53 protein-coding genes (1 of these 53 running past the window's edge) are annotated in these 57671 nt (G+C 66.5%); 21 read left to right on the top strand and 32 right to left on the bottom strand.

The features are described from left to right. The 5 genes from G3N64_RS02235 to G3N64_RS02255 form a co-directional block, all read right to left on the bottom strand. The coding region (locus G3N64_RS02235) for a DUF4118 domain-containing protein (RefSeq protein WP_205782135.1) at positions 1–591 on the bottom strand (591 nt) is incomplete at its 3' end. Positions 592–629: 38 nt separating this feature from the next. Continuing rightward, complete coding sequence (locus tag G3N64_RS02240) at positions 630–1997, bottom strand: sigma-54 dependent transcriptional regulator (protein WP_205782136.1); 1368 nt, start codon at positions 1995–1997, stop codon at positions 630–632. Positions 1998–2177: 180 nt separating this feature from the next. Beyond that, positions 2178–2351 carry a hypothetical protein gene (locus G3N64_RS02245; RefSeq protein WP_205782137.1) on the bottom strand — a complete coding sequence of 58 codons (174 nt, stop codon included), beginning with the start codon at positions 2349–2351 and terminating at the stop codon, positions 2178–2180. A 105-nt stretch (positions 2352–2456) separates the two neighbouring features. Next, a complete protein-coding gene (locus G3N64_RS02250) occupies positions 2457–2921 on the bottom strand; it encodes a DUF1269 domain-containing protein (protein ID WP_205782138.1) in 465 nt (154 codons plus the stop codon). Positions 2922–2966: 45 nt separating this feature from the next. After that, the gene (locus tag G3N64_RS02255) at positions 2967–3605 is read right to left on the bottom strand and encodes an NAAT family transporter (RefSeq protein ID WP_205782139.1); all 639 of its coding nucleotides are present in this window, start codon (positions 3603–3605) and stop codon (positions 2967–2969) included. A 134-nt stretch (positions 3606–3739) separates the two neighbouring features. On the opposite strand from G3N64_RS02255, the gene G3N64_RS02260 reads away from it, so the two are divergent. Beyond that, complete coding sequence (locus G3N64_RS02260; RefSeq protein ID WP_205782140.1) at positions 3740–3958, top strand: DUF6566 family protein; 219 nt, start codon at positions 3740–3742, stop codon at positions 3956–3958. Between the two features lie 38 nt (positions 3959–3996). Here the strand turns inward: G3N64_RS02260 and G3N64_RS02265 are convergent, their stop codons facing one another. Further along, entirely contained in the window at positions 3997–4374 is a 378-nt protein-coding gene (locus G3N64_RS02265) for a DUF5594 family protein (protein ID WP_205782141.1), read from the bottom strand. A 37-nt stretch (positions 4375–4411) separates the two neighbouring features. After that, on the bottom strand, positions 4412–5944 hold the full coding sequence (locus G3N64_RS02270) for an FAD-dependent oxidoreductase (RefSeq protein WP_205782142.1): 1533 nt from the start codon (positions 5942–5944) through the stop codon (positions 4412–4414). Positions 5945–6186: 242 nt separating this feature from the next. Here G3N64_RS02270 and G3N64_RS02275 point away from each other — a divergent pair, with 242 nt between their 5' ends. Continuing rightward, a complete protein-coding gene (locus G3N64_RS02275; RefSeq protein WP_205782143.1) occupies positions 6187–7347 on the top strand; it encodes an NAD-dependent formate dehydrogenase in 1161 nt (386 codons plus the stop codon). Between the two features lie 34 nt (positions 7348–7381). Here the strand turns inward: G3N64_RS02275 and G3N64_RS02280 are convergent, their stop codons facing one another. From G3N64_RS02280 to G3N64_RS02305, 6 genes are all read right to left on the bottom strand, one after another. Continuing rightward, positions 7382–8806 carry a PLP-dependent aminotransferase family protein gene (locus G3N64_RS02280; protein WP_205782144.1) on the bottom strand — a complete coding sequence of 475 codons (1425 nt, stop codon included), beginning with the start codon at positions 8804–8806 and terminating at the stop codon, positions 7382–7384. Positions 8807–9158: 352 nt separating this feature from the next. Then, positions 9159–9413 carry a hypothetical protein gene (locus tag G3N64_RS02285; protein WP_205782145.1) on the bottom strand — a complete coding sequence of 85 codons (255 nt, stop codon included), beginning with the start codon at positions 9411–9413 and terminating at the stop codon, positions 9159–9161. A 34-nt stretch (positions 9414–9447) separates the two neighbouring features. Continuing rightward, a complete protein-coding gene (locus tag G3N64_RS02290; RefSeq protein WP_205782146.1) occupies positions 9448–9903 on the bottom strand; it encodes a DUF1269 domain-containing protein in 456 nt (151 codons plus the stop codon). A 68-nt stretch (positions 9904–9971) separates the two neighbouring features. Continuing rightward, positions 9972–10169, bottom strand: coding sequence for a hypothetical protein (locus G3N64_RS02295; protein WP_205782147.1), 198 nt, complete (start codon positions 10167–10169; stop codon positions 9972–9974). A gap of 54 nt (positions 10170–10223) precedes the next feature. Then, positions 10224–10676 (bottom strand): phosphate-starvation-inducible PsiE family protein, encoded by a 453-nt coding sequence (locus tag G3N64_RS02300; RefSeq protein WP_205782148.1) that lies wholly within the window; start codon positions 10674–10676, stop codon positions 10224–10226. Next, on the bottom strand, positions 10673–11041 hold the full coding sequence (locus tag G3N64_RS02305) for a LysR family transcriptional regulator (protein WP_205782149.1): 369 nt from the start codon (positions 11039–11041) through the stop codon (positions 10673–10675). Before G3N64_RS02305 ends, G3N64_RS02300 begins: the two co-directional genes overlap by 4 nt. A gap of 368 nt (positions 11042–11409) precedes the next feature. Between G3N64_RS02305 and G3N64_RS02310 the strand changes: the two genes are divergently transcribed. Next, positions 11410–12471 (top strand): Dyp-type peroxidase, encoded by a 1062-nt coding sequence (locus G3N64_RS02310; RefSeq protein ID WP_205782150.1) that lies wholly within the window; start codon positions 11410–11412, stop codon positions 12469–12471. A 175-nt stretch (positions 12472–12646) separates the two neighbouring features. On the opposite strand, the gene G3N64_RS02315 is transcribed toward G3N64_RS02310, so the two are convergent. Next, the gene (locus tag G3N64_RS02315; protein ID WP_205782151.1) at positions 12647–13036 is read right to left on the bottom strand and encodes a GIY-YIG nuclease family protein; all 390 of its coding nucleotides are present in this window, start codon (positions 13034–13036) and stop codon (positions 12647–12649) included. Positions 13037–13473: 437 nt separating this feature from the next. Between G3N64_RS02315 and G3N64_RS02320 the strand changes: the two genes are divergently transcribed. From G3N64_RS02320 to G3N64_RS02335, 4 genes are all read left to right on the top strand, one after another. Then, entirely contained in the window at positions 13474–14289 is an 816-nt protein-coding gene (locus tag G3N64_RS02320) for a family 1 encapsulin nanocompartment shell protein (protein WP_205782152.1), read from the top strand. A 104-nt stretch (positions 14290–14393) separates the two neighbouring features. Beyond that, positions 14394–14663, top strand: a complete 270-nt coding sequence (locus G3N64_RS02325; RefSeq protein WP_205782153.1) for a hypothetical protein — start codon at positions 14394–14396, stop codon at positions 14661–14663. Between the two features lie 610 nt (positions 14664–15273). Continuing rightward, positions 15274–18105, top strand: a complete 2832-nt coding sequence (locus G3N64_RS02330; protein ID WP_205782154.1) for an AAA family ATPase — start codon at positions 15274–15276, stop codon at positions 18103–18105. Between the two features lie 125 nt (positions 18106–18230). Then, on the top strand, positions 18231–20510 hold the full coding sequence (locus tag G3N64_RS02335) for an FdhF/YdeP family oxidoreductase (protein ID WP_205782155.1): 2280 nt from the start codon (positions 18231–18233) through the stop codon (positions 20508–20510). Positions 20511–20781: 271 nt separating this feature from the next. On the opposite strand, the gene G3N64_RS02340 is transcribed toward G3N64_RS02335, so the two are convergent. From G3N64_RS02340 to G3N64_RS02355, 4 genes are all read right to left on the bottom strand, one after another. After that, positions 20782–21228 carry a hypothetical protein gene (locus G3N64_RS02340; protein WP_205782156.1) on the bottom strand — a complete coding sequence of 149 codons (447 nt, stop codon included), beginning with the start codon at positions 21226–21228 and terminating at the stop codon, positions 20782–20784. Between the two features lie 240 nt (positions 21229–21468). Next, entirely contained in the window at positions 21469–22080 is a 612-nt protein-coding gene (locus G3N64_RS02345) for a hypothetical protein (protein WP_205782157.1), read from the bottom strand. A 28-nt stretch (positions 22081–22108) separates the two neighbouring features. Next, positions 22109–22402, bottom strand: a complete 294-nt coding sequence (locus tag G3N64_RS02350) for a RebB family R body protein (RefSeq protein WP_205782158.1) — start codon at positions 22400–22402, stop codon at positions 22109–22111. Between the two features lie 114 nt (positions 22403–22516). Continuing rightward, positions 22517–23074 carry a sigma-70 family RNA polymerase sigma factor gene (locus G3N64_RS02355; RefSeq protein ID WP_205782159.1) on the bottom strand — a complete coding sequence of 186 codons (558 nt, stop codon included), beginning with the start codon at positions 23072–23074 and terminating at the stop codon, positions 22517–22519. A gap of 406 nt (positions 23075–23480) precedes the next feature. Here G3N64_RS02355 and G3N64_RS02360 point away from each other — a divergent pair, with 406 nt between their 5' ends. After that, the gene (locus G3N64_RS02360; RefSeq protein ID WP_205782160.1) at positions 23481–24155 is read left to right on the top strand and encodes a Crp/Fnr family transcriptional regulator; all 675 of its coding nucleotides are present in this window, start codon (positions 23481–23483) and stop codon (positions 24153–24155) included. Between the two features lie 81 nt (positions 24156–24236). Here G3N64_RS02360 and G3N64_RS02365 read toward each other — a convergent pair whose 3' ends face one another. The 4 genes from G3N64_RS02365 to G3N64_RS02380 form a co-directional block, all read right to left on the bottom strand. Next, a complete protein-coding gene (locus G3N64_RS02365) occupies positions 24237–24560 on the bottom strand; it encodes a RebB family R body protein (protein WP_205782161.1) in 324 nt (107 codons plus the stop codon). Positions 24561–24755: 195 nt separating this feature from the next. Then, entirely contained in the window at positions 24756–25112 is a 357-nt protein-coding gene (locus G3N64_RS02370) for a RebB family R body protein (protein ID WP_205782162.1), read from the bottom strand. 191 nt (positions 25113–25303) lie between these two features. Beyond that, positions 25304–25636 carry a RebB family R body protein gene (locus G3N64_RS02375; RefSeq protein WP_205782163.1) on the bottom strand — a complete coding sequence of 111 codons (333 nt, stop codon included), beginning with the start codon at positions 25634–25636 and terminating at the stop codon, positions 25304–25306. An 80-nt stretch (positions 25637–25716) separates the two neighbouring features. Beyond that, positions 25717–26358 (bottom strand): hypothetical protein, encoded by a 642-nt coding sequence (locus G3N64_RS02380; RefSeq protein ID WP_205782164.1) that lies wholly within the window; start codon positions 26356–26358, stop codon positions 25717–25719. A 1069-nt stretch (positions 26359–27427) separates the two neighbouring features. Between G3N64_RS02380 and trpS the strand changes: the two genes are divergently transcribed. The 3 genes from trpS (at position 27428) to G3N64_RS02395 (ending at position 29567) form a co-directional block, all read left to right on the top strand. Beyond that, positions 27428–28441, top strand: coding sequence for a tryptophan--tRNA ligase (gene trpS / locus G3N64_RS02385; RefSeq protein WP_205782165.1), 1014 nt, complete (start codon positions 27428–27430; stop codon positions 28439–28441). 347 nt (positions 28442–28788) lie between these two features. Beyond that, positions 28789–29217: an STM2901 family protein gene (locus G3N64_RS02390; protein ID WP_039342407.1), complete on the top strand. Its 429-nt coding sequence runs from the start codon at positions 28789–28791 to the stop codon at positions 29215–29217. Beyond that, on the top strand, positions 29217–29567 hold the full coding sequence (locus tag G3N64_RS02395) for a DUF1493 family protein (RefSeq protein WP_205782166.1): 351 nt from the start codon (positions 29217–29219) through the stop codon (positions 29565–29567). The genes G3N64_RS02390 and G3N64_RS02395 overlap by 1 nt, the downstream gene beginning before the upstream one ends. 22 nt (positions 29568–29589) lie before the next feature. Here the strand turns inward: G3N64_RS02395 and G3N64_RS02400 are convergent, their stop codons facing one another. The 4 genes from G3N64_RS02400 to G3N64_RS02415 form a co-directional block, all read right to left on the bottom strand. Beyond that, positions 29590–30003, bottom strand: a complete 414-nt coding sequence (locus tag G3N64_RS02400) for a VOC family protein (RefSeq protein ID WP_205782167.1) — start codon at positions 30001–30003, stop codon at positions 29590–29592. Between the two features lie 95 nt (positions 30004–30098). Continuing rightward, on the bottom strand, positions 30099–31019 hold the full coding sequence (locus tag G3N64_RS02405; protein ID WP_205782168.1) for a bestrophin family ion channel: 921 nt from the start codon (positions 31017–31019) through the stop codon (positions 30099–30101). 185 nt (positions 31020–31204) lie between these two features. Beyond that, positions 31205–32212: a cytochrome d ubiquinol oxidase subunit II gene (gene cydB, locus G3N64_RS02410; RefSeq protein ID WP_205782169.1), complete on the bottom strand. Its 1008-nt coding sequence runs from the start codon at positions 32210–32212 to the stop codon at positions 31205–31207. Between the two features lie 3 nt (positions 32213–32215). Then, positions 32216–33616: a cytochrome ubiquinol oxidase subunit I gene (locus G3N64_RS02415; protein ID WP_205782170.1), complete on the bottom strand. Its 1401-nt coding sequence runs from the start codon at positions 33614–33616 to the stop codon at positions 32216–32218. 427 nt (positions 33617–34043) lie between these two features. Here G3N64_RS02415 and fdhD point away from each other — a divergent pair, with 427 nt between their 5' ends. The 5 genes from fdhD (at position 34044) to moaD (ending at position 38400) form a co-directional block, all read left to right on the top strand. Further along, positions 34044–34922 (top strand): formate dehydrogenase accessory sulfurtransferase FdhD, encoded by an 879-nt coding sequence (fdhD, locus tag G3N64_RS02420; RefSeq protein ID WP_205782171.1) that lies wholly within the window; start codon positions 34044–34046, stop codon positions 34920–34922. After that, a complete protein-coding gene (gene glp / locus G3N64_RS02425) occupies positions 34922–36136 on the top strand; it encodes a gephyrin-like molybdotransferase Glp (RefSeq protein ID WP_205782172.1) in 1215 nt (404 codons plus the stop codon). The genes fdhD and glp overlap by 1 nt, the downstream gene beginning before the upstream one ends. A 208-nt stretch (positions 36137–36344) precedes the next feature. Next, a complete protein-coding gene (gene moaA, locus G3N64_RS02430; protein ID WP_205782173.1) occupies positions 36345–37469 on the top strand; it encodes a GTP 3',8-cyclase MoaA in 1125 nt (374 codons plus the stop codon). A 46-nt stretch (positions 37470–37515) separates the two neighbouring features. After that, positions 37516–38085 (top strand): molybdenum cofactor biosynthesis protein MoaE, encoded by a 570-nt coding sequence (locus G3N64_RS02435; protein ID WP_205782174.1) that lies wholly within the window; start codon positions 37516–37518, stop codon positions 38083–38085. Between the two features lie 57 nt (positions 38086–38142). Then, positions 38143–38400 (top strand): molybdopterin converting factor subunit 1, encoded by a 258-nt coding sequence (gene moaD, locus G3N64_RS02440; protein ID WP_205782175.1) that lies wholly within the window; start codon positions 38143–38145, stop codon positions 38398–38400. Positions 38401–38592: 192 nt separating this feature from the next. Here moaD and G3N64_RS02445 read toward each other — a convergent pair whose 3' ends face one another. Next, on the bottom strand, positions 38593–40017 hold the full coding sequence (locus tag G3N64_RS02445; RefSeq protein ID WP_205782176.1) for a PLP-dependent aminotransferase family protein: 1425 nt from the start codon (positions 40015–40017) through the stop codon (positions 38593–38595). A 551-nt stretch (positions 40018–40568) separates the two neighbouring features. On the opposite strand from G3N64_RS02445, the gene G3N64_RS02450 reads away from it, so the two are divergent. The 5 genes from G3N64_RS02450 to G3N64_RS02470 all read left to right on the top strand — a co-directional run bounded on the left by G3N64_RS02450 (position 40569) and on the right by G3N64_RS02470 (position 53025). Further along, positions 40569–42752 carry a DUF4132 domain-containing protein gene (locus G3N64_RS02450; RefSeq protein ID WP_205782177.1) on the top strand — a complete coding sequence of 728 codons (2184 nt, stop codon included), beginning with the start codon at positions 40569–40571 and terminating at the stop codon, positions 42750–42752. A 132-nt stretch (positions 42753–42884) separates the two neighbouring features. Beyond that, positions 42885–44708, top strand: coding sequence for an AAA family ATPase (locus G3N64_RS02455; RefSeq protein ID WP_205782178.1), 1824 nt, complete (start codon positions 42885–42887; stop codon positions 44706–44708). A 3-nt stretch (positions 44709–44711) separates the two neighbouring features. After that, entirely contained in the window at positions 44712–45356 is a 645-nt protein-coding gene (locus G3N64_RS02460; protein ID WP_205782179.1) for a 4Fe-4S single cluster domain-containing protein, read from the top strand. Positions 45357–45373: 17 nt separating this feature from the next. Then, positions 45374–51682 (top strand): AAA domain-containing protein, encoded by a 6309-nt coding sequence (locus G3N64_RS02465; RefSeq protein ID WP_205782180.1) that lies wholly within the window; start codon positions 45374–45376, stop codon positions 51680–51682. Beyond that, the gene (locus G3N64_RS02470; RefSeq protein WP_205782181.1) at positions 51679–53025 is read left to right on the top strand and encodes a hypothetical protein; all 1347 of its coding nucleotides are present in this window, start codon (positions 51679–51681) and stop codon (positions 53023–53025) included. Before G3N64_RS02465 ends, G3N64_RS02470 begins: the two co-directional genes overlap by 4 nt. A gap of 54 nt (positions 53026–53079) precedes the next feature. Here G3N64_RS02470 and G3N64_RS02475 read toward each other — a convergent pair whose 3' ends face one another. From G3N64_RS02475 to tssJ, 5 genes are all read right to left on the bottom strand, one after another. Continuing rightward, a complete protein-coding gene (locus G3N64_RS02475; protein ID WP_346778796.1) occupies positions 53080–53778 on the bottom strand; it encodes a lysozyme inhibitor LprI family protein in 699 nt (232 codons plus the stop codon). A 455-nt stretch (positions 53779–54233) separates the two neighbouring features. Next, complete coding sequence (locus tag G3N64_RS02480) at positions 54234–55145, bottom strand: hypothetical protein (protein ID WP_205782183.1); 912 nt, start codon at positions 55143–55145, stop codon at positions 54234–54236. Further along, a complete protein-coding gene (locus G3N64_RS02485; protein ID WP_205782184.1) occupies positions 55142–55282 on the bottom strand; it encodes a hypothetical protein in 141 nt (46 codons plus the stop codon). Before G3N64_RS02485 ends, G3N64_RS02480 begins: the two co-directional genes overlap by 4 nt. Positions 55283–55482: 200 nt before the next feature. After that, positions 55483–57219: a site-specific integrase gene (locus G3N64_RS02490; protein ID WP_205782185.1), complete on the bottom strand. Its 1737-nt coding sequence runs from the start codon at positions 57217–57219 to the stop codon at positions 55483–55485. 132 nt (positions 57220–57351) lie between these two features. Further along, a protein-coding gene (gene tssJ / locus G3N64_RS02495; protein WP_241020734.1) for a type VI secretion system lipoprotein TssJ crosses the window boundary here: on the bottom strand, positions 57352–57671 show its 3' portion. It continues 259 nt past the right edge of the window; 320 of the gene's 579 nt are visible here — the last part of the coding sequence; the start codon falls outside the window, past its right edge — the gene reads right to left on this strand; its stop codon occupies positions 57352–57354.

The raw sequence follows: 57671 nt of genomic DNA on the forward strand, positions 1-57671 counted from the left end.
CCCGCCGAGCGCAAGATCGAGCGGCGTCGACTGAACGCGCCGGCCGTCGCGATCGACGACCCGCAGCACGTCGCGCGCGGCACGGCCCGTCGCGTCGTCCGGCCGGCACCCGACGAGCGCGGCCGCGGCTGCGTTGATGTAGGTGAGCCGCCCATTCGTATCGGTAGCGATCACGCCGTGCGGCAATGCCTGCAGCACGGCCTCGAGCCGCCGCCGCGCGGCCGCTTCGCGCCGGAGCGCGGCATCGTTCGTGACGCGCGCGTAACGCAGCATCGATGCGATCGCGCAGACGAGCGCGCCGACCAGCACGAAGGTGCCGAGCCGTACGAGCCGCTCGGGCAACGGCTGCGTATAGGCCGCGGGATCCGACAGGAACAGCGTCCAGACGAGCAAGCCGCTCACCACCGTCGCGGCCATCCCGAACAGGAGCGACGTCGCCCACGCGGCGCCGGCAAGCAGCGGGTAGTACAGCACGAGCGGCAGGTTCACGCCGCCGAAGCGGATCGCGAGCGCCTGCAGGACGGTCGCGATCGCGACCAGCATCACGGCGGTGACGTAATTGCCGGCGCGCATCCGCGATATGTCGAACATCGCTCGGACTCCTGGCAGCTTGTGCGGGCGGTGCGGCATCAGGATTCCGGCTTGTCCGCTTCGTCTTCGAGCTGCGCGAGCCGGTTGTAGATCGTCTTCAGGCTGACGTCGAGCACCTCGGCCGCCTGCGCCTTCACGCCGCCGCATTGCGCGATCGTGCCGAGGATCAGCCGCCGGTCGACTTCCTCGAGCGGCGTGCCGAACGGCACGGTCACGCGATCCTCGTGCGAATCGGCCAGGTTCGACAGTTCGTCCATGATCGGCGGCGGCAGCGTATCGATCACGTCCGCGTCGCTGAAGATGCTCGCGCGCTGCACGAAGTTGCGCAGCTCGCGCACGTTGCCGGGCCACGCATAGGTCTTCAGCGCGTCGCGCGCGGCCGGCGCGAAGCGCAGGTTCCGGCCGCTTTCCGCGTTGAACTGCTGCAGGAACGCATCGGCCAGCATCGGGATATCGTCGCCGCGCTCGCGCAGCGACGGCAGCGGAATCGGGAACACGTTGATCCGGTGGAACAGGTCGGGCCGCAGCTTGCCGTCCGCCATCGCGGCTTCCGGATCGCGGTTGGTCGCCGCGACGATGCGCACGTCGACGTCGATCTCGCGCGTCGAGCCGAGCCGCGTGACGCGCCCCGTCTCGAGCACGCGCAGCAGCTTGACCTGCGACTCGAGCGGCATCTCGGTGATCTCGTCGAGAAACAAGGTGCCGCCGTCCGCGCGTTCGAAGAAGCCCTTGTGCTGGCGCTCCGCACCCGTGAAGCTGCCGCGGTCGTGGCCGAACATCTCGCTCTCGACGAGGTTCGCGGCGATCGCGCCGCAGTTCACCGCGAGGAACGGGCCGCGCCGACGCAGGCTCAGGTCGTGCACCGTCTGCGCGGCCAGCTCCTTGCCGGTGCCCGATTCGCCCGTCAGCAGCACCGATGCCTCCGTGCGCGCGACCCGGCCGATCGCGTCGTAGACGGCCTGCATCGCGGGCGAACTGCCGAGCATGCGGCCGAAGCGGCCGAGGCGCTGCAATTCCGAACGCAGCTCGGCGATTTCCTCGTGCAGTGCCGTGGTGCGCGGCACGCGCGCGAAGATGCTGTTCAGCCGCTGCATGTTCAGCGGCTTCACCAGGTAGTCGGTTGCGCCGCGCCGCAATGCGTCGATCGCGGTTTCAAGGCTCGCGTGGCCGGTGGTCAACACCATTTCGCAGTGCGAATGCTTTGGCAACGCATCGAACAGCTCCATCCCGTTTCCGTCCGGCAGCACGAGATCGCACAGCACGAGATCGGGGGTATGCGTCCCGACGAGCGTGCGTGCTTCTTCGAGCGTCGCAGCCGTATCGCACGAGAGCTGCTGCGTGCGCGCGAGCGCCGCGAGCATCGTCCGCGTATCGGCGTCGTCTTCGACGATCAGCACGTAGGGCATCGTGGCTCCTTGTGGAGCGGCCCGGCGCGCGTGTCGGCCAGGGCCGCAGCGGGTAGCAGCGAGGTCCGGCCGCAGGCCGCACGACGATACGGCACGATCGATGCGTTCATGCGGACTGACTGTCCTCCCGCAAAAAGCAGTCCCTGTCAGTATAGAAGAGCGATGTCGTGCATTCGCCGATCATCGAATAAATCTATCTGCACATGCGCCCTGCATTGCCAGATTCAATGCGTCGCGATCGGTAAGAATGGCATCGCTTTCGCGCGGATCATGCGGCGTGAAGTCGTCCTGATCACATCTTTTGCGCACTTCGCCGACATCTGCGGTCAAACTTTCCGGCCTGACTTTTCGCATGCAGAAAGCCGTTGACGACGATACGCGGCGGCTCGACGGCTTGCGTTCGCTTCAGACCCTGCCGATTCACTCGTCGCGCACCGAACGCCCTGTGCGCCTCGTCAGTCAGTCGGCCGCTGCATGATTGCCGCCGTCGCGCGCATTCGAGATCGCTTCGACGAGCTTCAGTTCGTCGTCGATCGACAGCGTCGTGTCGATCACTTCTCCGCCGAACGGTGCGAGCGCCGGGCTCAGCGCGTAGATGTCGAGTTGCGTCGCGGCCAGCCCGAGCGACACGGTGCCGGGGCGCGCCTTGCGCGCAACGCGGTCGATCAGCGCATCGTCCACCGGCCGCTCGCGCCATGTATCGAGCGACGATTCGATGTGCTCGACCACGCTGTCGAGCAGCGAACCGGGCGGCGTGCGAGCGGGGTCGATCGCATGTGCGCGCAACTGTCCATCGGTTGCGCACTCGACGATCGCCACACCCGACAGCGCGACGACGTGCCGGTCGCGCAACGTATCGAGTTCGGCGAGCGCGCGATGGGCAGCCGCGAGGTCGGGATAACACAACACAATCAGCGTATTCATCAGTCACTCCGTGAAATCATGCAGCCGGCTCCGGATATGCCGCGTTCAATGCGGCGGCCCGAACGCAGCCTTCAGGCTCGCGACGATCATCTGCATCGCGATCGCCGCGAGCATCATCCCCATCAGGCGCTGCGTCACCGCCGTCACGCGCGGCGACAGGTAATGGCCGATCAGCGGTGCGGACAGCAACGAAACGGCCAGCAACACGAGAAACGCAACCAGCCCGAGTGCAAACGCAAGTTCCTGCCCGGTCGAGAACGCGCCGTGACCGAGCACGATCATCGTCGCGATCGTGCCGGGGCCGACGAGCAGCGGGATCGTCAGCGGATAGATCGCGACGCTCTCGGCCGCGGCCGGGTCCGCGCCTTCGTCTTCGCCCGGCGAATGCTGGCGGCTCGGCGCGCCGTGCAGCATCGACAGCGCGATCAGCAGCACCAGCAGCCCGCCTGCGAGGCGGAAATCGTCGATCGTCAGGCCGAACACATGCAGGATCGCGCCACCGGCAACCGCCGACACGATGTAGCCGATCGTCACGCCGATCGCGGCGGTCAGCGCGACCTTGCGGCGCACGCCGTCCGCCGCGCCTTCCGTCAGCGACAGGAACACCGGGATGTTCGCGATCGGGTTCATGATCGCGAACAGCGCCGCGAACACCTTGATGGAAAAGGTCAGGTCGAATGCCACTGGTTCGCTCCCGTCTCGCGCGTCGAAACGTGCTTCGAATCGCGCGCAGGTTTCACTGTTTTTCCGATGTGCGGCGCGCGCCATGCTGCTACGATCTGCGCACCGCGTTCATGCACGACGGAGGGCCTCCACCGATGCAAACCACCGACACCTTCATGGATCACGAGATTCGCGTCGATGCGACGCGCAACGCGAACGGCGCATGGGTCGCGCAGGTGCGGATTTTCCGCGACGGCGCGCCGGTCGACCTGCCGGCGCCCGAGCTGGTCACCCCCCCATGGCTCACGTGCAACGAAGCGCTGCGCGGCGGCATCGACCAGGGCCGCGTGATCATCAAGACGCGCGACCGCTAATTGCGCCCGGCTCATCGGCGCGCATCGCGCGACGCGTTTCACGCATCGAAATCCAGATCGCCGATCAGGATCTCGCGGCCGCGCTGGGTTCGCGTGCTGAAATCGACCGGCAACGCCATCTGCCAGCGATCGATCATGACCGGCAGCGCCGCCAGATAGCGGTCGAAGCGGCTGCGATCGGGCTCGGCCAGCAACGCATCGATCGCGTCGTCGCGCCACGCGAGCCGCGCGTTCAGCGGGTTCGGCAGCCCGACCGTCGACGTAAGGCCGATCACGTCGACACAGGTCGGGCTGTCCTGCCCGTCGTGCGGCACGACGGCGACCTTCACTTCGCCAGGCTGATACAGGCCGAGCACGCGCGCCGCGATGCGCGGCGCAAACTCGGTTTCGAAACGTGCACGCACTTCAGGATTCATCTCACCTCCAGGTTCGAAGCGTGTCGTCACGCCGCTGTCACGCGGCTCCAATCTGTCGCTCGAATGCCGCTTCCGCCTTCAGGCTGTCGAGATCGCGGCCGATCGTCGCGACCGCGAGCCGCGTGTTGCCTCGCCAGTACGCGAGCGCGCAGTCATGCGCGCCGAGGTCGCCATCGATCTCGACACGATCCCAATGCTCCGCATGTCCGACATAGTTGATCGTCAGGTCGTAATGCTGGCTCCAGAAGAACGGCACCGCGTCGAACGGGCGCTGCTGCCCGAGCATGTTGCGCGCAGCGACGATGCCCTGCCGCTCGGCGACGACCCAGTGCTCGACGCGAATGCGCTCGCCGGTCAGCGGATCGGGCCAGCGCGCGATGTCGCCGGCCGCGTAGATGCCGGGCACACTCGTCTGAAGGAAGCGGTCGACCGTCACGCCGCGCTCGATGGCGAGCCCCGCGTCCTGCGCGAGCGCCACGTTCGGATGGACGCCGATGCCGACCACCACGAGATCGGCCGGCAGCACGTCGCCGGTCGACAGCGTCACGCTGTCCGGCGTGATCTGCGCCGGCGTCGCGCCGAGATGGAACACGACGCCGTGCGACTCGTGCAGTGCCTGGATCGTCGCGCCGAGCGCTTCGCCGAGCACGTGCGCCATCGGATGCGCATCCGGTGCGACGACCTGCACGTCGAGCCCGCGCGTGCGCAACGCGGCGGCCGCTTCAAGACCGATGAAGCTCGCGCCGACCACGACGCAGCGGCGCGCCGTTTTCAGCTTGCCGATCAGTGCGTCGCAATCGGCGCGCGAGCGCAGCACGCGCACGTGCGGCAGATCCGCGCCGGGCACGGTCAGCCGGTTCGGCTCGGCGCCTGTTGCAAGCAGTAGCGCGCCGTATCCGACGCGGCTGCCGTCGGCCAGTTCGACCGCCTGCTGCGCGGGATCGATCCGCGCGACACGCGTATCGCACCGCACGTCGATACGATGATCGGTATAGAAAGCAGGCGCACGCAGCGGCAACCAGTCGGCGTCGGCCGTGCCTGCGAGATAGTCTTTCGACAGGTTCGGCCGGTCGTACGGCGGATCGGAATCGGCGGTGAGCAGCGTGACGGGATGCGGATAGCCCTCCTGCCGCAGCGTCACCGCAGCCGCGATCGCAGCGGCGCCGCCGCCGACGATCACCACCGACGCGGGCAGTCCGGCCGCATTCAGCACAGGCGGCGCGGCGGCCGGCCGCGCATCGAGCACGACGGCGCGGCCGTCGCGGCGTTCGACGCGCCAGCACGGCAGCCCGTCGAGCGCGGGCGCGCGCAGCAGCGCGCCGGTGCGCAGGCAGAACGCCGCGTGATGCCACGGGCAGCGGATCGTGTCGCCCTCCAGCAGGCCGTCGGCCAATGGCGCGCCGTAGTGCGGGCACTGCGCGCCCACGGCAAACAGTTCGTCGGCGCGGCGCACGAGCAGCACCGCGGCATCGCCGACATGGCCCTCGATCATTGCGCCGTCGGCGAGATCGTCGAGCGCGATGCCTTGCGCGAGATCGGGACGTGCAGACGAGGAATCGCTTCCGGACATGACGTCGCTCCAGCAGAGTCAGGTAACGGTCCCATTATCGGCGTCCCTCAGGAAAAGAACAGGTACAGACGCCCCGCAGCGCACGCAAACACGGACTGTAGCTTGTACGAGACCCATGACCGGCGTAGAACGTCATCAACGTTGCGGCGCAACACGCGTGCCCCCTGCGACGCACGTCGCACGTCCTGCGCAATCCGCACGCCGCGCGCCTTTCTTCCCCCTGTCACCAGGAGTGCTACCCGATGGCCACCGTCCTGTGCGTGCTCTATCCCGATCCGGTCGACGGCTATCCGCCGCGCTACGTGCGCGATGCGATTCCGGTCATCACGCACTATGCGGACGGACAAACCGCGCCGACGCCGGCCGGCCCGCCCGGCTTCCGGCCCGGCGAGCTCGTCGGTTCGGTGTCCGGCGCGCTCGGGTTGCGCGGCTATATGGAAGCGCACGGCCATACGCTGATCGTCACGAGCGACAAGGACGGCCCCGACTCCGAATTCGAGCGCAGGCTGCCCGAAGCGGACGTGGTGATCTCGCAGCCGTTCTGGCCCGCGTACCTGACGGCCGAGCGGATCGCCCGCGCGCCGAAGCTGAAGCTCGCGCTGACGGCCGGCATCGGCTCCGATCACGTCGATCTCGACGCCGCCGCGCGTGCGCACATCACCGTCGCCGAAGTCACCGGTTCGAACAGCATCAGCGTGGCCGAGCACGTGGTGATGACGACGCTCGCGCTGGTGCGCAACTACTTGCCGTCGCATGCGATCGCGCAGCAAGGCGGCTGGAACATCGCCGATTGCGTGTCGCGCAGCTACGACATCCAAGGCATGCATTTCGGCACGGTCGGCGCCGGGCGCATCGGGCTCGCCGTGCTGCGCCGGCTGAAGCCGTTCGGCCTGCCGCTGCACTACACGCAGCGCCACCGGCTCGATGCGTCGATCGAGCAGGAACTCGGGCTCACGTATCACGCCGATGCCGCGGCGCTCGCGAGCGCCGTCGACATCGTCAACCTGCAGATCCCGCTGTACCCGTCGACCGAGCACCTGTTCGACGCGGCGATGATTGCGCGAATGAAGCGCGGCGCATACCTGATCAATACCGCTCGCGCGAAGCTGGTCGACCGCGACGCGGTCGTGAATGCCGTCACGTCCGGGCATCTCGCGGGCTACGGCGGCGACGTGTGGTTTCCTCAGCCGGCACCGGCCGATCACCCGTGGCGCACGATGCCGTTCAACGGGATGACACCGCACATCTCCGGCACGTCGCTGTCCGCGCAGGCACGCTACGCGGCCGGCACGCTGGAGATCCTGCAATGCTGGTTCGACGGCCAGCCGATCCGCAATGAATACCTGATCGTCGACGGCGGCACGCTCGCGGGAACGGGCGCACAGTCGTACCGGCTGACATGACGCGACGTACCGCGCGCGCCGCGCGGCGGACCATTCAGTCGAGGCAACAGGCGGCGAGCTTGCCGACGGTCACGACCGCCTGCTCGATCTCCGGCGACCATGGGCTGCTGTAGTTCAGCCGGATGAAGTTCCGGTAGCTGTCCGTGATCGAGAACATGTAGCCAGGCCCGATCGTGATCCCCTGCTCCAGTGCGAGCTGGTACAGCCGCATCGCGTCGACCTGCGCCGGCAACTCGACCCACAGCACGTACCCGCCCGCCGGGCTCGAGATGCGCGTGCCTTCCGGGAAGAACCGCGACACCATCGCGCGCATCAGGTTCGCCTGCTGCGCATACGCCTTGCGAATCCGCCGCAGGTGATGCTCGTAGCCGTCGCGCTCGAGAAATTCCGCGATCGCGAGCTGCGGCAGCGACGGCGTCGCAAGCGTGTTCAGGAACTTCAGCTTCTCGACCTGCTCGCGATAGCGGCCCGGCAGCGCCCAGCCGATCCGGTACGCAGCCGTCAGGCTCTTCGAGAACGACGCGCAATGCAGCACGATGTCGTGGCGGTCGAACGACTTCAGCGTGCTCGGATGCATGTTGCCGAAGTACAGTTCGTTGTACACGCCATTCTCGATGATCGGCAGCTCGGCTTTCGCGGCGAACGCCACCAGCTCGCGCTTGCGCTCGTCGGGCATCTGGAAACCGAGCGGGTTCTGGAAGTTCGGCATCACCATGCATGCGGCGATCGGCTGCGACTTCGCGATCGCGGCCAGCGCCGCGATGTCGATCCCGTATTCCGGATGCGTCGCCACCTCGATCGCCTTCATCCCCATCCGCTCGATCGCGTGCAGCATCGCGTAGAACGTCGGCGACTCCACCGCGATCGTGTCGCCCGGCTTGGCGACCGCCTGCAGGCACAGGTTGATCGCCTCCGTCGCGCCGACCGTCACGATGATCTCGTTCGGGTCCACCGACATCCCGTTTTCCAGGTAGCGGCGTGCGATTTGCCGGATCAACCGCGGATGGCCGGGCGGCAGCCCGTCCGTCACGCCCCACAGCGACTTGTCGCGGCCGGCCGCATACGCATAGCGGTTCAGCTTCTCGAACGGAAACAGGCTCGGGTCCGGGTACGGCGAGCCGAGCGGCACCGCGTCGTCGGTACCGATCGAGCGCAGCGTCGACAGCACGAGCCGGCTCACGTCGACCGACGACGAGATCGCGATCGGCTTCGACGGCCGCAGCTCGCGCACCGGTGCGTGGCCGTCGTCGCGCCGCAGGTTCACGAAATAGCCCGACTGCGGCCGGCTTTCGAGCAGCCCGCGGCTTTCGAGCAGCAGATACGCGTGCAGCACGGTCGTGATGCTGATCCGGTGCTGCTGGCTCGCCTGCCGCACCGACGGCACACGATCGCCGTGTCGATATACCCCTTGCCGGATGAGTCTCTCTATGTCGTTTGCAAATTTCTCGTAGAGCTTCATCCGCCTCGCCCCGCCAGCGGTGAACCGGCCTGCGCAGCATGGGCGGCCTGGCCGCGCCGGTGCACGAAGCCGGATAGCCGTGCCCGGGCGCGGGTGTCCCGGTTCGAACCTCGTCCGTTATCGAAATTGAAGGCGGATAGCAATGCGAATCTCATCAAGACAAGGTTCGGCATCCTACTGCGTCATTTCGACGAATGTAAGTGACAGTTTGGCGAGGAAACGTGAAATCCGGCTGGCGTGGTGAACAGATTCGAACGCGACGGCACGGCACCGGCGCGCGTCATCGCATATGGCAGATGCCGGTCGGGCGGCAATCGCGCGACGCCCGGTCATGCACGGGCCCCGCGTGTACTCAAGCGTCGTCGACGTTGTCCGCGTAGTGATCGATCGCGACCTTGCACTCGTCGAACACCACCGTCAGCCATGCGGCGTCGTTCGACTCGACCCACTTGCGGATCTGCAGGAATTGCCCGGTGCCGAGATCGGCGATGCGGGCGGGATCGTCGGTCGTCACGTCGACGATCGCGATCGCGCGGTTGCCGTTGCCGGGCAGCGGCGACAGCGTCGCCGCGATGTCGAAGCGGCGGTACGATTGATCGATGCGCATGCGGTTCTCCCTTTGCGGTTCGACAACGGCACGCTCAACCGAGCGTCTGGCGGAACACCTTGCCGCCGAATCCCGTCACGACGTTGTCGACCGAGAACGGCGTGTCCTCCTTCGCTTCCAGGATGATCGCGACGCTGCCGGGCACGAGCCGCGCCGCAACCGTCTCGACGAACGTGCCGTCGAGCAGCGCGTTGCCGGCCGCTTCCGCGAGAATGCCGGCCCCCGCGCCGGCCGCCATGCCGGTGACCACGCCGAGCGGCCCGGCGAGCAGGCCGAGCAAGCCGCCTGCGATCGCGCCGATCACACCGCCCTTGAACGGCCGCGATTCGGCGTGGAGTACCGCGAGCTTGCCGTCCGCGTCCTTCTCGACGATGACGCCGTTCTCGATGTGGAATCCTTCACTCTTCTCCGACAGCGCCTCGAAATCGTTCGCGGCCTGGCGGGCCGTGTCGACGCTGCCGAACACGGCGACGATCAGTTGCTTGGTCATTCGCTACCTCGCTCGGTTGGATGGTCGGTTGCGGCCGCCGCATCGCATGCGGCATGCCGGGGTTCGATTCAGATGCCGGTGGCCGCCATGCGTGCCCGCGCCGCATCGACATAGGCTTGCGCAGCCGCCTGCTGCAGCCCGGCGGCGATAGGCGCGCGTGCGTGCGCCGGATCGGCATCGCGCGCGTCGCGCGCCAGCCGGTAGGCGTCCGACGCCGCGTGCTGCAGGTCGATCGCCCGTTTCGTTTCGACGGAATGCGTGCTCATCCGACACCCTCCTTGCAGGGAACTGGAAAATGCATGCGGCTTGCCGCCGGCCCGTCACCTGCGCCGCGCATGCACATCGTCCTCGACATCGTCGACGTCGGCCGGAAAGCGATGCTGGCCGAAACTCAGGATCAGCACGCCCACCGCGAGCAGCACGATCCCGAAGGTCGTCATCAGCATCCGTTCGGGGCTGTCGGTTGCACCACGCAGGATCAGGTCGCGCGCGAGCGACGTCATCGCAATGAAGAGCGGAAACCGCACGGGCAGCCGGCCGAGCCGCAGGTAGCGCACGTCCATCGCGAGCACTTCCAGGTACAGGAACATCAGCAGCAGGTCGGTCAGCGACACCTCGCCGGCGAGCACGACCTTCCACGCTTCCTGCGCCATCGCGAAGGCGGTCGCGAGCCCGATCACGATCAGCCCGGCCAGTTCGGCCGCGTGAAGGAAATGGCCGAAGCGGCGGCGAATGCGCTCGGCCGGCGAGTAGGAAACGGTGGTCGTATTCAAGGTGACAGTCGCTGTGATGAGGCTTGAACGGCGCCGGGCGGCGGGAAAGCCGCGTCGCGCGCGGCAGCATGCACGACATCGTGCGCATCCGGTGCATCCGCCGCGTGCGGGCCGGCCGCGCCGATCGCCTGCTCGACCGCGGACAGCGTCCGGCGGCAGCACACATGGAACGCGACGCCCGCATCGGTGCAGGCAGCGTCGTCGTGCGCGCAGCACAGCAGCAGGCGGCAGCCGAGATACCGTTCGAGGCAGTCGATCCGTTCGCTTACCTGCGCTTCGTCGAGCTGCAGTTCGGACGCGGCGCCGGACAGGCCGCCGTGCTCGACCACCGCGACATACACACGCATCGCTTCCAGCAGGTTCATGATGATGCTCCTCGTCGGCGGGCGCAGCGGAACCTAATCTACTGCACGCGGCACGCACGCTCAAGAGCACAGCGCCGCGCGCGCCAGGAGTACAGCTGCGCGAGCGCAGCCCAAATTCCGGCCTTGGTTGACGGATTCGAATGACAGATTGGCGATACGTGTTCCAAAGACGGGCCGAAGCTGCTAGATTGCTTGCTCGACGACGTTGCGCGGTGCGGGCAGGTCACGCGCCGTGCGGCCGGCCGCCACCGCTGCGGCCCGTTGCGCGAGGCCCGCGCAGCGTCCTTCATCCGCATGACACCAAGAGAACAGTCGCATGACACAGTTCAACCGTTCGCCTTCGCGCGCCACGGCCCGGCCGTCGCGACATGACTGACCGGCAAGCCACGATGCAGACACCTCCCCCGCTCTCCCAGGCCGTCCACAGCACGATCACGCGCAGCGCGATCTTCCTCGTCGCGACGATCAATCCCGGCGCCGATCACGCCGACACGATCCGTTCCTGGTGCGGCGACATCGCCGCGCTCGTGCGCTCGGTCGGCAAGCGCGTGCCGGGCGGCAACCTCACCTGCGTGTGCGGCTTCGGCGCCGACGCATGGGATGCGCTGTTCGGCAACCCGCGCCCGGCCGCGCTGCATCCGTTCCGCGAATTCGGCGCGGGGCAGCGCGTCGCGGTCGCGACGCCGGGCGACATCCTGCTGCACATTCGTGCGGAAGCGATGGACCTGTGCTTCGAACTCGCGACCCAGCTGCTCGGCGCGCTCGGCGATGCCGTCACGGTCGTCGACGAGGTGCACGGCTTCCGCAACTTCGACCAGCGCGCGATGATCGGCTTCGTCGACGGCACCGAGAACCCGGAAGGCCGCGAGGCGGTCGACTTCACGGTGATCGGCGACGAAGACGCGGAATTCACGGGCGGCAGCTACGTGATCGTGCAGAAATACCTGCACGACATGGCCGGCTGGAACGCGCTCGCGGTCGAGACGCAGGAGCGCATCATCGGCCGCACCAAATTGTCCGACATCGAACTCGCGCCGGACGTGAAGCCGTCGTGCTCGCACAGCTCGCTGACCACGCTCGACGAGGACGGCCAGGAAGTGAAGATCCTGCGCGACAACATGCCGTTCGGGCGCCCGGGCGCAGGCGAATTCGGCACCTACTTCATCGGCTATGCGCGCTCGCCGGCACCGATCGAGCAGATGCTCGAGAACATGTTCGTCGGCCGCCCGCCGGGCAACTACGACCGCCTGCTCGACTACAGCCGCGCGGTCACCGGCTCGCTGTTCTTCGTGCCGTCCGCCGACCTGCTCGAAGCGCTCGCCGATCGCGCGGCGCCGGCCGCCGATGCCGCGCAGCCGGAAGCGTCGTCGTCCGCCCCGCATCGCGACGGTTCGCTGAAAATCGGCTCGCTGAAAGGCGTGCCGTCGTAAGGCAAGGTGCCAATGGCAGTCCGGCGCGCAACCCCGCGCCGGGCGTGTCCGGAACGGCCGCAGTTCAGTCGGCCGGGGCGCTCGCGCGGAGAAGGTGGGCTGCCTCTCCGCCCTGCCACCGCGTGCTGGCCGCTACGCACGCAGGCTGGCATTCTCGGCACTCCGCCTCGACGAATCAGCCCACCAGGATATACAGCCAGTTCTTCGGCAGCGCGCCGCCCGGGCCGTTGCTGCATGCCAGCAACCGTTCACCGGATTGAGGGTGCGCGATGCCGCTGCGGAATGTCGCGATGGCCTTGCGCTCCAGGCGATCGAACGCGTTCCCGACCAGGTTGTGCGCTTCGAGGTAAATCGGACACATCAGTTTGAAATCGGGCTTGGTGGCCCGGTGTTTCGCCAGCCGGGTGTACAGGTCACTGGTGATGCCGATATAGAACTTGCTGTACTCCGGTTTTGCGGCAAACGCGTTCAACACCTGCTTCAAATGCCCGATGACGGCCTCGTGATTGATGACGCCCGTCTTCAGCATGTATTTGTCTTCGGGCGAGACGAGTTGCAATGCCATGAATGACCTCCACTTGTTGTGAAGCTTCAATAGGCTGTATCTATGATTCATCCGGGTCACGTCCCGGCGGCTGAACGCCCCCAACCGCGGCTTCCGGAAACCCGGCCGGACGAATGTTCGTAAGAATGCACGACTCGCGATCGGCCGTCGACCGGAAATGGTTCGGCGCGTTATCGAGCGCGGCCAGCGCCGGCACGAACCCGGTTATCGCAATCCGATCGCGGCATTCCGCACACGCACACCCCTCTCCCCATGCGCGAATGGCAGAACAGTTGCGCCACCGCACGGTGTCGTTTCGATTTGTGCTGCAAGGGTGTCAATAGAGCCTGCTAATATGCATTTTCGCCCGTGATCGGCCTGCCTGACCTCAGGCGCAGCCCCTCGGCCGATCGACCCATCATGAAGTGTTTTTCGCTGACGTGAGGCAACAAGAACCCATGAATAACCTGCACCGCGAACTCGCCCCGATCTCGTCTTCCGCCTGGGAGCAAATCGAGGAGGAAGTGGCACGTACGTTCAAACGATCGGTGGCCGGCCGTCGTGTCGTCGACGTCGAAGGCCCCGAAGGCCCCGAGCTGTCGGCCGTCGGCACCGGGCACCTGGTCGACGTCGCCGCGCCGCGCGAGCGCGTGAATGCGCGGCTGCGCGAAGTCCGCACGATCGTCGAGCTGACGGTGCCGTTCGAGCTGAGCCGCGATGCAATCGACAGCGTCGAGCGCGGCGCGCGCGACGCCGACTGGCAACCGGCGAAAGACGCCGCGCAGCGGCTCGCGTTCGCCGAAGACAACGCGATTTTCGACGGCTACCCGGCAGCCGGCATCGTCGGCATCCGCGAAGGCACGTCGAACCGCAAGCTCACGCTGCCGGCGGACGTGAGCGCGTATCCCGACGCGATCAGCGACGCGCTCGAGGCGCTGCGGATCGCGGGCGTCGACGGCCCGTACTCGGTGGTGCTCGGCTCGGATGCGTACACGGCGCTCAGCGAGGCGCGCGACCAGGGCTATCCGGTCCTCGGCCATATCAAGCGGATCGTCAGCGGCGAGATCATCTGGGCGCCGGCGATCAGCGGCGGCTGCGTGCTGTCCACGCGCGGCGGCGATTACGAACTGCATCTCGGGGAAGACGTATCGATCGGCTACACGAGCCATACCGACAAGGTCGTCCGCCTGTACCTGCGCGAGACGTTCACGTTCCTGATGCTGACGAGCGAAGCATCGGTGGCCGTGGCGCCGCAGGCCGGCACGGCGGCCTGACCGCGGTTGCCTGCGCGCGATGCCCGCCGGGCGTCGCACGCGACCAGCCGCACCGCCGGCCGCATGTTCGTCGCCGATCGAACCCATCCTGTATGGAGTGTGTGATGAGCGATTCGAATGAGGCATTGCAGGCGCTGCAGGCGTCGGTCGACCACCTGAAGCAGGCGGTCGACGCGAACGCGGGCAGCCAGGCCGGCGACACCGCCGTGCTGTTCACCGTCATGTCGCTGGTCCTGGCCGAGTTGCCGCCCGACACGCGCAACCTGATCGAGGATTCGTTCTCCGTCTGGGCCAATGGTCTGCCGGATGCGGCACTGTCAACGGACGTGAAGCAGATCGCCCGGCAACGGCTCGCGATGAATCTCCCGGACTGACCGCGGCACGCCACGGTTGCGCCGGGTCCGGCCCGGACCGTGCAACCCGCCCGCTCCTTCGGCCGCCCCACATGCATCGGCTGCGGTGCGTGCGCGGTTGCATTTGGCCGGTCGAAGCACGTTCCTCCTGCGGCGCGCCCGTCGCGCCCGCCTGCCCGCGGTGCCCTCCCCCCACCGGCAACCGGCGCCCTGCGCGCCAATGTCGCACCGCGATCCGTTCGCGTTCAGCCCGCTCCCGCTTCCTGCCATCACACGCTGCGCACGCCGCGCACGCCCGCGCCGCCGTGCGCCCGCCCGTCTGTACTCCTTGCCCTCCGAGTGGGCGCGCATGCGAGGGTGCAATTCGCCGCCGGACCGGCCCGGAACTGTGTCTTGGATGGCCTCCGCCGATTCGCTATTTTGAACGCAGTCGAAGCGATGCCGTGGGCTCCTCCCGGCACGCACGCTTGCCGCCCCGACTGCGACCGTGCACGACGCCGGCGCACGCTGCGCAACAGCCCGGGCGCCGCCGTGCCGCGTGTCGTGCGTTCGCGGTCGGGATGCGCCACGCGCCGCACCGCATCGGGACTTCACCCTTCGACCCACTTTCACCGACAGGAGCCAGACCACCATGCCCGCACTTTGCGATATCTGTCACGCCCGGCCGGCCGTCGCGCGCGCAACCGTGATGCAGGACGGCGAGCGCAAGACGATCTCGATCTGCGATTACCACTTCCGTCAGCTGATGCGGCATCAGAGCATGCTGAACCCGTTCGATTCGCTGCTGGGCGGTGGCGGCGCGTCGTCGCTGTTCGACGGTCTCGGCGACGACGCGCCGCTCGCCGCCGAGATTCCGCGCGAATCGGTCGACCCGACCGACGCGTTCAGCGAGCAGACGCTGGAGCTGCTGCAGCGGGCGGCCGAGAAGGCGCACGAGCTGCGCCGCAGCGAGCTCGACTCCGAACACCTGCTTTACGCGCTCGCGGACACCGATGTGTGCGCCGCGCTGCTGAAGGAACTGAAGCTGTCGCCGCAGGACATCAAGTCTTACATCGACGAGCATGCGCACACCGGCACGGCCGACCCCGATGCGCCGCTCGACAAGCTGTCGATCTCGCCGCGCGTGAAGAAGGCCGTGCAGTACGCGTTCCAGGCGTCGCGCGACCTCGGCCATTCGTACATCGGCCCCGAGCACCTGCTGATCGGGCTTGCGTCGGTGCCGGACAGCGTCGCCGGCACGCTGCTGAAGAAATACGGCGTGACGCCCGAGGCGCTGCGCCAGAAAGTCGTGAAGGTAGTCGGCAAAGGCGCCGAGGATGGCCGCGTCGATGCGCCGACCGGCACGCCGAATCTCGACAAGTTCGGCCGCGACCTCACCGCGATCGCGCGCCAGGGCAAGCTCGACCCGGTGCTCGGCCGCGCGCAGGAAATCGAGAGCACGATCGAGGTGCTCGCGCGCCGCAAGAAGAATAACCCGGTGCTGATCGGCGAGCCGGGCGTCGGCAAGACGGCGATCGTCGAAGGGCTCGCGCAGCGGATCGTCAACGGCGACGTGCCCGAGGTGCTGCGCGACAAGCGGCTCGTCGAAGTCAACATCAACTCGATGGTGGCCGGCGCGAAGTATCGCGGCGAGTTCGAGGAGCGAGCGAAGCAGCTGATCGACGAAGTCACGGCGAAGCAGGACGAACTGATCCTGTTCATCGACGAGCTGCACACGATCGTCGGCGCGGGCCAGGGCGGCGGTGAAGGCGGCCTCGACATCGCCAACGTGCTGAAGCCCGCGCTCGCGCGCGGCGAGCTGAGCCTGATCGGCGCGACGACGCTCAACGAATACCAGAAGTACATCGAGAAGGATGCGGCACTCGAACGGCGCTTCCAGCCGGTATTCGTTCCGGAGCCGAGCGTCGAACAGACGATCGTGATCCTGCGCGGGCTGCGCGACAGCCTCGAGGCGCACCATCAGGTGACGTTCGCCGACGACGCGTTCGTCGCGGCCGCGGAATTCGCCGACCGCTACATCACGTCGCGCTTCCTGCCCGACAAGGCGATCGACCTGATCGACCAGGCCGCCGCGCGCGTGCGGATCGGCGCGACGTCGCGCCCGGTCGACATCCAGGAAGGCGAGGCGCAGATCGCGCAACTGAAGCGCGAGCAGGACTACGCGACGTCGCGCAAGCGCTTCGACGAAGCGAAGGCGTTCGAGGAGCAGATCAGCGCGAAACAGAAGGCCGTCGACGAGATGATGGAGGCGTGGCAGCGCAAGACGGGCTCCGAGACACTCGAGGTGACCGTCGAATCCGTGGCCGAGGTCGTGTCGCGGCTGACCGGCATCCCCGTGTCCGAACTCACGCAGGAAGAGCGCCAGAAGCTGCTGAAGATGGAAGAGCAGCTGCGCGAGCGCGTGGTTGGCCAGGCCGACGCGGTGGTGGCCGTCAGCGATGCAGTGCGGCTGTCGCGCGCGGGGCTCGGCCAGACGCACCGGCCGATCGCGACGTTCCTGTTCCTCGGGCCGACGGGCGTCGGCAAGACCGAGCTTGCGAAGGCGCTGGCCGAGACCGTGTTCGGCGACGAGCAGGCGATCATCCGCATCGACATGTCCGAATATATGGAGCGGCACGCGGTTGCGCGGCTGATCGGCGCGCCGCCCGGCTACGTCGGCTACGAGGAAGGCGGCCAGCTCACCGAGCGCGTGCGGCGCCGCCCGTACAGCGTGATCCTGCTCGACGAGATCGAGAAGGCGCATCCGGACGTCTACAACGTGCTGCTGCAGGTGTTCGACGACGGCCGCCTGACCGACGGCAAGGGCCGCGTGGTCGACTTCAGCAACACGATCATCATCGCGACGAGCAACCTCGGCGCCGCGATCATCATGGACAACCTCACGCAACCGGAAGCCGCGCGCAAGACCGACAAGGCGATCCGCGAGGAACTGATGCAGGTGCTGAAAGGCCATTTCCGCCCCGAGTTCCTGAACCGGATCGACGAGGTGATCGTCTTCCACGCGCTGTCGAAGGAGAACATCCGCGCGATCGTGCAGATCCAGCTCGACCGCGTGGTGCGCACGGCCGCCGCGCAGGACATCACGCTCGTGATGGGCGACTCGCTCGTCGAGCACCTGACCGAAGCCGGCTACCAGCCGGAGTTCGGCGCACGCGAGCTGAAGCGCCAGATCCGCCAGACCATCGAGACCCGGCTCGCGAAGGAAATCCTTGCCGACCGGTTGCAGTCGGGCGACCGATGCGAAGTTGACTACGACAAAACCAGCGACGAAGTAAAGTTCAACAAGCTCACCGCGCCTGAAGCGAAGAAGGACGCCGACGGCAAGGCGAAACCGAACGGCAAGGCGGCCAAGGCCACCGACGACGCGAAGGACGGCGAGGCACCCGCCGACGCACCGCCGCCCGCGCCTGCCGCGAAACCGTCGGGCAAGAAGTCGTCCGGCGCAAAGAAGGACGCGCACTGAAACACCGCATGCTCCGCACGCCCGGGGCACGCATGACCGGCTCCGTCCACCGGACGGAGCCGCCCCACGCCGCGACACGGCGCAAACCGAGCCGCCCGCATTGGGACCGGCTGATGGAGAATCAAATGACAAATCGACGCGAAGTGCCAGGCATCAGGAAGTACGACGGGCCCGCCGGTGGTTGGGGCGCGCTTCGCGCGACAGCCGATGCAGTGCGCACGCAAATGGAAACCATCGAGGCGCCGATCGTGCTGATGCGGACCAACCAGCCCGACGGCTTCGACTGCCCCGGCTGCGCGTGGCCCGACAAGGAACACAAGTCGACGTTCCAGTTCTGCGAGAACGGCGCGAAGGCCGTCACGTGGGAAGCGACGACCAAGCGCGTGACGCCCGAATTCTTCGCGGCGAACACCGTGTCGTCGCTGCTGCGCATGTCGGACTACGAGCTGGAGGACATGGGCCGGCTCACGCATCCGCTCGTCTACGATCGCGCCACCGACACGTTCCGTGCCGTCGAATGGGACGATGCATTCGCGCGCATCGGCGAAGTGCTGCGCGCGCTGCCGCCCGAGCAGGTCGAGTTCTATACGTCGGGCCGTGCATCGAACGAAGCCGCGTACCTGTATCAGCTGTTCGCGCGCGAGCTCGGCACCAACAACTTCCCCGACTGCTCGAACATGTGCCACGAACCGACCAGCGTCGGCCTGCCGCAGTCGATCGGCATCGGCAAGGGCACGGTGTCGCTGGAGGATTTCGACCACTGCGAGCTGATCATCTCGATCGGCCACAACCCCGGCACGAACCATCCGCGGATGATGGGCACGCTGCACGAGTGCGCGCGGCGCAACGTGCCGATCATCGTGTTCAATCCGCTGCGCGAGCGCGCGCTCGAACGCTTCGCGGATCCGCAGGACATGATCGAGATGGCGTCGTTCGGCTCGACGCGGATCGCGTCGACGTACTACCAGGTCGACGCCGGCGGCGACGCGGCCGCGCTGAAGGGCATCATGAAGGCGCTGCTGCAGCTCGAAGCCGAGCGCGGCAACGTGCTCGACCGCGACTTCATCGCGCAGCATACCGAGGGCTTCGACGCGTTCTCGGCCGACCTCGAAGCCACATCGTGGGACGACATCGAGCGCGCGAGCGGGCTCAGCCAGGCGCAGCTCGAACAGGTCGCGCTCGCGTACGCGAAGTCGAACGCGACGATCATCACGTACGGGATGGGCGTCACGCAGCACAACAAGGGCACCGCCACCGTGCGCCTGATCGCCGACCTGCTGCTGATGCGCGGCAACATCGGCAAGCCCGGCGCCGGCGTCTGCCCGCTGCGCGGCCACTCGAACGTGCAGGGCAACCGTACGGTCGGCATCACCGAGAAGCCGTCGGCCGAGTTCCTGAAGAAGATCGAGGACGTGTGCGGCTTCACGCCGCCCGCGCATCACGGGCATGACGCCGTGCAGGCGATGCAGGCGATGATCGACGGCACCGCGAAGGCGCTGCTGTGCCTCGGCGGCAACTTCGCGGTCGCGCTGCCCGATCCGGAACAGTCGTTCCCGGCGATGGCGAAGCTCGACCTGAGCGTGCATCTCGGCACCAAGCTGAACCGCTCGCACCTGCTGGTCGCGAAGGAAACCTTCATCCTGCCCGTGCTCGGCCGCACCGAGCTCGACATGCAGGCAACCGGCCGGCAGTCGATCACCGTCGAGGATTCGATGTCGATGGTTCACGCGTCGGCCGGCAAGCTCAAGCCGGCGTCCGACCAGTTGCGCTCGGAGCCTGCGATCGTCGCGGGGATCGCGCATGCGACGCTGCCGGCGAGCAAGGTCGCGTGGCTCGACCTGATCGCCGACTACGACCGCATCCGCGACCTGATCGACCGCACGGTGTCCGGCTTCGAGGCGTTCAACGAGCGCATCCGCACGCCGGGCGGCTTCCGCCTGCCGCTGCCGCCCACCGAGCGCGTATGGCCGACACCGACCGGCAAGGCGATGTTCTCGGTCTACAAGGGCGTGAAGGAAGATGCGGACGTGCTCGGCGCCGAGCAGGTGTTGCGGCTGATCACGCTGCGCAGCCACGACCAGTACAACACGACGATCTACGGGCTCGACGACCGCTATCGCGGCGTGTTCGGGCGGCGCGACGTGCTGTTCATGAACCCGGCCGATCTCGCGAAGTACGGGCTCGAACACGGCGACCTCGTCGACATCGCGACGATCACCGCATCGGGCCGCACGCTGCGTCTCGAGAAGATCACCGCGATCGAGTACGACATCGCGCCGGGGTCGGTCGGCGCGTACTACCCGGAAGCGAACGTGCTCGTGCCGCTCGACTACATCGACAAGGAAAGCGGTACGCCGTCGTACAAGTCGGTGCCGGTGCACGTCACGCGCTCGGCGGTGGTCTGACCGGCTAACGGGCAGGCTCGCGGCACACGGGCTACCGCGAGCCCGCCCGGTCTCCCCCACGGGCCACCGTGTCTCAACGGATGCGATGGCCCCCCTTTCCTCCCCCGTTGTCACCGCGCTGCCGTCGGCGGCATCGTCGCGCCGAGTCGCTGGCGCGACACCCGGTAATAGTCAGTGCCCATGCCGATCGCTTCGCCGGCATGGACCTCACGGATCCGCCGATCGGCTTCCTGGCACTCGCGAGATCCTGGGGTCTGTCGGCCCGTGCCGGCTACACGTTGGTCCATGCGCCGGTGCCGTGCCGATACTGCATCACGCCACCGTGGATCCGCACCCGCAGGTTGCCGTCCGGCACCTGCACCCAGTCAGTCATGCCGAGACTCTGCATCAGCCCGACGAAGAAATCCTGCAGCGCTTGCGAGTGGCTGGCTTGCCAGAGATCGATGCGCCCGAGGCACGCACGCAGCTTGCCACTCTGCTGCATGATCGTCTCGACCTGCCCGGCTACGTCTGCCGCCGGATCGTAAACTTTCGTGCCGTCGGCGCTGACGATCGACAGATGAATCCCGCGCACCAACGTCGGCTGGCCCGGCGTCTGCTCGACGAGCGCGATGCAGCTCGTCATCGCGCCGAAATCGATTTCCGTCGCATCTCCCCACTTGCGCTCGCCAACCCCCAGCGGCGCGGGACCGTGTACGTCGTGAATGATGTAGGACATGAATGCCTCACGTGACTAGATAGGACTACTATTGGCGAGCCGCGCCATGTTCGAGAGAATGGCCGTGCGTCGGTCCCGCCGCTCACGTCCCGCATCGGGCCTGACGGCCCGGCGGGTCGTGTCGATGGATGCCTGGTCGCCGGGCGCGCATCGATTCGATCCGGTTCGATTCGCGCCGAGCCGTCGTCGACGTCGCACGCGCTGCCTGCGGTGGCATCGTCCTGCGCCGCCGTCGCGGCCCTACGCGCCCTTCTTGTCCAGCAGCGCCTGATATTTCTGCAGGCTCTCGTCGATCTTGTCGAGAGCGACACTGGCGGCCTCCCCCTCGATCGCCTCCGCGGCACCCGCGACGATCGCCGCGGTCGCCACGAACAGATCGGTCAACAACAGGCCCACCGCATCCATCGCCATCCCGCGCACGTTCTCGTCGACGGTCTTCTGCGCCAGATCCTTCATCAGCACGCTCTTGCCCGCGATCGCCAGCGACGTCGTCGCCTCGAAGTAGTTGGCCGCCGCCTGCGCGACCATGCCGCCCGCCTGCGTGATCATCATGTTCGGGCCGACGGCGATCTGCGTCGTCGCGTAGGACGCCGCCTCCGCGTTGATCGCCTGCACGGTCTGCAGCGCCGAGCCGCCGGGCCGGGCCGCGTCCGCGATCGGGTCCGGTGCCTTCAGCGCATCGGTGAGCCTGCGCAGCCGGTTGACCGGCCACGCGCGCGCGCCGGCCTTCGGCGCCGCGGCATGCGGCGCGACATCGGCCGACGTCGTGACTTCGGCTGAGGCGGATTTATCATCGCGCGGCGTCTGCGGCGCATCGTCGCCTTCCCCGCCCGACCGTCCTTTCATGTTCATGGTTCAGGTATCCCGAAAGTCACGCTGCCTAATGCGTGGAGCCCGTCTGCGGCCCGACCGTCGGCGCATGCGGCGTGCCGCCCGATGCAGCCTTCGGCGATGCTTCGACGGACAGGATCATGGCCACCGCCTTCGACACGACGGCGTTCGAAATCTGGTTCAGCGCTGCCTGCTGCTGCGTCATGTTCTGCGCCGAGATGCCGACGGCCTGGCTGAACATCTGGTAAAGCATGCCCAGCGCCTGGGCCGGAGATCCCGCGACGACGTTGACGTTGGTCTGCGTCAGCGCGTCGGTAATCTGCTCATTGACTTTGTCTGCCACGAGGCCTCCTCGGATCCCGACTCCGGCAAGCGATTGATGGAACGGACGGGCCGGCAGGCCAGCAACGCCGCACATGCCGTTAGGAACGCTGCGTGCCCGCATTCGTGAACGCGCTTACGCAAGTTCCTCGCGCAACTTCTTGCGCAACAGCTCGACGCGCTTTCTGGCAAGCGGCTCGTTGATTCCGAGCGTCGCCGCGATGTGCAGATAGGGCCGATCCTCCTCGAACTTCAGCGTGAACAGCATCTGCTGCTGCGGGGGCAACGTGGACAGCGCCTGCTCGAGACGCAGCAACTGCTGCCGGAGCAGCAGTTGCTGCTCCACCGACGGCGCGTGGCCCGCCAGCTCGACGGTGTGATCGTCGTCCCAGCCCGGGTCGAATTCGAGCAGGCCGCTTTCGCGCAGACGGCGGCGCGCCCCATCGAGGAACGCGTGGTTCAGCACCAGAAAGAGAAAGCCGGCCAGGTTCTTGACGCGGTCGGGCGAACGCTGCAGATAGATGTGGACCTTGAGTGCGGTGTCGGAGAGCAATTCGTCGGCGCGGTGAATATCACCCTTGCACAACAAGCGCGCGCGGCGCCGCAATTTCCCCTGCATTTCGCGCCAGGTGCGATCGAGCTGCTGCGCCGGAGACTCGGGCGTCGGGGCAGCGTGCTGGTTCGAGGTTGTCATCCCGTGCCTTCCTTTTTTTGGAAAACACAGAATCGATTCGATGCAGAGAATGGCGCTGTTACCCGCGTAACACCGTTATAACGATAATCGGCTCCGGTAAATTTTCTTGATTATTATGAACAGAAATATTAATCCCCCGGCATGCTCCGATCCGTCGTTTCAGGTGCGTCGCCGGGCCTGAATAACGGCACGGCAATGAAAGAGAACGACTGCCGCCACGATGCATTCGTGCGCCGGCATACGGTTATCCATGTCAATCGGCCAAGCGCCGTTGCCGCCCAAGCACCGCCATATCCGGACTGCTTGCCGATTATCCCGATATTTTCGTTATCCGTTTTTCACGCAATGCCGAAGGCAGCGTTTTTCGCTAGGTGGCCGCATCGTCAAACAACCTCGCGCGGAAAACATGCCTGCCCTTGCTAACGCTCCAACGTTGCGCAACATACCGATACTCACCGATCTCCCGGAAAGTCTGATCGCCCATATCGAGCGGCATGTCACCCTCTGGCCTGAACACGGCAATCGCCTGTTGTTCTTCAAGGGCGATCCTGGGGATTTCGTCGCGTTCGTGCACCGGGGCCGCGTCTACAACACACTGCACGAACCCGGCGGACGCGAGATCATTCTCGGCCACTCGATGCCTGGCGAACTCATCGGCGAAAACACGCTGATTCGCGCACACCGGCGCAGCTTCACCGCCCAGTTGAGCCCCGACTGCCGCATTTCGCTGCTGCATCGCCAGTACTTCGCGCCGCTGCTGGCCGACGCGGAATTCATGAGGCGCATCCACGAGCAGCTGTGCCGGCATATCCACCAGCTGAGCGACTTCGTCGAATCGGCATGCCTGTACCGGCTCGAAGCAAGGCTCGCGCGCCATCTGCTGAACCGCATGCAAGGGAACGATCTCGAGGTACCGCTGCCGGAGAACCAGAGTATCCTCGCGGCGATGCTCAACGTCAGCCGGCCGCGACTGAACAGCAGCCTGCAGAAGATGCAGCGCGACGGCCTGATCCGGCTACACGAGCATGGTGTGACGATCGAGAAACCGGATCAGCTCCGGACCATCGTCGACGCCAATTGAGGGCCCCGCACGCACGTGCGTCGTGCGGCGCCTCAGTGCGGGGAGGCTGCGTGCGCCGGTTCGGGCCGCGCGTGGCGCGGGTCAGCCGCGCCAGTGGCCGATGGCGTTCATCAGCTGCGCGACGGCGGCCAGCTGCGACGCAAAGCTGTCGTTCGCCGACCGCGCCGCGCCGGCCGCCGCCGCCGGCGAGCCGGCATAGAGCTGCATGACGCCGACGGTCGTGGCGGCAAGGTTGGACATCGCCTGGTTCGCCTGCATCTGCACCGCGTTGTGCAGCAGGATCGCGGAAGCATGGCTGTTCGACTGCATGAGCGTGCCCAAGGCCACGGCGGGCGCTTCGCCCACCACCTTGACGTTGGCTTGCGTGACCGCGTCGGTCATCGCGGGGGAAACCTGTTCCGGCATGTCGTTGCTCCTGGTTGGCGCGCCGCTGCGGCGCTGTCACGGCGAAAGCATGAGTGGGTCGGCCGGCGACGCGCACCGCACGGCGCCGTCGATGCGCCGCCTGGGGCCCGACGTCGCGGGCGTCGACACGACGTCGGGCGCCGGGCGGCAGCCACCGATCGCGGCGACCGCCCGGCGTCGACGCCAGGTTACGCGTCAGGCAAGCGCCCTGCCGAGCGCGAGCACGTCGGCCAGCACGGAAATCACGCCGTTCGAGCCGATTTCCGTCGCGGCCGCGCCGGCGCTCGCCGGCCCGAGCGTGTACAGCTGCATCGTGCCCACGTTCGTCGAGGTCGGCAGCTGCACTGCGGCCTGCGACTGCTGCTGCACCGCGTTCTCGAACAGCACGCTGAGCGAATGGCTCTGGGCCTGGTACAGCGAGCCGGTTGCCATCGCGGGCGCTTCGCCGACCACCTTGACGTTGGTCTGCGTAACCGCGTCGGTGATCGCGGCGTTGACCGCGCACGTCTTGCAGTTGCAGGGGTCTTTCGAGTCATTTGCGTCGTTTGCCATCGTATTTCTCCTGGTTCGCGAACAGGCGCCGCATCGAATCGGCTCGGCCCGTTCTGTCGGTTGCTCCGGATCACCGCACGGCACCGCTGTTCAGGCGCCGGCGGCCATGCTGCGGATCCGTGGCACGGCGGGCGGCATTAGCGGCGCGTGCCGCTTGCGCCGCCGCTCGACCACGGCGTTGCGATGGCGCGTCAGGCCTTGACTGCCTTCCCGATCGCGATCACGTCGGCCAGAATCGAGATGATCCCGTTCGCCCCGATTTCCGTGGCGGCCGCGCCTGCGCTCTCCGGCCCGATCGTGTAGAGCTGCATCGTCCCCACGTTCGTCGACGTCTGCGACTGGATCGCGGCCTGCGACTGCTGCTGCACCGCGTTCTCGAACAGGATGCTGAGCGAATGGCTCTGGGCCTGGTACAGCGAGCCCATCGCCATTGCCGGCGCTTCCGCGACCACCTTGACATTGACCTGTGTGACCGCATCGGTAATCGCGGGATTGACCTGGCACACTTGACACGTATCAGTCATTTGTTGCTCCTTGGTTCACGTAGTTGAGAAGTCGCACATCGGGGCCGGCCGGTTTAGCGTTCGGCCGAACGACCCGCGTGCTAATCCATGGACGCTGGGCCGGGAGTATCGTGAACAGCAGCAGCGGCGACAGTGGTCGGTTCGGACGGTTCGGCCGGACCGGCGCCGATGCTTCGCAACCGGTCGTCCATCGCGTCGAGCCTTGCGACGAGCCGTTCGGCGAGCGAATCGACGTATTGCCGGAAGCATGCGTCGATCTCCTGCCGGATCAGGCCCGTCAGCTGTTCGCCGATCATCGCCAGCGCCTCGCGGGTGCTGTCCTGGATCTCGGCCGCGCCGGATGCCTGCGCATCGTCCGGCGCCTCGTGCGCGTCGAGTACGCCCGACACTTTTCGCTGTTCCGACGCCAGCATGCCGAGGGTTGTCTCGTTCTGCGCGTCGATCGTCTGCAGGATGCCGCGCATCTTCTCGTACGCCTTCTGCTGGTTGAGCTGCAGAAAATGCTTGATCTGTTCGCGCGCCTCCTGCCGGGTTTTCAACTGCGGCAACGGCCGGTTCGCGGCGGGCACCTGCGCGGCCGTGCCGGCGGCCGGCGCCGGCGGGTTCCCGTGCCTGCCCGGCAGTTGCTCCAGCAGCGCCTGCTCTTCGGTCGGCTCGAGGGGCCGCCCCAATCGCTTCTCCGCGAACTGCCGCAGCAGCGGGTCGAGTGCTTCGTTGCTCATGGCTTAGCTCTCCTCGATGTCCGCCCGCGGCGCCGGTACGTGAGGAAGGGGGTCGGACGGACGCGGCGCCGAGGCGCCCTGGTCGGCAGGCTGCAATGAATCTCGCATGGTGTTCTCCCGGAAATGGACGTGCGACGGCCTCGCCGGAAAGTTCGGCAGGACCGCTGCATGGACGAACCGTGAGACGCGTCCGTGAAATCGGTCGCCGCGCACGCATGATGTTGTCGGGATCGCACCGGCCCCTGCAGCCGGGCCGCTGCGGTCTCGGCGAACTCCATTGAAACCGGCTCCCGGATCGCAGCGCCGACAGTGACCGTCGCGCGTTGTGTCGACCCCGAGCTTGAACGGGCAATCGTGCGCAGCGGTCAGGACGATGTCCGGTTCAACGTTTCGACGACGATATCCGGAGCGGCGCCACTGCGATTCGGCGGCGCCGCCTCCGCGCCGCCCCCCTCCCCGACAATTCTTGACTGTGCATGCATCGCCAAACTGGTAGGATGCCGGTCGCCTCGGCATGGGAAGCGGACACCGGCTATCCGATCGATCCCTTTTAATGCGCCGCGACCGGCCATCCATACCGTCCCATCCAGGCGACACGGTGCCCCAACCGCACCTCAGTCCCCGTTGAACCCCGCAACACCCCGGCGTCGCCCACGCGACCCGTTGCAGCAACCGTTGGAGTGGCGCCCCCCGCGCCTGCAATCATGAAGAAACCGAAGCAGTCCCCCCGTCCTCCGCACGACAAAGACCGCATGCCGCTCGCGCGCGCCGGCGCGCTGCTGCTGATGGCCGGCCTGCTGTACCTGCTGTGGCCGTCGGCCGAAACCGCGTACCTCGCGATGGAGTCGGTCATACGCTGACGCGGCACGTCCATCCCCGCGCTGCGCTATACTTGCGCGATGGAAACCCGACCCGCCTCGCCGAACGTGCATTGCTGGTGGCGCGCCTGACCCAGGCGGCCCGTTTCCTTTTGCATGTCCCAAACGTGATGCCGCCAGCCATGGCGGCATTTGCGTTTCTGCGCAGACCTCATGGCTGGCGACTTCGATAACCCGGAGCAACGACCAACATGACCCACCCGACCCGACCGACCATCCTCACCGGCGACCGCACGACCGGCCCGCTGCATCTCGGCCACTACATCGGCTCGCTGCGCGCCCGCGTGCAAATGCAGCACGAAGCGAAGCAATTCCTGCTGCTCGCCGACACGCAGGCGCTGACCGACAACATGGGCCGCCGCCAGCGCGTCACCGAGAACGTGATCGAGGTCGCGCTCGACTATCTCGCAGTCGGCATCGATCCGGCGATCTCGACGATCGTCGTGCAGTCGCAGGTGCCCGAGCTCGCCGAGCTGTCGCAATACCTGCTGAACCTCGTCACCGTCGCGCGCCTCGAACGCAATCCGACCATCAAGGAGGAGATCCGCCTGCGCGGTTTCGAGCGCGACATCCCGGCTGGTTTCCTGACCTACCCGGTGAGCCAGGCGGCCGACATCACCGCATTCAAGGCGACGCACGTGCCCGTCGGCGACGACCAGTTGCCGATGATCGAGCAGACCAACGAACTGGTGCGCCGCTTCAACGCGACGGTCGACAAGCCGGTGCTGGTCGAATGCGAGGCCGTGCTGTCGGCGGTCACGCGGCTGCCGGGCATCGACGGCAAGGCGAAGATGAGCAAGTCGCTCGGCAACGCGATCACGCTCGGCTCGACGCCGGACGAGATCACGCAGGCCGTGAAGGACATGTACACGGATCCGAACCACCTGCGCGTGAGCGATCCCGGCCAGGTCGAGGGCAACGTCGTGTTCACGTTCCTCGATGCATTCGAGCCCGACGTCGCGAAGGTCGACGAGCTGAAAGCGCACTACCGTCGCGGCGGGCTCGGCGACAGCGTCGTCAAGCGCGTGCTGAACGAGCGGCTGCAGGCGCTGATCGAACCGATCCGCGCGCGCCGCCGCGAATTCGAGGCCGACAAGGCCGAAGTGATGGCGATCCTGAAGCGCGGCACGCTGCACGCACGGGACGTGGCCGGCGCGACGCTCGCGGAGGTGAAGGGGGCGATGGGGTTGACGTATTTCGATTGAGTGACCTTCGCGGCGTGCATTGCACCTATCACGCACTGCACGCTGGACCGGACGTTGATATGGGACGTACCCGGCAACAATTCGAAAGCCTTTCGTCCCTGGCATCACATCGAAGATAAACATCGGCTGCGCGGTGGTCCCGTGCCGCTCTTCCGCCACCACGCGACCGGAAACGGCGGTCGTGTGGTTTTCGCGTGAATCGCTCGTCAACGCCACCGCAGCCGCCGGCCTACCCCGACATTGCCCCGCAAAGAGCACTTCGCTAACGTAGCCCGCCATCAACCACGACGGCGAACGGGACGTACAACGCGTGCGGCCTGCCTCGCCTGCATCCCGGCGGGCACCGCGTGAATACCTATAGCTATCAAAACGAGCCTGACCTGACTCCGATCGAGTTGTTCTTCCTGATTGCCGCAGACGAAATCTGCAAGCAGATCGGCATCGACGATGTCGAAGCGGTTGTTCTGATACTGTCCGGTCTTCCTATTCTTCCAACCCGAGCCAAACCATCCGGCACGACCCGAGGCACGTCGGTCGCATCAGTCATGTCGAGGTCGCTGTTTCGGTATGAATTCAAGCGCAAGGTATTGCCGACCGTCACGCTGAACAGCATCAAGAGATTGCGGATAATTCTGACGCATCGGCTGGCTGTGTTTGTCGGACGAACCCTACCGGGTGTCGGCTGGGTGATGCTTGGAACGGATGTCTTCCATATTGTCCGGAGCACCATTTACCGGTACAACCGGATTGTGAAACCAGAGGACAGGATTTTCTAATGGGCGACAGACACAACTGGGAAGCGCTGGAAGCGTTCGTTCGCAAGGAAGCCGCTGTCCCGGACAAGCGCCGTATTACAGAGCAAACCTCCCTCTCGGACGACCTGGGGCAGACCGGAGACGACGCCGACATCTTCATGGAACGCTTTTTCGACCGATTCGACGTCGATCGCGGAGACTACGATTTTGGGCGTTACTTCCTGATGGAGGGCGAGGGGCTGCTCTATCACGCGTTGCGAAAATACCTGCTCGGAAAGCCTCATACGTTCCGGCGACATGCATTGACCGTCGGCATGCTGAGCAAAGCGATATCGCTCGGGACGTGGGACTCCGAAGCGATCGAAAACTGACGACCGCGGGGCATCACCACCGTCACGCCCCCTCGCGCTCCGCCCCCGCCGCATGACACACGGCCTCGACCCGGTTGCCGGCCGGATCGACCAGAAAAGCCGCGTAGTAGTCGCCGTGGTAGTGCGGCCGCAACCCGGGGTCGCCGTCGGACTGGCCGCCCGTAGACAGGCCGGCTTCGAAAAACGCTTGCACCTGCTCGCGCGTAGCAGCCTTGAAACACCAGTGCCGCTTGCTCGTCCCGATTTCGGCAGGATCCAGATATACCGCCAGAAAGGTCGATGCAGGGTCGTTCGCGTTGCAGCGTTCGCCATAACCGAGCGCAGTGGGCCGGTCGTAGACCTTGGCTGCGCCCAGCGCGGCCATGACGGCATCGTAGAAGGGGCGTGCCTGGTCGATATCCGGGACACCGATCGACACGTGATCGAGAAGTTGCATGGGGTTGGCTCCATTGAACGAGCACGAGTCTACACAACCCTTCCCGATCCGACCGATCAACCTTGCCGGCGACTACACTACCCCGGCCCGACGCCCTACGTAATCTGATACGTCGACGCCGGCACGAACTCCTCCGGCATCGGCCGATCGCCGAGCTCCAGCACGGACCGCTCGATCGTGCGCGCCATCGCATCGAGCGCCAGCGCGTTCGGCGCGAGGCCGAACGGCTCGGCCACCTCGTTCGCGATCGCTTCGAGCGCGATCAGCGTGTACGAGATGAACACGCAGATCAGCGGCGTGAAGAACTCCGTCGAATCGACGAGGCCGAACGGCAGCAGCACGCAATAGGCATACACGGTGCGATGCAGCAGCACGCTGTACGAGAACGGGATCGGCGTCGACAGGATGCGTTCGCAACCGCCGACCGATTTGCCGAGCTCGTCGAGCTGCGTCTCGAACATCCAGCAGGTCGCGTCGCTGCCGGGCGCGCGGCCCAGCACGCGGACGATGCCGCCGCGCAGCTCGTCGAGGATCGCGACCGGCTTGTAGCATTTGCCGCCGAGCGGGGCCATGCGTTCCGCACCGAGAATGCGCCGCAGGTCTTCGGTCGGATCGGTATGACGAAGCTGATGCTTCAGCGCATAGGTGAACGCGATCAGCAGGTCGGCCAGCCGGTTGCGCTCGGCGTCGCTCACGCTGTCGGGCAGGTAGCGATTCAGTTGCGACGTGACCGCGCGCGCCGCGATCAGCAGGTTGCCCCACAGATGGCGCGCCTCCTTGAAACGCTCGAAGCTCGCGTTGTTGCGAAACGCGAGGAAGATCGCGAGCGCGAGCCCGAACAACGTGAACGGCGCGGTGTTGAGCGGGATCTTCTCGCCGAAGATGCGCCCGTTCGTGAAGACCGCCAGCGTGCTGACGATCCCCATGAACACGAGCTGCGGAATGATCGATTGCAGCACGGAGCCGTTCCAGACGAACAGCATCCTGAGCCAGTTTTGTCGTGGTCGGACGATCATGGTGTTTTCTCGACTGCAGGGGAATGCGCGAAACGGCACGCCGGCGCCCGATGCACAACGGCCCGCGCGTGGCGGGCCGCTGTCGGGCGAATGCCGGGCCGGGCGCCGCGCTGCGCGCGATGATACGCCCGCGCCTGCTGCACCCGCTGCGCCCGTCACATCGTGCGGCGCTCGGTGAGAGCCGCTCAGTGATAGCCGATATCGCCCTCGCGCACCTTGCCGCGGAACACACGGTACTGCATCGCGTTGTACACGAGGATGATCGGCAGCACGATCACGGTGCCGACGAGCGCGAACTTCTGGCTCGAAGGGCTCGACGAGGCGTCCCAGATCGTCAGCGACGGCGGCACGATGTTCGGCCAGATGCTGATCACGAGCCCCGTGTAGCCGAGGAACACGAGCGCGAGCGTCAGCAGGAACGGCGTGGCCTCGTGCTCGCGCTTCACCGTATGGAAGATGCCCCACACGCACGCGACGACGAGGACCGGCACCGGCAGGAACCAGACGAGGTTGCCGCTGCCGAACCAGCGGTGCGCGACGGCCGGCAGCCCGACCACGGTCCACAGGCTCACCACGCCCATCACGGCGAGCAGCACGCCCGCGAGCGGCTTCATCAGGAGCCGCATCTTGCGCTGCAGTTCGCCGTCGACCTTCAGGATCAGCCAGCCGCAACCGAGCGTCGCATACGTGACGAGCACACCGATCCCGCACAGCAGGCTGAACGGCGACAGCCAGTCGAACGGCCCGCCCGCGAACTGGTTGTTCACGATCTTGATGCCCTGCAGCAGCGAACCGAGCACGATCCCCTGGCAGAACGCGGCGAGCGCCGAGCCGCCGATGAACGCGAGATCCCACATGTGTTGCGTGCGGGTGGCCTTCGCGCGCAGCTCGAACGCCGCGCCGCGGAAGATCAGCCCGACCAGCATCAGCACCAGCGGCAGGTAGTTCGCCGGCAGCAGCGTCGAATACACGACCGGGAACGCGCCGTAGAGCCCGGCGCCGCCGAGCACCAGGAACGTCTCGTTGCCGTCCCACACCGGCGCGACGGTGTCGAGCATCACCTGGCGCTCGGCCTTCGCATCGAAGAACGGAAACAGCAGGCCGATGCCGAGATCGAAGCCGTCCAGCATCACGTAGATGAATACACCGAGGCCGATGATCGCGGCCCACACGACAGGAAGATCGATTTGCATGGCTTACTCCGCTTCGGTGACGTTCAGCGGCGTGGACAGCGCGCTCTTGCGCAGCCCCGGATGCCGGTGCAGCTCGATATAGCCGGCCTGGGCAGCCGGCCCGCGCTTCATCAGTTTCATCATGTAATAGATACCCGTTCCGAACACCAGGAAATACACGACCACGAAGATCAGCAGCGACACGCCGACCTGCTGCGCGCTGAGCGGCGCAACGGAATCGATGGTGCGCAGCACGCCATAGACGGTCCACGGCTGCCGCCCGACCTCGGTCGTGATCCAGCCGGCCAGCAGCGCGACGATGCCCGACGGCCCCATCGCCACCACGAACCACTGGAACCAGCGCGTTTCATAGAGGCGCCCGCCTTTTCTCAGCAGCAGCCCGAGCAGCGCGGTGAGCAGCATCAGCATCCCGAGGCCCGCCATGATCCGGAACGTCCAGAAGATGATCGGCGAATACGGGCGGTCCTGCGGCGGGAATTCCTTCAGCCCGCGAATCTCGCCGTCCCAGCTGTGCGTGAGGATCAGGCTGCCGAGGTGCGGCACCTGGATCGCATAGCGCGTGGTTTCCGCCTGCATGTCGGGCAGGCCGACGAGGTTCAGCGCGGTGCCGCCCTTCTCGGTTTCCCACAGCCCCTCGATCGCTGCGATCTTCGCCGGCTGGTATTCGCGCGTGTTGAGCCCGTGCGCGTCGCCCACCACGATCTGGATCGGCGCGAGCAACAGCAGCATCCACAGCGCCATCGAGAAGCTGCGCTTCACCGGCTCGTCGCGGCGCCCCTTGAGCAGGTGCCATGCGCCGCACGCGGCGACGATGAAGCCCGCGACGATGAACGCCGCGATCGTCATGTGCACGAGACGGTACGGGAACGACGGGTTGAAGACGACCTTGAACCAGTCGACCGGCACGACGAGGCCGTTCTCGATCTTGTAGCCCTGCGGCGTCTGCATGAAGCTGTTCGACGCGAGGATCCAGAAGGTCGAGATCAGCGTGCCGACCGCGACCATCAGCGTCGCGAAGAAGTGCGCGCGCGGGCTGACGCGCTGCCAGCCGAACAGCATCACGCCGAGGAAGCCGGCTTCGAGGAAGAACGCCGTCAGCACTTCATACGTGAGCAGCGGGCCCGTGATGTTGCCCGCGACACGTGAGAAGCCGGCCCAGTTGGTGCCGAACTCGTACGCCATCACGACGCCGGAGACCACGCCCATCCCGAAGCCGATCGCGAAGATCTTCGACCAGAACTGGAACATGGATTTGTAGGCGGCGTCGCCGGTGACGAGGTAGCGCCATTCCAGCACCGCCAGAAAGCTCGCCATGCCGATGCTGATCGCGGGAAACACGATGTGGAACGACACCGTGAACGCGAATTGCAATCGTGCGAGATGGAACGCATCGAAGATTTCCATGACCGTAATTAGCTCGTGGTTGTGAGGACGTACGCCCGAAGCAGGAAATCGCGCGACGGCTTGGCGACAACACATGCGAACACAAACGGTCACTCGCATGGCGTCGAAGCGTGAATGACGATATCGCGTTTGCAACGATACTCGCAATCGCTCGAACGTGCGCTGAAACTGTGCTGCATCCGTTGCCGAAGATGTGTGTACGGAAACCCCATTTCGTGCCTGCGGGAGGGTCATCTGTACTGCTTTCCGCGTGGCGGCGCTGTGTATCCGGTGCGCCTGCCATCCCCCTTAACATCCCATGAAACGCCTGCCCGAGGCTGCGGCGCGCCCCCTCGGCCGCGCCCGCCCGGCAGCATCGAATCCCCCTGGTCAGGCGTACCCGCCCGACCCGGCCGGCCCGCCGGCCGATCCGCCTGGAGAAAACCGCATGGAGTCCTGCATCCGCCGCGACGATCCGACCGGCAGCACCGCGTGTCATGTGACACGCCACCGGGCCGGCGACGCCCGCGACACCGTCGACCGCGTCGTCGACGAAACGCCGGTTGCACTCGTGTTCAACGGTATTGCGCACACGGTCATGATGGCCACCCCGATCGACCTCGACGTGTTCGGCCTCGGCTTCGCGCTCAGCGAAGGCATCGTCGAGCGCGCGTCGGACGTCTTCGACATCGAAAGCGAATGCCGGCCCGGCAGCGCCGAAGTGCGGCTTACCGTGTCGCAGCAGGCATTCATGGCGCTGAAGGCACACCGGCGCGCGCTGGCCGGCCGCACGGGCTGCGGCGTATGCGGGATCGAAAGCATCGCGCAGCTCGACCTGCACCCGCCGCGCATCGCCGCCGCCGGCACGGCCGCCGGTATCGGTGCCGACGCGATCGCACGCGCCGCACGCGCGTTGCCGGCCCATCAGACGCTGATGCGCGAGACGGGCGGCATCCATGCGGCCGCATGGTGCAGCCGCGACGGCGCCGTGCTCGACGTGTTCGAGGACGTCGGCCGCCACAACGCGCTCGACAAGCTGATCGGCCGGCTCGCGCGGCGCCGCGCGAACCTGCACGAAGGCTTCGTGTTCCTGTCGAGCCGCGCAAGCTACGAACTGGTGCGCAAGGCCGCGCGGGTCGGCATCCCGATGATCGCGACGATCTCGGCGCCGACGTCGCTCGCGATCGACGTCGCCCGCGAAGCCGGCGTGCGGCTGCTCGGCTTTTGCCGCAACGACGGCTTCGTCGAGTACGTGTCGCCGGACGCCGCTCACCCCGATCACCCCGACCAACCGGCGCTTGCGCAAGCCCAACCGGCGCTCTCCTGATGAAACCACTGACCGATTTCGATACCGCGCAGCAGCATTTCGCAAGCGCGTTCGCGCCGCTTGGGGCCACCACGTCCATCCCGGTCGCGGAAGCCGCCGGCCACGTGCTGGCCGCACCGCTCGTCGCCGTGCTCGACCAGCCGCCGGCCGACCAGAGCGCAATGGACGGCTACGCCGTGCGTCACGCGGATCTCGCACCGGGCGAACCGCTGCACGTCGCGCAGCGCTGCTACGCAGGCGACACGCCGGCACCGCTGGCCTCGCGCACGGCGGCACGCATCTTCACCGGCAGCGTGATCCCGCCCGGCGCGGACACCGTCGTGATGCAGGAGCATGCGCGCGAGCAGGACGGCTGGGTCGCGTTCGACGCGCCGCAGCGCAGCGGCTCGCACATCCGCCGCCAAGGCGAGGAAGTGCGCGCCGGCGACCTGCTCGTGCCGGCCGGCGTGCGCATGGGGGCGATGCATGTCGCCGTGGCCGCCGCGCAAGGGTTCGCGCGCGTCGACGTGCGCCCGGCGCTGCGCGTGGGCATCCTGACGACCGGCGACGAACTCGTCGCGTGCGGCCAGCCGCGCGCACCGCAACAGATTTACAACAGCAATGCGCCGATGCTCGCCGCGCTGGTGTCTGGAACCGGCGCCGAGGTCGCGATGAGCCTGCATGCGGCCGACACCGCGCCCGCGGTCGATCGCGCGCTGCGCGATCTGCACGCGGGCTGCGACCTGGTGATCTGCGTCGGCGGCGCATCGGTCGGCGACAAGGACCTGCTGCGCCCCGCGCTGGACGCGCTCGGCGCATCGCTCATCGTCGCCGGCGTGCGCATGAAGCCGGGCAAGCCGGTTGCACTCGCACGGCTCGATACGCGGCCGGTGGTGCTGCTGCCCGGCAACCCCGGCGCCGCGATGACCGCGTTCGCGCTGTTCGTCGCGCCGCTGATCCGCCGCCTGCAGGGGCGCGACGTACGCGTGCCGAGCGTGCCGTCGCTGCCGATCGACGTCGACTTCGAACCGGATGCGCAGCGCGAGCGCTTCGTGCGCGTGCACTGCACCGTCGGCCTCGACGGCCTGCCCGCACTCGATACGGCGCGCCAGCAAGGCGCCGGCACGTTGCAGTCGCTCGTGCAGGCGAGCGGGCTTGCCCGGCTGCCGGCCGGGCAGCGCATCGCGTGCGGCGACGCGGTCCCGTATTACGAATTCGCGCACTGGCTCGCATGAGCACGACGCCGGACACCCGCCCGATCCGCGCCATGCGCCGCGCAGGCCGCACCGGCCGCGCGGCGAACTGTATTCCTGCAATTCGGGCGCGATTGTGTCCCTGCCGGAAAAACCCGGCGGACTATCCTCACGAAGAGGCTCGTCACGCCCCGTGCGCCGCCACATCGGCACGCGCACGGCCGACCGGCGACGCCCCACCGCTTACTTCTTGCAGGCCGACGAACCGATCGTGAATGCCATCGTTTCCGCCGCGCCGGCCGCTGCCGCACCTTCCGGCGGCGCATCGCCCGGCGCTTTCCCCCGCACGTCCGACACGCTCGGCCGCCCGCTGCGCGACCTGCGCCTGTCCGTGATCGACCAGTGCAATTTCCGCTGCGGCTACTGCATGCCGCGCGAAAGCTTCGGCACCGACTACGCCTTCATGCCGTCGTCCGAGCGGCTGTCGTTCGCGCAACTGGAAAAGATCGCCCGCGCGTTCACGTCGCTCGGCGTCGAAAAAATCCGCATCACGGGCGGCGAGCCGCTGCTGCGCCGCAACCTCGAAGCGCTGATCGAACGCCTCGCCGCGCTGACGACGGTCGACGGCAAGCCCGTCGAGATCGCGCTGACGACCAACGGCTCGCTGCTGGCCGCGAAGGCGCGTTCGCTGCGCGACGCGGGCCTGTCGCGCGTGACGGTCAGCCTCGATGCACTCGACGACGCGGTGTTCCGCCGGATGAGCGACACCGACGTGCCCGTGTCGCGCGTGCTGGCCGGCATCGAGGCCGCGCAGGCGGCCGGGCTCGCGCCGGTCAAGGTCAACGCGGTGATCGAGCGCGGCGCGAACGACGACCAGATCCTGCCGCTCGTGCGCCACTTCCGTCATACAGGCGTGGCCGTGCGCTTCATCGAATACATGGACGTCGGCGGCGCGAGCTTCTGGTCCGGCGACAAGGTCGTGCCGGCCGCGCGGATGCGCGAGCTGATCGACGAACACTATCCGCTCGTGCTCGTCGGCGAGCCTGCGCACGACGCGACCGCGATCCGTTGCGCGCACATCGACGGCGCGGGCGAGGTCGGCTTCATCGCGAGCGTGTCGCATCCGTTCTGCGGCACCTGTTCGCGCGCCCGCGTGTCGGCCGACGGGCAGCTCTACACGTGCCTGTTCGCGACGCAAGGCACCGACCTGCGGCCGTGGCTCGACGACGCAGCGTCGACCGCCAGCCTCGCCGCCGCCGTGCGCGATCGCTGGACGCACCGCGACGACCGCTATTCCGAGCGCCGGGCCGCACGGCCTGCCCGCGCGCCGGGCAAGACCTATCCGACCGTGCGCATGTCGCTGGTCGGCGGCTGAGAGGCTGCCGCGCGACACAGGACGCACCGCCTACAGGAGAATCGTCATGACGACTTTCACCGAATCCCGATCCGGGCTACCGGACGATCCGTTGCACGCCGGCAGCCCCCTTCCCGCCGACACGACCGACCCGCACGCCGAGCCGCCGCCGTCGATTGCCGCCGGCTTCGAAGTGCGCGTGCAGTACGCGTCGATCGACGCAGGCGCCGAGCTTGCGCCGATCGTTCGCAATCCGAATGTCGGTGCGGTCGTGAATTTCCTCGGCGTCGTGCGTAACGAAGGCGACGTCGATGACGTGATCGCGCTGGAGGTCGAGCACTATCCGACGATGACCGAGCAGGCACTGTGGAGCATCGTCGAGGAAGCCAGCGCGCGCTGGCAGCTCGAAGCGATCAAGATCGTGCATCGCGTCGGGCGCATTCCGCTCGGCCACGCGGTCGTGCTGGTCGTGGTGGCCGCCGCGCATCGCGGGTCCGCGTTCGATGCGTGCGAATTCCTGATGGACTTCCTGAAGACCCATGCCCCGTTCTGGAAGAAGGAGATCCGCCACGACGGCGTTTCCGGCTGGGTCGAGGCGAAGGCGCACGACGACCAGGCGATGCGCCGCTGGGGCTGAGCGCATGCGCTGCGCGTGTTCCGATTCCGCCGCGTGATTCCTTTTCAAGACATCGCGATGAAACTGACGATCAAATACTTTGCAAGCATCCGCGAACAACTCGAGCTCGACGAGGAAATCGTCGAGATCGAGGCGCGCGAACTCACCGTGGACGCGCTGCGCCACACGCTGGCCGCACGCGACGCGCGCAGCGCGGAAGCGCTGCGGACGGACCGGCCCGTGCGCGCGGCCGTCAATCTCGAGATGGTGACGGGGGAATTCGTCGTGCGGGAGGACAGCGAGGTGGCGTTTTTCCCACCGGTGACGGGCGGCTGACATCGTTCAGGCACGTCATGGCGGCGCTCGATTTCGAGCGCCCGACCCGCGACGACGAGCGGTGAGGAGGATGGACGCCGCCAGAGACGTCTTCGGCGCGTCAACCGCCGCATGCCGTCGAAACGACAAAGACGACAAAGCCGGCACAAGGCCGGCTTCGTCGCCGATACGCAAGACACCGCCCGCGCCCGCTCACCGCATGCACGCCGCGGCCAGCTTCCCGACCGCGATCACCGCCTGCTCGATCTCCGGCGACCACGGGCTGCTGTAGTTCAGCCGGATGAAGTTCCGGTAGCTGTCCGTGATCGAGAACATGTAGCCGGGCCCGATCGTGATCCCCTGCTCCAGCGCGAGCTGGTACAGCCGCATCGCATCGACCTGCGCGGGCAGTTCGACCCACAGCACGTACCCGCCCGCCGGGCTCGAGATGCGCGTGCCTTCCGGGAAGAACCGCGACACCATCGCACGCATCAGGTTCGCCTGCTGTGCATACGCCTTGCGCAGACGCCGCAGGTGATGCTCGTAGCCGTCGCGCTCGAGAAATTCCGCGATCGCGAGCTGCGGCAACGACGGCGTCGCGAGCGTGTTCAGGAATTTCAGCTTCTCGACCTGGTCCCGATAGCGGCCCGGCAGCGCCCAGCCGATCCGGTACGCGGCCGTCAGGCTCTTCGAAAACGACGAGCAGTGCAGCACGATCCCGCTGCGGTCATAGGACTTCAGCGAACTCGGATGCGCATCGCCGAAATACAGTTCGTTATAGACGCCGTTCTCGATCAGCGGCATCCCGGCCTTCGTGGCGAACTCGACCAGCTCGCGCTTGCGCGCGTCGGGCATCTGGAAGCCGAGCGGGTTCTGGAAGTTCGGCATCACCATGCATGCGGCGATCGGCTGCGACTTCGCGATCGCGGCCAGCGCCGCGATGTCGATCCCGTATTCCGGATGCGTCGCCACCTCGATCGCCTTCATCCCCATCCGCTCGATCGCGTGCAGCATCGCGTAGAACGTCGGCGACTCCACCGCGATCGTGTCGCCCGGCTTGGCGACCGCCTGCAGGCACAGGTTGATCGCCTCCGTCGCGCCGACCGTCACGATGATCTCGTTCGGGTCCACCGACATCCCGTTTTCCAGGTAGCGGCGTGCGATTTGCCGGATCAACCGCGGATGGCCGGGCGGCAGCCCGTCCGTCACGCCCCACAGCGACTTGTCGCGGCCGGCCGCATACGCATAGCGGTTCAGCTTCTCGAACGGAAACAGGCTCGGGTCCGGGTACGGCGAGCCGAGCGGCACCGCGTCGTCGGTACCGATCGAGCGCAGCGTCGACAGCACGAGCCGGCTCACGTCGACCGACGACGAGATCGCGATCGGCTTCGACGGCCGCAGCTCGCGCACCGGTGCATGGCCGTCGTCGCGCCGCAGGTTCACGAAATAGCCCGACTGCGGCCGGCTTTCGAGCAGCCCGCGGCTTTCGAGCAGCAGATATGCATGCAGCACGGTCGTGATGCTGATCCGGTGCTGCTGGCTTGCCTGCCGCACCGACGGAATCCGGTCGCCGTGCCGGTACACGCCCTGGCGGATCAGGCGCTCGATGTCGTCCGCGAGTTTTTCATAGAGTTTCATCGCGCGCCTCCCGCCGGCGTGCGCATCCGCGCCGCCCTGCCGCGTGCGCTCGGCACGCACGTGTTTCGCCCGCCGACCGGGCCGTCGCCATTCCTGATCTTTCCCTCCGGTTTTGCCTTTTCCATCGCACTGGCTCTCTCTTGAAGATGCGCCAACAGGGTTCCGGTACGACTGGATCTGCGGCACTGTGCACTTGATGATGGAATCTTAAGAGCAGAACAGTTGGCGGCGAGTACACACATCGACCGCGCGAACAAGAGTACAGTTCGGCGCGAATCGCGCATGGCGGGATAACTGTACGTCTTGTGAAATGGCCGGGCGGCCGGACGCGTTGCGCGGCGTGGCCGGATCGGCCCGCAACGCCCGCCGCACGGCCTTTCGCGGGCTGCATCAATTGGGGTGCAATACTGTGCGCCCGCACGGTTTTCACTGCCGGAGTCAGACCATGCAGTACACGATCGAACAGGCATCCCCCCTCGGCGGCGTGATCCGCGCCGCCCGGAATGGACAGAAATGGCGCCAGAACGACGCGACCGGCAAGGAGGCCGCGGATGACTGATCGCGCGCTCGTCGACCAGCTCATCGCGCGGCTGACCGGACACACCGACCACCCGCGCTTCACCGGCGCGCCGATCGACCTGTCGACCCTCGACGCGCACACGCTCGGCGCGGTGTGGCCAGCGCTGCGCCGCACCGAGGAACACGTCGCGCAGCACGACTACGCGTATGACGATCCGCGCGCCGAATTCGCGCGCTGGCTACGCACCCAGATCGACGCGCTCGAGCTCGCGCCGCTCGTCGATGCCGAGGCCGCGCTCGAACTGTTCCGCGATATTCCGGCCGGCGCGTGGCGGCGCGCGTTACAGGAACTGTCGTGTCTCGACGCGCTGCCCGCGCCCGCGCTGCAGGCCGAACTCGCGCGCATCCTCGGCGAACCGCAGAACGACGGCCTGCAACGACTCTCCGTGTACGGGGAATATGCGCTCCAGTCGTTCGCCGACCGGCGCGACATCACGGCCTTGCGCGATGCGTATGCGCAGTTGAATACCGATTCCCCGTTTCGCGTGCGCGAGCTCGACGTGCTGCCCGAACTCGGGCCGGCGGCGCTGCTCACGCTGGCCGCGACGAACGACGGTTATTTCGCACCGAAGCGGCTGTGGTTCAACGCCGACGATCCGGCCGCCACGCTCGCGGAGGAGCCCGCTTACGTCGACTTCGCGCGCGCCACGCTGACCGAAGCCGCGCGGCACGTCGCCGCGATTCACGCGGGTGAAGTCCCCTATCAAGCCGATCGCGCGTTCACGACCGACGACGCGCAGGTCGTCGCGCGCGCGGCACGCGTCGCGGCCTATCGCGACGCGCCGTGGCTCCCCCCGCTGATCGGGCCGCTGCTGACGGGCGTGTGCGTCGCGCCGACCGCTGCGAAAACCGCGCCGTCACAATCGCTCGCGATCGCGCTCGGCCATGCGGTCGAGACGATCCCGACACCCGAGAGCGTGCGTGCGCTGCGCGATGCGCTGGCCACCGTGCGTCACGCGGGCGTGCAGAAGAAGCTCGCGCGTAACCTGAAGCCGGCCGAACGCGCGCTCGGCGAACGACCGCACACCGCGCTGCGCATGACACTCGACGCGAAGCCCGACAAGAAGCAGCTCGCGATGCTCGCCACCTGCATTGAAGCGGGTTTCTGGCAGTCGATGACGCTCGGCCATGCGGAATGGCGCGAGCGCCTCGTCGATGCGCCGGCCGGCGCCGCGTTCTCGACCCGCACGATCTGGCAGGCACGCGCGCGTGACGGCGCGACCGTCTCGTTCATGCCCGACGTCGCGAAGGGCAAGGTCGTGCTGCGAGACGCCGCCGGCGCGGTGTGCGAGCTCGATGCCGACAGCGACATCCGGCTATGGCATCCGCTGCTGGCCGATGCGGACGAGCGGCTCGCTTGGCAGCGCGCGATCGTCGGCCGTGCGATCCGGCAGCCCGTTCGGCAGGCGTTCCGCGAGTTCTACGTGCCGGCCGACGAAGACACCGCGAACAGTCACTCCGCGATGTTCGAAGGTCATGTCCTCGCGAGCCGCCCGCTGCTCGGCATCGCGCGCCGCGAAGGCTGGTCGATCCGCGCGTACGACGACGGCCTCGCGCGCGAGTTCGGCGACGTGCGCGCAACCTTCAGCGTCGCCGCGCGGCTCTTTCCCGGCACGGACGGCCAGGGCACGTCGGGCCGGCTGCACGTCGAACGCAGGCGCGAGCGGCGCTGGATGGCCGCGCCGATCGGCGAAATCGATCCCGTCGTGTTCTCGGAGGTGGCGCGTGCGGTCGACCTGCTCGTCAGCGTCGCCGCATTCGCGCTCGACGATGAAGCGACGCGCGCGGCCGACGCGCTGGCGGATCCGGTGCGCCAGCGCGCCGCGCGAAACGAGCGCGAGCAGCGCCTGCAACGGTTGTCCGACCTGCCGCTCGGCGCGATGGCGCGGCATCGCAAGCAGGTGCTCGCGCTCGTGTTCGCCGAACCGATCGCGCAAGGCCGGGTGACGATCGACGAACGCCATGTGCGCGTCGGCGCGTGGTCGGTGCATTGTGCGACCGGTCGCTTGATGCGCGACGGCGAACCCGTCGAACCCGCGATCGAGTCACCGCCGTCGCCGCTGCGCGCGGTGCCTTGGCTGCCTTACGACGAAGCGCTGCTGCAGCGGATCGTCGATGTGGTCGCGGGGCTGCTGGACCAAACCGGAAATGAATAGCGCCGTCGAGATTCATTTCTCGACGCCTATAAAACTATCGACTCATTTCCGATAGCCCTATTCATTCGGTATATATCGGTCGGGCGGCTATGATAACGTTTTGCTTTCGCTTTCTTTGCGCGCCATCACGACATGCCTGCCTACGTCAAACCCAGATGGTTACGGGATCTGCTGCGTTTCCTCCCGTTGAAAAGCCAGTTCGTGCTATCGGGAAACGTCCGCGATTTACAGGCCTGTGAAGTTGCCCCCGAAGTGGTGACGGCGCAGTCGCTGGTGAATACGCTCGGCGACACGCTCCGCGAGGCGGGTTATGCGCAACTCGTCGTCTGGAATCCGATTTCAGGCTTCACGGTGCCCGACAGCCGGGTGTCGCCCACGGAGCCGGCCGATGAAACCCTGCGACGTCTCGGCCTGACACCGGTCGACGGCATGGCACCGGGCGGCATCGATGCACTTACCGCATGCGTTGAACGCCTGGTCGCGCTGCCCGGCCCGCCGATTGCCCTTGTCGTCGATTTTGCTTCTCGACTGGCGATTCGCGCCGATACGCTGAACCCGGCCGAACACACGCTGTTCACACGCGCCCTGGTGCTGGCGCATATGGCGGCCCCCCGTCCTGCGGGAGAACTGCGCCGTCCGTTTTTCAATACCGTGATCTGGATCGTCGACAAGGAAGGCGATCTGCCGGACTGGTTGCTGATCGACAATCCGCGCATCCGGCATATTCCCGTGTCGAAACCCGACAGTGCCGCCCGCCGGGCGTTGGCCGGTGCATTGCTGCGCGGCGTACCCGGTGCCCAGGCAGCTACACCGGACCATCTTGCCGAGGCGGCATCTGCCTTCGTCGACGGATCCGAGGGATTGCTGCTCGCCGACATGAATGCGATCGCCACGCTCGCCCGCGTCGAGCAGGTGCCCCTCGATAAAATCGCCGACGCCGTGCGGCGCTATAAAGTGGGCGTCACCGAGGATCCGTGGCAGCAAATCGACCGCGACAAGATCCGTCATGCCGACGCGTTCATTCGCCGGCGTGTCAAAGGGCAAGCGCACGCAGTCACGCACATGCTCGACCTCGTCAAGCGCGCCATGACGGGGGTGGGCACTCAGCGGAAAGGCAACCGGCCGCGCGGCGTCGCCTTCCTCGCCGGCCCCACCGGCGTCGGGAAAACCGAACTCGCCAAGACGATCACGAGCCTGCTGTTCGGTGACGAGAGTGCCTACATCCGCTTCGACATGTCGGAATTCAGCGCGGAACACGCCGACCAGCGGCTCATCGGCGCGCCGCCCGGCTACGTCGGCTACGACGTCGGCGGAGAATTGACGAATGCGATTCGCGAACGCCCGTTCAGCGTGGTGCTCTTCGACGAAATCGAAAAAGCGCATCCGCGCATTCTCGACAAGTTTCTGCAAATCCTCGATGACGGCGTGCTGACGTCAGGGCGCGGCGACCGCGTGTACTTTTCCGAAGCGTTGATCGTTTTCACGTCGAACCTCGGCATTTACCGCCAGGACGAATCGGGGCAGCGCGTGGCGAATATCCAGCCAGGCAACGACTTTGCGGACATCCAGAAGAAGGTGCTCGGGGAAATCCAGCAGCATTTCAAGCTGGTCCTGAATCGGCCCGAAATCCTGAACCGCATCGGCGAAAACATCATCGTCTTCGACTTCATCCGCGAGGATGTCGCGACCGAGATCTTCGAGCAGATGGTTCGTGCCGTGCTGGACGACGTCGGCTCCCAGGGTATCGCCGTCGACCTGGACGACAACTCCAGGATCGCGCTGCAGGCGCATTGCCTTGGCGATCTATCCAACGGCGGCCGCGGCATCCGCAACCAGATCGAAGCGCATTTGCTCAACCCGCTTGCACGCGGCCTGTTCGATCAGGACGCAGCCGCCGGCGACCGCTTTGTCATCTCGGGCATCGACTCGGGTTCGTTCGAGTTGCAGAAGCGGTAGGCCATGAATATCCGCGTTTCGCGCCTGCACTTTCCCGTGACGACGCTTGGGCCGGGGCAGCGGATCGGCATCTGGTTTCAAGGTTGCACGATCCGATGCCCGGGCTGCATTTCGATGGATACCTGGGCACACGCCGGGGGCGAAACCACCGTCAATGCCCTGTTGGCGCAGGTCCGCACCTGGCTGCCCGACGCCACCGGCATCACGATCTCGGGCGGCGAGCCGTTCGATCAGCCCGATGCGCTGATTGCGCTCCTGCATGGCCTGCGGCAACTGCCGGCAGGCGACATCCTCGTCTACAGCGGCCATCCGATCGAATCCCTGGCCGATACACTGCTACGCACCGACGGCCTGATCGATGCGCTGATCTCCGATCCGTTCGACATCGATGCGCCGCAGACACGCGCGCTGCGCGGCAGTGACAATCAGCGACTGCATTGCCTGACGGCACTCGGCCACGCGCGTTTTGCGCAGTACGAACGCGCGCCACGGCACACCGGCAAGGCTCTGGATGTCATGTTCGACGAGGACGGTAGCGTCTGGTTCGCGGGGATACCAGGCCGGGACGATTTTGAACGATTGAGAGACCTATTGACCGATCAGGGGCATCACGTCCGGATCAGCGCCGACAAGGCGAGAAACAGATAAGACAGGAAATGTCAGCCATGATGCGTTTTTGCCCGAATTGCCGAACCGAGCGCTCGGTGGACGAGTGGTACTGTGCCGGCACGGTCGGCGATGCCGTTTGCAACTGGGACTTGTCTGGCGTCCCGATCCGGGCGAACGGCTGGCGCCCCCAGGATGTGGTCACCGTCGAGACTGTCAGCCAGCAGGTGGCTGCGGACACTCCCGGATCCGCCGTGCCGCCTTCGTTGTCGTGCACGAACGGCCATCCGATGAACGATGGCGACCTCATGTGCCTCGAATGCGGCGCCGATCCGGCCGCGCCAGCCGGCTCGCAGCGGCTCGGCATCGGCGCCGAAGTTCCTGCCGGCAACTCGGCAGAGGTCGCGCCGCCGGCGCCCGTCGAAGAAACGCGAATCGACGGCTGGCGGTTGTTGCGTCAGATTTCCAGCACGGACGGCGTGCGCGAACGTTACGTGGCCCAGCAGGACGAGACCGGCAGGCAGGCCGTCCTGACACTGTATCGACCGGGCGCGGAACCGGATCCGGCGGTCTACGACGTGGTGCGCCGCCTGCCGCGCGAGCACGTGCCGGAGATCATCGCTACCGGACGCTGGGATCAACGTGCGTACGAAGTCGCCGAGGAGATGAGCGGTGGGACGCTGGCGGATCTCGGCATGGCCGTCCGCGATAGCGCGACGATCCGCCATGTCGTCGATGAACTGGGCCAGGCCCTGCAGGCGTTTTCGGACGCGGGGCTGCGGCATCGGGACCTGCGGCCCGGCACGCTGCTGGTGCGCAGCCGCGAACCGCTGGATCTCGTCATCAGCGGCTTCGGTTCGGCACGGCTGTCCGAATTCGATCTCGATATCGTCTCGCCGCTCGAAACGACGCGCTACATGGCGCCCGAGGCCATTGCCGGCGGTGTCGCCGCGGCGTCCGACTGGTGGAGCCTCGGCATGATCCTGCTCGAGCAGTTGACCGACGGCCGCTGCTTCGAGGGCATCAACCCGCGCGCGTTCCTGATTCACGTGCTGGCCAACGGCGTCACGCTGCCGGACGATCTGGATCCCTCGCTTCATCTGTTGCTGCGAGGCCTGCTCGCGCGTGACCGACATCAACGCTGGCAATGGCCGCAAGTCAAGGCCTGGCTGGACGGAAAACCGGTCGATGCACCGTCGGCAGCAACGATCGATGCCGATGGCGACGAAGGCGCCAGCATCGCATTGGGCACCCGCCAGTATCGCAAGCCGGCGATCTTCGCGCTCGCTGCGGCGGAACGCGAGAACTGGGAAGCGGCACGCGATCACCTGAATCGCGGCGTCGTCCTGACATGGGCGGAACAAGCCGGTGCCGGTGCGAAAGTGCTGGCCGGCCTGCGTCAGGTTGCGCAACTCGACGGCGTCGATGACGACTGTCGCCTGATGATCGCGCTCAAGTTGTTGAATCCCGACATGCCGCTCATTTTGCGCGGCGACATCGTCACGCCCGGCTGGTTGCTGCACAACCCGTTGGAAGGTTACGACCTGGTGACCGGGCCGGTGCCGACGTTCCTGGCGCGGCTGGGCACGGAAAGCTGGCTCTCCAGGCTGCGTGCTCGAGCCGATGAAGTGCGACACCGGGCCGCGCAGCTTGGCATCGAACTGAACGAAGACCTGGTGCGCATCGCGCTGCTCTCCACCTCGCGTGCCCAATTGGCCGCGCAATGGGAGGAGCGACGCCTGCTGTTGCCGGATTCCGAACATCACGGCCTGCTGTCGCTGTCGGAACGACGCGTGCTCAGCGAGGAAGACCTGATCGTTCTGCTGAGCGCGGCCATTTCGCAGTTTCGCTCGGTCGACGAGATCCTCGACCAGGCGGCGGCCATCGCGGAGCGCGAGCAGATTCTGGCCTTCGATCGCCAGGCTGCTCGCATCGCGCTTGCGCTGCCGCGCGTCGAACTGTTCCATGCCGTCGACGACCGCATCGCCGGATTCGCGCGTACCGGAAACCCGACAATCGATGAATGGGCGGAGCAGTTCCGGCTGGAACGTCGCTTGCCGCTGCACGAAGTTGTCGTTTTGTTGTCGGTGCCCGCCGAGCAGTGGCTGGAGCCGCAGAAGCAGCAATACGTGTCGCAGATCCTCGACTTCTTCGAGAAAAAAGTCGCCACGACCGTATTGCGCGGCCCATTGGTACGGATGACCATCGGCAAGACCACGGGGCGGGTCGATCTTCACGAACTGAACGGCGAGCGATTCGCCAGCAGCGCATTGCTCGACCATCTGCTCCAGCGCAATGTCCAGACGGTATCGGTGGATCCGGCCGTATTCGGTGCAAGCGCAACGCTCGAAGGCCGGTTGAACACGCTGTATCGGCAGACCTCGCTCTACAAGCGGGATACCGGCATCGACGGCCTCTATCTCGGCTTCCCGTTCCTGCTTTACAAGGATCATCGCAGCACGACGCGCCCTCGTATCGCCCCCGTCCTGTTGTGGCCGGTCAAACTGCTGATGGAGCTCGGCACGCGACGCCAGGTGGCGATGGCTTTTGACGGCGAGCGCGAAGAGGTTCGCCTCAACCCCGCACTCGAGGGCCTGCTGGGACGCGAAGCCGTCAAGGCGTGGCGTGTCGCAGCCGACGAGGTGCTCGGACGTTCCGCGTTGAAAGCGGCCGACGTGGTCGATGCGTTCGGCCTGCTCGCCGACGTGGAAAGCCGCAAACTCGGCGCGCTGCCGACCCTCGACGTGCCCGCCGGCGCGACGCGTCTCGCCTGCGCCGGCGTGCTGTTTCACGTCGACTTCGCCGGCCAGGCCATCGGCGAGGATCTGCGGCAGCTCAAGCAATTGTCGCCTTCCGGCACGGCACTCGAATCGATGCTGCGGCTCAAGGACAAATCCGACTACGATGCGTCCGAGGCCACGTCGACCGAACTCGACCGATTCCTGACGGTGGCAAGCGATCCGTCGCAGGAGGCGGCCATCCTGCAGGCGCGTCGCGGCCCCGGACTGCTGGTCGAAGGGCCGCCGGGTACCGGCAAGAGCCAGACGATCGTCAACATGGTCGCCGACGCGATCGGGCAAGGCCGAAGCCTGCTGATCGTCTGCCAAAAACATGCCGCGCTGGAAGTCGTTCGCAAGCGTCTCGTCGCGGAAGGCCTGGGCGATCGCATCGTGATGCTCAACGACGTCAACAAGGACCGCGAGCCGACGATTCGAGCCGTCCGCGAGCAACTGGATGCGATCTTTCGCGGTGCCGTGTTCGACCACGGTTCGATACGTCAGCGTGAACCCATGGCCGCGAGAATCGAGGCGCTCGAGGGCGAACTCGATCGTCAGCATGCCGCACTGCATCGCGTCGACGAATCGACCGGCCTCAGCTATCGGGCGCTGCTCGGCGAACTGATCCGGCTCGAAGCCGGCACGCCGCCGGTCAGCGTGCCGCAGTTGCGTACCCGGCTTGCCACGCTGGACATTTCGGCGCTGACCACGCTGGAAGAACACTGCGCACCGCTCGCCCGCTACTGGCTACCGTCGAAGTTCGAGGGCAGCCCGCTGGCGCAATTGAAGTCGTTCGCGACCGATGCCGCCACGCTCGATGCGTTCAATGCGGTCTTCGCGGATTTCCGCGACGCGGAGCGCCTGCGAATCGAGACGCTCGCCGCGCATCCCGCGCGCTTCGATGTCGACGACCCCGCCCCGTATCGGGCCTGGCTCGATGCCAACGCCGGTCGCCTCGTCGCGCTGGACGAGACGCAACGCAAACGGCTGGCTCAATGGCTGCCCTTGTTCCGACCGGCCGACAATGCCGATGCGGAAGGTCACCGTTACTACACGGCGCTCGGCACCCTGCATCGCGACCTGTTGGCCGTCGAGACCAGCGGCTTCGATGCCGTGCTGTCGGCTGCCGTCGCGCACCTGCCGGATCCTGCGCTCCGCAAGCTCGAGGCCCAGGCGACGTTGGCGACTCGCGCGCCCTCTCTCTTGCGTCGCCTCAACCCGGTCACATATCTGCGGCGTGGCCGCCTGATGAAGTTCGTCACCGGCTGCGGCGCGCCCGCAACCGACGAGACGCTCCGCAAGCTGCTGGCCGCCACCCGGCTCGAAAAGGCCTGGCGGCCGCTGCGCGACACCTTGAACACGATCAGCCGCGCATTGCACCTCGAGACGGTCGAGCAGGCTTGCGGGCCGGCGCTCGCCGATGCCTGCCTGACCCGCCTGCGCCAGCTCGAAGAAATCCGCGAACTCGCGCAGCATCTGGCGATCGCACCACGCGGCGACGAGTTCGACTCGGCAGTGATGACCGGCGACCGGGCGCCGGTCGAACAGTTGCTCGACGGCTTCGAAACCGCGTTCGTGCGGCACAACGCGCGCCAGCATAGTCTTCGGGCGCTGAGGCTGCTCGAGGAGTGGATCTCGGCAGAACTCGTCACCGCCTGTCGGCAGGCCATCGCCGACAACATCAGTTATCAGGCGCCGTTGAACCGAATCGGCGATGTGTTGCCGACGCTGGCCGCGTACCAGCAATTCCGCACCCGGGCACGGCATGTCAGTGTCGACGCACTCGACGTGTTTGCGATCATGCGCGACCACGAAGACGCGCTGACGCGTGTGCCGCCTGAACGCCTCGACGACGCCGTGCGGCGCATGATCAACCGCGAGGCGCGGCTCGGATGGAAGCGGCGCATGGAGCAGGACAATCCCGAATTGCTGCTCGACCAAAGTGAAACGGCCGCCAAGATCGACGCGCTCGCAGCCGCCGACGGGGAAATGCGGCGCCTGAACCGCGAGTTGCTTCGCAACGGTATCGACCACGGCCGACTGGGCTCGGCGCGCGACTGGGAAGACGTGACGCGTTTGACCGGCCGGCGCTCCCGCCGCCTGCGCGAATTCATCGAACTCGGTACGGGGCTGGGCCTGATGGCGCTGCGGCCGGTCTGGCTGATGAATCCCGACGTCGCCAGCCGCGTGCTGCCGCTGAAATCGGGGCTGTTCGATTCCGTCGTCTACGACGAGGCCTCGCAGATGCCGGTGGAATACGCGATTCCGACGCTGTTCCGCGGCAACCTGTCGATCGTCAGCGGCGACGAGAAGCAAATGCCGCCGACGGCGTTCTTTTCCAGCCGGGCGGAAAGCGACGAGACCGACGTCTTCGACGGCGAGCAACCCGACGAGGCCGCGACGGAAGACGAACGCGAGCGCTTCGAGGACACCTGGAACCGACGCGAAATCAAGGACTGCCCTGACGTACTGCAACTGGCACGGAGCGCGCTGCCCGTGTCGACGCTGCAGATTCACTATCGTTCGGCGTATCGGGAGCTGATCGGCTATTCAAACGCCGCGTTCTACGAGAACAACCTCAGCGTGCCGGTGCGCCATCCGGATGCCACGGTGCGCGAGGTGAAGCCGCTCGAACTCGTCCAGGTGAATGGTCTTTACGAGCAGCAGACCAACGGCGACGAAGCGGATCGCGTGGTCGCCTATCTGGCGCAACTGTGGCAACAACCCTACGCACAGCGGCCCTCCGTCGGCGTGGTCACGTTCAACCGCAAGCAGGCCGACCTCATCCTGGAGCGCCTGGAGCTGCGCGCGGAAGAGGACGAAGCATTCCGCGATGCGTATCGCGAGGAACTCGAGCGAACCGATCGCGGCGAGGACATGGCCGTATTCGTGAAGAACGTCGAGAATGTCCAGGGTGACGAACGCGACATCATCGTCTTCTCCACGACCTTCGGGCGCAACGGCCAGGGTACCTTCCGGCGCTTGTTTGGCGTGCTGGGCCAGAGCGGTGGCGAGCGGCGCCTCAACGTGGCCGTGACGCGTGCGCGCCACAAAGTCGTGCTCATCACGTCGATGCCGATCCGCGAGATCTCCGACATGCTCACGACGCAGCGCAAGCCGGCGATTCCGCGCGACTATCTTCAGGGCTATATGGAATACGCACGCGCCATGTCGAACGGCGAACTGCCCGCCGGCCGCGCATTGCTCGGCCGCATGTGCAGCGAACGAGCGCATGCGAAGTTGCGGCAGACGGGTGCCATCGACGGCTTCGCGGAAGATGTGCTGGCTTATCTGCAGGAACTCGGCCTGTCACCGGTGCCCGCCCAGGAAGGCGACGCCTTCGGGCTTGATTTTGCGATTGCCAATCCGGAAACCGGCCTTTATGCGATCGGCATCGAGTGCGATGCGCCGCGTCATCCGCTGCTCGAACATGCACGTGCCCGGGAAATCTGGCGGCCGTCGGTGCTGGGACGCGCCATTCCGACACTGCATCGCGTGTCGTCGCAAGCCTGGTACCACGCACCGGAAACAGAGAAGGCTCGCCTGAAAGCCGCCGTTGCGCAGGCGCTGAACCAGGAGGTGATGGCATGAGCGGCCCGAAAGTCGTCCGGATCGTGACGCGTGAAGAAATCGTCGCGATCTGCGATGGACATCTGCAGCGCCTCGACCAGGCCATCGCCACCTGGATCGCCGAAGGCCGACGTACCGGCGCGCTGTCGGACGACGAGATCGCGGCGACCCAGGCTCGACGTGAAGCGCTGGGCGCCTTGATCGCCGTCGACGCGTTCATGGATTTGCAGAAGAAAGTGCCCGACGAGATTGCTTTTCTGAAGGCGGATCTCGTCCGGCGTCAGCAGGTGGCAATCGAACGGGTCGAGCAGGCAGCGAAACGCCGGCGGCAAGGACGGCACAGCGCGACGGCCTTGCTCGACGCACTGGAAGCGAAAGGGATCGAGATTCCGGCCGACCTACATGGCCAGCTCGATCGCCTGCGCTCGGGCGACCTGCTCGAGCATGCCGATGCGCTGCTCGCGCAAGGGTTCGCCCTCCTGACGCCGGCTGTGGGACGCACACTCAACGACGCGCAACGGGCGCTGGCGAATCGCCTGATGCCCGCCGAAGCGTCGGCGGACTTCGAGACCTGGAAGGCCGCGCAATGGGCGGCATCTCGTGATCCGTCGGTCGACCGTCTCGATCGACAGATCGGGGAGGCACGGCTATTTCTGGATCCGCAAGCCGTTGCCGGGTTCTCGTCGAGACTGGATGCGCTCGAAGACGAGGTAAACGACGCGCGAAAGAGCCTGTTGCTCGACAGCCTGATCCTCGACCTGTCGAGTGCCATCGAGGCCGCCCGCGCAAGGCGCGCGGCGATCGCGGCACTGGAAGAACTGACGGCGGAGATTCGGGCTTGCCACACGGCAGATGCGGAGAATTTTATCGAACGCGCTCGGCGGTGCGATATCGCCACCTCGCCGGACCTCGTGGCCGAGTTGACCCGAACCGGGCAGGACCTGATCGCGCAGGTGCGGCAGCAACAGGCAGCGGAGGCGCGACGTAACGCGATCCTGAGCGGCCTCGCGCGACTTGGCTACGAAGTGCATGAGGGCATGGCGACCGCATGGGCGAAGGACGGCCGGGTCGTCGTCAAGAAGCCTTCGCTGCCGGATTATGGTGTCGAAGTCGGCGGTCAGGCTCAGGCCGGCCGCTTGCAGGTTCGCGCCGTATCCCTCGTCGCGAATCGCGACGTTGCCCGCGACAAGGATGTCGAAACGCTCTGGTGCGGCGAGTTCGGCCGATTGCAGGCGTTGCTGGCCCAACATGGCGACGACTTGCTGATCGAACGTGCGATGGGGGTGGGCGAGGTACCGCTCAAGGTGGTTTCCGAACTGGACTATACGTCCGGCACCGACGCAGCGATGCGCACACTGAAATAAGTCTCCCGGGCGCGGCGTTCACCGCGCGCAGGGGCCCTCCACGCCGAAGTGAATCTATTTCCCGTCCTCGGGAAGCAAAGGCTTCGAACCTACCGATCCCACGAATTGGCCGATTCTCTCGCCGTATACGCGACGCAAGCAATCAAGGTCCTTGCCACATTGATGTCGAGTCGCTATCCAGTCTAGCTCGGATTGCCGGAGAGCCTCCGGATCCGAGACGGTTTGCAATGCGGCCGCATACAACTGAGCCAACCGCTGGTCCATTGCGGCCAAACCCCGGTCATGACAGACAGCCGTTTCATCATCGTGCGATGCGCGTGAGCAGTCGAAACCGGTCGCGAAAGTAGGCGTTTGCACTGCACGATCGGCAGGCGCTTCGGAGGCGCCACTGTTCTGCTCGGATATTTCGAACGACGGACGCTCAGACTTGGATACACCGGATGCCGATCGAGTTGATGCATGCACCTCTGACAGCACATTCTCGGTTGCCGGTTTAGCTGAATCTGCGATGGAAAGATCCCCCGCTGCCCGGTCTTCGTGCGTCACTTCGTTTCCGATCGCTTGCATGTCCGAATCCGATATGCGGTTAACCACTAGCCCGAATACAAATAGACCGATACCACATAACAAAATCTTGCCCGACCGGCCAAAATTTCTAGAATCCGGCTCGTTGTTCTTATAGCCGGTCTTGAATCTTCGATCTACCTTGCGCGTGTCTATAAAACCACCAATACCGATCAGCGATGCAAGCACACCTATACCGACCAAACTATTTCCTATTACTCCCATATGATTTCCCCGATGCGAACGTCGTGATTATTTTTTGAACGTGACCTTCGGCGGTTGCGCCAAGCGTGATTCGAGCAGATCCGGACAGGTTCCCTCAGCCGTTGTGCCCTCGTCGCCCCTACTCCCCTTCGTTCGGTCACGACAGGATCTTATTCCATAGTCACTCGGAAGCATGACAAGACACTCCTCTGTCGAATGCACTGACTCTGCCTAGTAACACGGACAAACAGATAGCGCGCGAAGCATTAAGTGATTTCCGGATAGTGATTGCGAATAATCACCCCCGACACGCTCCTGAGAAAATGGTGCCGAATTGTGTCCGCAACTCGCACCCAAGGATCCTTGCACGTCGCTCCAGCCACGTGGGCGCCATACACGAAGCTGTCCGCTCGCTGCACGCCATCACGCATACGCATTGCCTACCGCGCCGCCTGCTGCCGCTGCACCTCCTGCGCTTTCATCTGCAGATACGCGCCGCGCTCGACCTCGTGCAGTTGCTGCGGATACTGCTCGGTCGCGTCGAACCAGCGTGCGAGGCGCTGGTCGAGCGGCTTGTCGAGCGTCGCGAGATACGTGTCGATCGCAAGGTAGTAGCGCATCGTGTTGCGCTCGAGCAGCCCGCGCACGCCACCGATGTACTGCGGCTGCGCGGCCGATGCGCCACTGGCGGCCGTGAAGCCGACCTTGTCGCTGCCGACGGTCGCGAGGTAGGTCTTCATCGCCATGCGGCCGACCGTGCCGAAGCCGTACGAATACGTGAGATGCAGGAACGTGCGCGACGCGCCGACCGGCACGGCCTCCAGCGCGATCCGGTAATCCTTCGTGCCCATCGGGCCGCTGTCGGCGGTCAGGTCGACCTGGAAATAGTCGGGCGTCGCGGCCGCCACGCGATAGCGGAACTGCACGCGATAGGTGTCCGACAGCTTCTGCTGGATCTTCCGGCCGAGGTTCACGTCGAGCACCGGGCCGTTGCTGCCGGTCGACGCATGACAGTACTTCGTGTTCAGGTGCAGGATCAGCACCGCGCACCAGTTCGCGGGGCCCTGCGCGGGATCGTCGAGTTGGCCGCTGACGACCGCGTACGGGTAGTCGACCACCGCGTAAATGTCGCCCTTCAGCGACGACGACGCTTCCGACGATTCGAGGACCAGCGGCCGGTGAAACGCGTTGTCCTTCAGTTGCGGGCCGAGGCTGCGGTAGCGGTCGAGCAGCGTCGCCGCATCGTCCGCGCCGAGCGACAGCGCGCTCCAGCCGACGCACAGGGCCGCGACGAGCGCATGCCAGGCGCGGCGAGCAAGCCACGTGCCGCGCGGATGTCCGGATGTCTTCATTCTTGTGCTCCCGCCTGGCGCGCGATGGTCGCGCTATGTGTCACAGAATACGCCTGGCCGCAGCGCAACATTGCAAGCGTGCCGGCCGCCGCCATCTGCTCGACGATGAAATCGACTGTGCCTTGGCTCGATGCCATTTGCTGCTCCGTGAGAAAAACGTTATGACGTCGGCGTACGACGGGTCGTTCCGCTTGGTCGGCGGATACGCTGCGGCGCATCATCCATTCAAGAGCGGGAATCGCGGTCAGGCAAAGACCTGCGGGCTTCCCGGCCAACAAGCTCCTGATGCGCCAGACAGTGACATCGCGACGCGACGAAGCGCCACCGCGCATCTCGCCTACTTGTCGGCCGCAAACGCGCTCGACATCTGCCGCGCCCGCTTCACATCGTCGCCATGCAGGTAAATCGACGTCGTCGAGATCGATGCATGTCGCAGGTTGTCGCGCACGGTCGTCAACTCCGCACCGCGCGCCAGCGCATGCGTCGCATGCGTATGACGCATCCAGTGCGGGCTCGCCTGCCGCAGCTTCTGCGCGAGCGCGGGGTTGTCGGCATCGACTTGATCGGCCGTCTGCGCGAAGAACCGCTGCATCACCTTCCACAGCCGCACGCTCGTGATCGCGGCCGCGCCGTCTTCCGCGAGGCTCGCGATCAGCGGCGTATCGGGCCGCCAGCGCGCCGGCGTGACCGGCAGCCGGCGCGCGACCAGATACCGGTCGAGCGCCGTGCGCGCGAGCGGCGGCAGCGCGACGCGCGCGGCCTTGCTGCCCTTGCCGATCACCTTCAGCCACGCGTCGCCGTGCGCATCGGTCTCGATGCCGCCGAGCGCCGCGCCGACCAGCTCGCTCGCGCGCAGCCCGGTCGCATAGCCGAAATCGAGAATGAAGCGCAGCCGTTGCGCGGCGGCCGGCGTCCAGCCCGACTGCGGCGCACCGGCGGCCGTGCCCTTGTGGAACTCGAGCCCGTCGGCAATCGTCCGCACGAGCAGCCACTCGCCTTCGGTGAACGCATGCGACGTGTCGAGTGCGTTCGCGCCGCGCGTGTCGCGCACCTTGACGCCCGCGAACGGATTCGCGAGCAGGTAGCGCTGCTCGATCAGCCAGCGGAACAGCGCGCCGAGCACCGACAGCGTGTACGCCGCCGAGCGCGCGGACAGCGCACCCGAGAACGGCCGCCAGTCGGGCGCACCGCGCGGCCGCACGGGCCCGACCCAGCGTTCGTGCGGCGTCGGGCGCCGGATGAACGCGCGATACGCAACCGCATCCTCGGTCGTCAGCGACGACAGTGCGCGGCCGCGCTCGACAATCGCCCACAGGATCAACCGCTCGGCCTCCTTCCGGTACGCCCGCCGTGTCGCGGCCGATTCGTGCAGCGACAGCCACGCGTGCACGGCCGCGTAATCGTTGTCCGCATCGAGCGTGCTGGTCGCGCGCGGCGCGCGGAACGTGCCGGCCGAGCCGTCGACCTCGCGCGGCAGCTTCAACTGCTCCCACGGCACGATGCTGCCGCGCGGCGTCGCCGCGATCAGCGCGCGCGCCCGTTCGGTCAGTTCCGGATGCTCGGCAAAAAACGCCTCGATGTGCCGCGCACTGGCCACGCCGAGGCCCGCGATCGCGCGCCACCACTGGCGCCGGCGCGGAATCCGCACCGTGAGGTCGGCCAGCGTCGCGATCCCGTGCGCACGCAGCGCGACGACCGCGCGCGCGGGCAGCCACAGGCCGACGTCGTCGCTGATCTGCGGGACCGGTGCGCGCGCATGACGCAACAGGCCGATCGCTTCGGCGGCAGCCTTCGCCTCCTGCATACGCTCACCGTCGGGATGACCGAGCCGCTCCGCGAGATCGGGCCGGCCGGCCTGCCGCGCGACACGCACGAGGCAGCGGCGGATGCCGCCGATCACGCCGCGGGCGGAGCGCCCTTCGCCGAGACGATCGGGCAGGTAGCGCTCGACCGCCTGGCGCACGGTCATGCCCGCGTACCACGCGCGCAGCGCGGCCAGTTCGTCGGCGTCGGGAAAGCCTGCGGGCGCAGGCGCGGAATCGGAGGAAAGCGGTAAGGCGAGGCGCGGTTTCATGGGCGCCAGTTTGACAGAAGCGCACGCGGCCGGATACGGCGCACCCAGCGTTGCGGGCGCGGCGAGGTGTTCGTATTGCTCATTCCACTTGAACCGATAGCGGACGCCATCAGACTACCTGGCATTGTCCCGTCAACGTTGCGCCTGCGTGCCGGGTTGAACGATCGCCGTGGGCTCGCGCACCGGTATGACGGGCGTGCTCTGCTGCGGTGCCGTGCGAGTAACCGACCGTTCCTTCGCACCGGACAGTTCGAGCACGTTGTCGCGCACTTCGATCCTCACCGGGTCGGTCTTCTTCCACTGTTGCTTCGCGATAGACAGTTTCCATACCGCATCGCTCACCGGCTCGCGGAAAAACGCGACCACCCCGACTACCTGCGTGGCGGGATTCATCGGTTCGGTCAGGCTGACGCTCGCCCCCGGCCTCAGCACGACGTCCTTGGTCGCCAGCA

This window comes from Burkholderia sp. Ac-20344, from assembly GCF_017104975.1.
Lineage (GTDB): Bacteria > Pseudomonadota > Gammaproteobacteria > Burkholderiales > Burkholderiaceae > Burkholderia.

Excerpts from the sequence above, each read along its gene's own strand:
- G3N64_RS02240 (WP_205782136.1), bottom strand. The coding sequence starts at position 1,997 with ATGCCCTACGTGCTGATCGTCGAAGACGACGCCGATACGCGGACGATG.
- G3N64_RS02245 (WP_205782137.1), bottom strand. The coding sequence starts at position 2,351 with ATGCGAAAAGTCAGGCCGGAAAGTTTGACCGCAGATGTCGGCGAAGTG.
- G3N64_RS02250 (WP_205782138.1), bottom strand. The coding sequence starts at position 2,921 with ATGAATACGCTGATTGTGTTGTGTTATCCCGACCTCGCGGCTGCCCAT.
- G3N64_RS02260 (WP_205782140.1), top strand. The coding sequence starts at position 3,740 with ATGCAAACCACCGACACCTTCATGGATCACGAGATTCGCGTCGATGCG.
- G3N64_RS02265 (WP_205782141.1), bottom strand. The coding sequence starts at position 4,374 with ATGAATCCTGAAGTGCGTGCACGTTTCGAAACCGAGTTTGCGCCGCGC.
- G3N64_RS02270 (WP_205782142.1), bottom strand. The coding sequence starts at position 5,944 with ATGTCCGGAAGCGATTCCTCGTCTGCACGTCCCGATCTCGCGCAAGGC.
- G3N64_RS02275 (WP_205782143.1), top strand. The coding sequence starts at position 6,187 with ATGGCCACCGTCCTGTGCGTGCTCTATCCCGATCCGGTCGACGGCTAT.
- G3N64_RS02280 (WP_205782144.1), bottom strand. The coding sequence starts at position 8,806 with ATGAAGCTCTACGAGAAATTTGCAAACGACATAGAGAGACTCATCCGG.
- G3N64_RS02285 (WP_205782145.1), bottom strand. The coding sequence starts at position 9,413 with ATGCGCATCGATCAATCGTACCGCCGCTTCGACATCGCGGCGACGCTG.
- G3N64_RS02290 (WP_205782146.1), bottom strand. The coding sequence starts at position 9,903 with ATGACCAAGCAACTGATCGTCGCCGTGTTCGGCAGCGTCGACACGGCC.
- G3N64_RS02295 (WP_205782147.1), bottom strand. The coding sequence starts at position 10,169 with ATGAGCACGCATTCCGTCGAAACGAAACGGGCGATCGACCTGCAGCAC.
- G3N64_RS02305 (WP_205782149.1), bottom strand. The coding sequence starts at position 11,041 with ATGAACCTGCTGGAAGCGATGCGTGTGTATGTCGCGGTGGTCGAGCAC.
- G3N64_RS02310 (WP_205782150.1), top strand. The coding sequence starts at position 11,410 with ATGACTGACCGGCAAGCCACGATGCAGACACCTCCCCCGCTCTCCCAG.
- G3N64_RS02315 (WP_205782151.1), bottom strand. The coding sequence starts at position 13,036 with ATGGCATTGCAACTCGTCTCGCCCGAAGACAAATACATGCTGAAGACG.
- G3N64_RS02320 (WP_205782152.1), top strand. The coding sequence starts at position 13,474 with ATGAATAACCTGCACCGCGAACTCGCCCCGATCTCGTCTTCCGCCTGG.
- G3N64_RS02325 (WP_205782153.1), top strand. The coding sequence starts at position 14,394 with ATGAGCGATTCGAATGAGGCATTGCAGGCGCTGCAGGCGTCGGTCGAC.
- G3N64_RS02330 (WP_205782154.1), top strand. The coding sequence starts at position 15,274 with ATGCCCGCACTTTGCGATATCTGTCACGCCCGGCCGGCCGTCGCGCGC.
- G3N64_RS02335 (WP_205782155.1), top strand. The coding sequence starts at position 18,231 with ATGACAAATCGACGCGAAGTGCCAGGCATCAGGAAGTACGACGGGCCC.
- G3N64_RS02340 (WP_205782156.1), bottom strand. The coding sequence starts at position 21,228 with ATGTCCTACATCATTCACGACGTACACGGTCCCGCGCCGCTGGGGGTT.
- G3N64_RS02345 (WP_205782157.1), bottom strand. The coding sequence starts at position 22,080 with ATGAACATGAAAGGACGGTCGGGCGGGGAAGGCGACGATGCGCCGCAG.
- G3N64_RS02355 (WP_205782159.1), bottom strand. The coding sequence starts at position 23,074 with ATGACAACCTCGAACCAGCACGCTGCCCCGACGCCCGAGTCTCCGGCG.
- G3N64_RS02360 (WP_205782160.1), top strand. The coding sequence starts at position 23,481 with ATGCCTGCCCTTGCTAACGCTCCAACGTTGCGCAACATACCGATACTC.
- G3N64_RS02365 (WP_205782161.1), bottom strand. The coding sequence starts at position 24,560 with ATGCCGGAACAGGTTTCCCCCGCGATGACCGACGCGGTCACGCAAGCC.
- G3N64_RS02370 (WP_205782162.1), bottom strand. The coding sequence starts at position 25,112 with ATGGCAAACGACGCAAATGACTCGAAAGACCCCTGCAACTGCAAGACG.
- G3N64_RS02375 (WP_205782163.1), bottom strand. The coding sequence starts at position 25,636 with ATGACTGATACGTGTCAAGTGTGCCAGGTCAATCCCGCGATTACCGAT.
- G3N64_RS02380 (WP_205782164.1), bottom strand. The coding sequence starts at position 26,358 with ATGAGCAACGAAGCACTCGACCCGCTGCTGCGGCAGTTCGCGGAGAAG.
- trpS (WP_205782165.1), top strand. The coding sequence starts at position 27,428 with ATGACCCACCCGACCCGACCGACCATCCTCACCGGCGACCGCACGACC.
- G3N64_RS02395 (WP_205782166.1), top strand. The coding sequence starts at position 29,217 with ATGGGCGACAGACACAACTGGGAAGCGCTGGAAGCGTTCGTTCGCAAG.
- G3N64_RS02400 (WP_205782167.1), bottom strand. The coding sequence starts at position 30,003 with ATGCAACTTCTCGATCACGTGTCGATCGGTGTCCCGGATATCGACCAG.
- G3N64_RS02405 (WP_205782168.1), bottom strand. The coding sequence starts at position 31,019 with ATGATCGTCCGACCACGACAAAACTGGCTCAGGATGCTGTTCGTCTGG.
- cydB (WP_205782169.1), bottom strand. The coding sequence starts at position 32,212 with ATGCAAATCGATCTTCCTGTCGTGTGGGCCGCGATCATCGGCCTCGGT.
- G3N64_RS02415 (WP_205782170.1), bottom strand. The coding sequence starts at position 33,616 with ATGGAAATCTTCGATGCGTTCCATCTCGCACGATTGCAATTCGCGTTC.
- fdhD (WP_205782171.1), top strand. The coding sequence starts at position 34,044 with ATGGAGTCCTGCATCCGCCGCGACGATCCGACCGGCAGCACCGCGTGT.
- glp (WP_205782172.1), top strand. The coding sequence starts at position 34,922 with ATGAAACCACTGACCGATTTCGATACCGCGCAGCAGCATTTCGCAAGC.
- G3N64_RS02435 (WP_205782174.1), top strand. The coding sequence starts at position 37,516 with ATGACGACTTTCACCGAATCCCGATCCGGGCTACCGGACGATCCGTTG.
- moaD (WP_205782175.1), top strand. The coding sequence starts at position 38,143 with ATGAAACTGACGATCAAATACTTTGCAAGCATCCGCGAACAACTCGAG.
- G3N64_RS02445 (WP_205782176.1), bottom strand. The coding sequence starts at position 40,017 with ATGAAACTCTATGAAAAACTCGCGGACGACATCGAGCGCCTGATCCGC.
- G3N64_RS02450 (WP_205782177.1), top strand. The coding sequence starts at position 40,569 with ATGACTGATCGCGCGCTCGTCGACCAGCTCATCGCGCGGCTGACCGGA.
- G3N64_RS02455 (WP_205782178.1), top strand. The coding sequence starts at position 42,885 with ATGCCTGCCTACGTCAAACCCAGATGGTTACGGGATCTGCTGCGTTTC.
- G3N64_RS02460 (WP_205782179.1), top strand. The coding sequence starts at position 44,712 with ATGAATATCCGCGTTTCGCGCCTGCACTTTCCCGTGACGACGCTTGGG.
- G3N64_RS02465 (WP_205782180.1), top strand. The coding sequence starts at position 45,374 with ATGATGCGTTTTTGCCCGAATTGCCGAACCGAGCGCTCGGTGGACGAG.
- G3N64_RS02470 (WP_205782181.1), top strand. The coding sequence starts at position 51,679 with ATGAGCGGCCCGAAAGTCGTCCGGATCGTGACGCGTGAAGAAATCGTC.
- G3N64_RS02480 (WP_205782183.1), bottom strand. The coding sequence starts at position 55,145 with ATGAAGACATCCGGACATCCGCGCGGCACGTGGCTTGCTCGCCGCGCC.
- G3N64_RS02485 (WP_205782184.1), bottom strand. The coding sequence starts at position 55,282 with ATGGCATCGAGCCAAGGCACAGTCGATTTCATCGTCGAGCAGATGGCG.
- G3N64_RS02490 (WP_205782185.1), bottom strand. The coding sequence starts at position 57,219 with ATGAAACCGCGCCTCGCCTTACCGCTTTCCTCCGATTCCGCGCCTGCG.